This window comes from Gudongella oleilytica (genome assembly GCF_004101785.1).
GTDB classification, from domain to species: Bacteria; Bacillota; Clostridia; order Tissierellales; family Tissierellaceae; genus Gudongella; species Gudongella oleilytica.
Genome location: NZ_CP035130.1, coordinates 2,247,514 through 2,305,184, shown reverse-complemented (window position 1 = coordinate 2,305,184; position 57,671 = coordinate 2,247,514). Strand labels below are relative to the sequence as shown.

Genomic DNA, 57,671 nt, shown 5'->3' with positions numbered 1-57,671 from the left:
TCGAACTGTATGTCAGGATTTTCCTCAGTAAGTTTCCTTGCGATGGAGAAGCCGATATAGCAGAACGGACAGGCAAAATCCGAAAAAACCTTAAAATTAGTCACTGCAATCCCTCCTAAAATAGTATGTATTATCATATACCCATCATAGTCAATAGATAACAAGAGTTACGTATGGTGGTGATTTTAGAGTAGTTACTGAGGTTATGAGACTTAGGAATCCAAAACTTGCAGAATACATATTCGACCTTAAGCTTCAGGAAATGACCGAATATCTTTCAGAGCATTGGACAGCCGAAAATATGTTGACACTGTGGATAGAGCAAGCTTTATTATTTTGACAGGAGGGGACATTTCTAAAGGAGGAGCCCTACTGCTTCTTGATGGAGAGTGGGTATTCGTGTTCAGACTTCCAATAGACCTGGACGCTGATGAAGTAAAGGAGCTGCTTGTATCTAAAATGGAAGAAACATACAATATATCAAATTGATATGTAAATATCCTCCTTGTTTCGGGTATAAGAGATTTATATTGTAATTAAGGGGGATCAATTATGTCAGGAGTACTGCCGGGGAGGCATGAGGTAGATAAAAATCTAACTTGGGACCTTACCTCGATTTTTAAGGATGAAAAATCATTCAATGAAGCTGTAGCGAAGATTGAGTCAATGGCCGAGAAAATTGAAAGAGATCACAAATCAGGACTGAAGACAGCTGAGGATATAACTTACTGTCTTGATCAAATGAGAGAGCTTAAAATGATAATAGGCTGGGCCGCAACTTATTCTTCTCTAGCAGCTGCTGTAGATCAAAAGGATCAGACTGCACAGGAGAGGGATCTTAGGGTGGAGTCATTGATAGCCAAGGTATCCAGCAGGCTTAGCTTTGTCGATTCGCAGCTTGCAGCAACACATGATCAGGTACTTAAGGAGGCAGCACTTTTAAGGGAGGAAAACAGAGGTTATCTGGAGGAGCTAATAAGACGAAAGCCACACATGTTAAGTCCGGATACAGAGAGGACTTTGTCAGCTTTATCAACTGCGCTTGAATCCCCTTACAGGATATATAACACAGCAAAGCTTGCTGATTTGAACTTCCAGCCATTTGATGCCAAGGGCGCTAAGCATGAGCTAAGTTTTCTATCCTTCGAAGGCAGGTGGGAATATGAGAAGGATGCAGAAGTTAGGAGAGCAGCTTTTGATTCCTTTTCAAAGAAGCTCAGTGAATATCAGCATACGATGGCGGCAGCATACCAGACACAGGTATCTAAGGAAAAGACATTATCTGAGCTGAGGGGTTACCCTTCGGTGTTCGATTACCTCCTTCATGACCAAAGAGTAGACAGATCAATGTATGACAGACAGATAGATCTTATTGTAGATAAGCTTTCTCCCCATATGAGGAGATATGCAAGGCTTCTAAAAAGGATACATGGGCTGGACCGAATGACTTACGCTGACCTAAAAATAGATGTAGATCCTGATTATCAGCCTGAGATCACTATCGATGAGTCCAAGGATCTGCTTAAAGGTGCATTGGGCATCCTCGGTGAGGATTATAAGGTAATGCTACAGAGAGCCTTTGATGAGAGGTGGATAGATTTTCCTGAAAACGATGGAAAATCGACAGGAGCTTTCTGTTCAACACCCTACGGATCACATCCATTTATACTTCTAACATGGTCTGAGAAAATGGCAGATCTATTCACATTAAGCCACGAGCTGGGTCATGCAGGACATTTTTATCTGACTCATAAGGAGCAAAGCATATTCAATTCCGAGACTTCCCTATACTCGATAGAAGCGCCATCGACTATGAATGAACTGCTTCTGGCTAAGTATCTCCTTGAGGGAACTGATGATAAAAGGAGAAAAAGATGGATACTTTCGAGTCTGGTATCAAAGACTTACTACCATAATTTTGTGACCCATCTTCTCGAGGCACACTATCAAAGAGAGGTATATAGAATAATAGACGGAGGAGGAAGCATTAACGCACCTGTTTTGAACCAGCTTAAAATGAGGACATTGGAAACCTTCTGGGGAGAAGATGTGGAGTTGATAGATGGCTCTGAGCTTACCTGGATGAGGCAGCCCCACTACTATATGGGACTATATCCATACACCTATTCTGCAGGTCTTACTATTGCAACAGAGGTCAATCGAAGGATCCAGAAGCATGGACAGCCAGCTGTCGAGGATTGGATAGAGGTACTTAAGCTTGGAGGCACAAAGGATCCAGCAGGCCTTGCAGCAATCGCAGGAGTTGATATTTCTACAGAAAGACCACTTCTCAATACGATAGAGCATATAGGGTACCTGGTTGACGAAATAGAGAGGTTGACCAAGGAGATAGCTATTTTTTAACGCTTATCGCCTAACGAAAAAGATTAGATCCCTCGACTACGCTCGGGATGACAACTATTACGGAATGCCAATTGGCTTTAAATGAAAACCAAATATTGCTTCAAACCTCCCATTTCCATGTACTATTATTTGAAATTTCGGTGGAGCTAATTCAGGGTTCCATCTCAACTCAATTTCTGGGGCCTGCTGGGGGAGTTCTGGCAATGCTTGGAGTTATAGCTGCTTTTGCTGCAATGTTATTCTTCATTTATAAAACAAGAGTCCAGGTAGCTACTGCAGAGTAAAGAACATATAAATCAAAAGACCGCTTCAATGATTAGAGGCGGTCTTTTCCATTTGGGAGGTATTCAGCTATTTTACTCTCTTTCCCAGCTTGTAAATCTGGCTTATATCGAACAATGCATCCAAGTCTTCGGCAGGATTATTATCCAGAACCAGGAAGTCTGCAAACTTGCCAGATTCAAGGGTCCCATACTCCCTCTCTATTCCAAGGCACTCAGCACTTCCTTTAGTAGAAGCAACTATAGCCTCCATAGCGGTCATTCCGTTTTCAGCCATCATCTTTAGCTCATATGGAGCTCCTTCATGTTTATTGAAGGGTGTACCTGAGTCGGTACCCATTGCAATTTTAACTCCTGCCTGATGTGCTCTTCTGAAGCTGTCGAGATGATATTCCATAACATATTTGGATTTTTCTACGGCAAACTTTGGTATACCTGCCTCTTCTCCATATTTTACTATGAAATATGGAGCTACAAGGGTAGGAACCAGGAATGTCCCGTTTTCTACCATCATCTGTATAGCCTCATCGTCCAGAAATATACCGTGTTCAATTGAATCTAAGCCAGCTCTTATAGCATTCTTTATCCCAGTTGTGCCCTGAGCATGTGTAGCTGTCCTTTTACCTGCTTTTCCTGCCTCTTCTACGGCAGCCTTCATTTCCTCCATGGAAAGCTGAGGGCTACCAGGCTCCACACCCTTGGTCATAACTCCGCCGGTGGCCATGATCTTAATGACATCGGCACCTGCCTTTAGTTGTTCTCTGGCAGCTTTTCTAATCTCATCGGGTCCGTCAGCTTCTCTTCCCATTATCCATCCGTGCCCGCCAGTCATGGTTATGACCTTTCCGGACGCCAAAAACTCAGGTCCCTCAATTAAGCCTTGCTTTACTGCATCTCTGATCTCAAGGTCAATAAAGTCTAACCCGCCCATGTCTCTGAAGAAGGTGGTTCCAGCATAGAGCTGCTTTTTAAGGTTTGCAACTCCCCTGATAGCCGCCTTATACTTTGATTCGTTCATAAGTATAGAGTTTGGATCAGCTGCCGGCTCCATCACTATATGGACATGGGAGTTGATAAGTCCCGGCATTACCGTTTTTCCCGTAAGATCTACTAACTCACAATCTTCCACTGTCTCAAGATCAACAAAACGTCCCACCTTGGATATTTTTTTATCCCCTACTATCATGTAGGCATTCTCAATAGGCTTGCTGCCAGTACCGTCTATAAGCTTAAAGCCTTTATACATAATTTTTTTAGCCATTATTCAACCTCCGATATAAATTAAATCAATTTCACCATAAAACCTGCAAGAACAACAGATGCTATGGTAACCGTTACAAAGCCTGCAACAAGCATCTTAGGCATTATTTCATGAAGGATCGCTCCTCTTTCCTCCTCGGTTTTCCCATTTGCATTGGCAACCTCATTACTGATTATGAAGGTTCCAGGGAAGCCGAAGAGAGCTGACGCACCTATTGCTATGGACATCTCTAAGGAATATCCAAGAAGCTTTCCTGCAATCGCAGAAAATATCGAGATCCCTATTACCCCGAGAACTAAGCTTGCGATTAGCGGGAAAAGTATGGATGCCAGCATTTCAGGAGTAGCCTTTGCAAGATTTCCAAATATAACAGCCATTAGTGCAACCATAGCAAGACCGAAGGAATTTGCCTTAGTCATTACTGCCTCCTCGAGGAAGCCAATTTCTCTTGCTGCAACACCTACAAACAGACACATTACATATTTATGAATAACGTCATTAGTAAGTGCAGCAAGCTTAAAGCTAACAAAAGCCACTATAGCAAGCTTAGCCAATAAGATGTACGTAGTCTGAAGGTCCTTTGACAACGGCGGTATAAGCTTCTTTCTTTCCTTCTTAGGCTCAACTGCTACCTCAGTTTCAACCCCTGAGGCTTTGCCATTATTCTCATGGAATGTCTTTAAAAGCTTCTTTGCTTCTCTGTTTAGCATAAAAGATGCGACCGGGTATCCAAAGAATCCTTGAACAACTACCAACAGCGTTACAAATACTGCTATTGCATCCAGACCTTTAGCTGTTGCACCTTCGCCCATTATGATCGCTGCAACGACCCCGCCTGCTATTGGTGGTGCTGAGGCAACTGCATATTCTTTTCCAATTATCGGCGTTCCAACCACAAATAGGAAAATTCCGATACCAACTACTGCTGCAAGCGCTATAAGTACTGTTTTCCACTGCTTTTTAAGATCCTCAATACTAAGCAGAGTCCCCATATGTGTTATCAACAGTCCGATCATCAAAGCTCCAAAGCCTGTCAACTGAGCATCTGCAAACAAAGTTTCAGGTATTCCCATCCAAAAACCGATTAGAAAAATTACAGATGCCACAAACATCATGGACACGATGGATTTCGTTTTATAGGATACGAAATCACCTACAGCGAAAGCCACCAATACGATTACCAATGCCAATAAACTATCCATCATAATACCTCCTTTAGTAATTTGGGACTTTACACTATAAAAGTCCTAAGGAATAAAAAAACCGCCTCTAAAGTTGAGATGGGTGAAAAAATTGAATATTTGAAAATGATTATATATGCGGGATCAAAAGTTGTCAATCAGCGGAAAACCTTATCCTGGAAAATATATTTGGGAAAACGAAACAATTTTTCGCTGTAACTATAATGTAACACTAAAAGCCTCTAAAGAAGGTATAATTTCATTAAGGGAGTGGTTGCATGAAAAGAATATTTATATTTCTCATGGCATTTACAATTGTATTGTCAGGCTGCAGAAAGGTACCTCAGGAAATAAAGGATTCTGTGGATACTGAAAAATTGAAGGATGCAGCTGTAGACATAGTAGTTGATAAGCTTGAGGAGCAGGAACAGATTCAGGTGCTTAAGGAATACTACGAATACATCCAGCAGCGTGCAAGTGATGATAAGATACTGAGCTTTCTTAAGGAGAATGTGAAGGGACTGGACGAAAAGAGGGTGGATGAGATGCTCATCCAGCTTGAAAACCACCTTACAGTAAAGGGATATGATACAAAGGGGATACTTGAAAAGATTTCGCCTTATCTGCAGTATGCCTCCGAGGAGCTAAGAAGCTATTTCAAGCTATGGGAAAATGAGGCGAATGACCAGACTACTGACGGGGAATCAACCATAAAGCCTGTAGATGAGATACTTAAAAGGGCATTGGAAGCTGAGGGCCATATAAAGCAATACCCTGAGGGAAAAACCAGGGACAGGATCGGGGAGTTGTACAGGGTCTACGTCAAAATGGGCATCGAAGGACTCGGGAACCAGTATATCTATGCTGAGGATGGGGAGAGCAGGCTGTCCAGGGAGGTCCAAAGTATATACGAAAAAATCATTGAGGATTTCCCTGGATCATGGACTGCTGCGGTATTGGATAGCTACCTTGATGAGCTCAAAAAGGATTCAATGAACCTGGATGGGCCTAATGCCATTTATTTCTTAGATAATCTCGATGGGATAATTGAAGGAGTCGAAAAACAATAATGATCTGGTGATGCCCCTACTCATGGAATTCACCGGATTTTTAAAACGATCTCTTTACCCACATTTTTAGAATATTTCCGTCATATTTGACCTCACCCTCATTGACGAGAGAACCCAGCAGATGGATCTCTGAGAAATCATTGCTCCCTACAAGATTCCAATAATATTCCTCAGCCTCATCCTTACGCGGAGAATTGAGAATGTTATTTAGATCCTCCAGTTTCTTTTCATCTATTTTCGTACAGCAGCCCTCCAGAGAAATTATTCCTTCATGGTCTGTCAGATCTAAAGCTATCCTCACACTATGGTTGCCTGATTTTAAGTAAAACCTGACCAGCTCATTCATTAATTTCAGCATTTTTGATTTCTCATCCTTCATTCTCATTCTCCTTTCTGTAGGCTTCAATCACAGGTACAAGAATTGCTGCAACAAAGCCTGCAGTGAAGCCATTATTGTAGAGATTCATTCCTCCATGTAAATATGCTGTGTTGCTAACTATAGACATATGGATAAAACCAGCGATCAAGCCGGCGATCGGACCGTACTGACCTGCAATGGGGGCGAGGGCTGTAGAGAACAGGGCCGCAAGTATAGCGCCAGTTGATCCGGGACCATCCCCAAAAATCAAAGCCGTCAGAAAGACTCCAGCCATAACAGGGATCGAATTCCTTGGATGTTTACCAAAAGCACCAAAGCCCACAAGCGTAAATATGCCTCCAATAGTTGGTCCATTCAATACCCCGCCAACTGCATAGACGTATAGGAGACCCACCAAGCCAAGTATTCCCATGTTAAATAAGGTGAATCCAAAGCCGTTTAGTGAAACAAAGTCAGTAACAAGTCGACCGGGATGAGACAGGATGCTTTTGTAATAACCTATTGGTTTGTCTGATGCTCTGTATTTTATCAATATCATCGAAATGAACATCAACGAGAAAAAAACCAGTAGGATTGGGTTGAATTCCTGGTAAGTTCCCGAGGGTCCTTTGTTTTCGTACCCCAACATCCTGAATATAGACATGAATAGCATACCTGTTATTCCTGCTGTAAACCCAACATTGTACAGGTTGAAGCCCTGATGGAACCTTACGAAGCTGCTGGCAAGCGGTGGAAGAAGCAACCCTATTCCTATCCCGAACAGGTTCCCGGCCAATATTCCGATCAGGGGAGGAAGACCAAAGCCAAAGCTGACCTGGCTTACGAGAGGTGCTAAAGCGGTTCCAAAGTAGGCTATTATTATGTACTTTCCAAAGTGATCCTTGTTCATTCTACTGTGGAGATATACCCCGAGAACTATGCTTAAGGTATTGTAAAGGTTCTTCCCGAAGAGAGCAAATCCTCCAATTGTAAATACAGCGGCGATTATAGGTCCATTCATTAGAGATTTGCTTCTGGATGCTACAAAAATCGCAAGCAGCATAAGTAAACCACTGTTTAGAAGAGAAGCACCTATGTTTCCGATAATGAAATAGTCGGAAAGTAGAATGCTTGGCGATGTCATTATACTCCAAAGTCCTGACGCGATCTCCTCAGGAGGATTAAAAAAGAACCCGGCAAAGGCAACAGAGAAAGAATACAGGGATATTATCCTGTATTTTGCTCTCTCGCTTAGCTGGGCAGATTTAAGTATTATCGGGTCCATAGATTCCCCCTGTTTTTTGGGATGAAAGACTGGTTTAGATAAGCCTGCTAATTATCCTCTTGTATCTTTCTGTATACTTGACGAAGTCATAATCCGAGTTCTTTACAACTGCATTAATGAAGCTCTGTTTTTGGTAATCGAAGCTCATCGTGGGAGTTAAATTCTCCACAAGGAAGAAGTATCTATTGTTTGAAAGATCAAGAGATTCTTCATCGATATTTAGAGCCCAATCCGCATATTTCTCAATATAATCCAGAGTCCTGTTTACATCTCCCCGCACTGCATAGATATCAGCAAACATCAAAAGATTGTTCCCCAACAGGTAGCCTTCCAGCATGTAGTCCGAAATAAGCTTTCTTTGAAGGGTGGCAAGCTCCATCGCCATCTCAAAATCCCTTTCCTTGAGGGCAGTTCCCCAAAGGCTCGCCAGTGAAATGATCGAATTATTGATGTTGTTGAACAGGCTTTCCTGCTCGATAGCCTTCGCTCTCTCACTGTCACCGGTGATCGAGTAAATGGTGGAAAGCATAAAATCTGTATTTACGTTAACCTTAGGCAGGGTGTTAAGTATTTCAATAGCTTTGTCATATTCCTCTCTCATTGTGTAAAGGCTGCTCAGTACATATAATGATGCCTGCTTTACTTCGAGGTCGTCGATCAGAGATGACTCCTCCAGCAGTGAGATGGACTTGTCAAGGACATCGTTAGCCTGTTCTTCCGTCTCGGCCATCTGGATGTATTCCTGTAAAAGGCTTCCCATCCTGAACTTCAGGAAAAGGCTGTTCGGGTACTCCTTGAGATAGTTATCACAGACCTCAAGAGCCTCCTCGTATGTGCTGGTTTCGAATTTCTCGGCGCAAACCTTGTAAATATTGGTTACATCGTCTGGATTAAGGTCAGTCTCAAACATAAGCAGGGCATCCAGAGTAGTACCAAGCAATCTTGCAATGGGTGAAAGAAGGGTTATGTCCGGGTATGCTGCATTTATCTCCCACTTCTCAACTGTATCAGGAGTCACACCTAAAGCATTGGCAAGCTGCTGGTGGGACAGTCCTTTGTTACGTCTTAACTTTTCTATAGTGCCTCCTATTGACAGCTTCATGTAGACCTCCTCACTTCAATAACCATCAGTCATTTCTGCAATCTATTTATTATTATACCCCTTTGTGGTAATATTAATAAGGATTTATATACAAAAGGAGATGAACAAATGATTAGGCTGATGAGATATTTAAAGCCATATTCCCTTCAGGTAGCAGGGGTCCTTATACTTACACTTGCAGGAGTTTTTTCCGAGCTATTTCTCCCAAGGCTTATGGGAAACATCGTAGACAGAGGTGTTGCCACAGGTGATTTGAAATATATTTACCGTACAGGAGGGATCATGTTAGCCATAGCCATTCTTGGAACCGCAGCCACTGTGATCTCAAGATATATGTCTTCCAAGGCAGCAGTTGCTTTTGGAAGGGATCTAAGGAGCGATGTTTTCAAAACTGTGGAGAGCTTTTCGCTTAATGAAATAGATAAAATGGGAACTTCGTCGTTGATAACACGTACCACCAACGACGTCAGCCAAATGCAGAATATGGCCATAATGTCCATGAGGATGATGATAAGAGCGCCCTTTATGATGATTGGAGGCATCATAATGGCAACCTCCACAAATCTCGAGCTGTCCAAGGTTTTATTGATATCAGCACCAGTCCTTGTGGTAGTAATCTGGATAATTGGAGCAAAAGGATTTCCATTGTTTAAGGAGATCCAGAAGAAGATAGACGATTTAAATAGGGTACTTAGAGAATCCCTTACAGGCATAAGGGTAATCAAGGCCTTCAATAAAACAGATTACGAAAAGAAGAGATTTAACCAGGCTAACAGGGATCTTACGGATGCAGCACTGAAGGTTGGAAGGATAATGGCCCTAATGATGCCAATCTTAAATGTTGTCCTCAACTTCACGCTAGTTGGAGTGATCTGGTATGGAAGCAGCCTCATTGAGATAAGAGGACTTGAGGTAGGGGAGCTTATGGCTTTTATTCAGTACGTATCTCAGATAATGTTTTCTCTTATAATGGTGTCAATGATATTCGTCATGCTGCCAAGGGCGAGTGCATCAGCTGAAAGGATAAACGAGGTTCTCGATATGGAGAGCGATATCATTGATGGCTCTGAAAGCATCGAGGATAATTCCATCAGGGGTGAACTGCGTCTGGATGATGTTATCTTCAAGTACCAGGATGCGTCGACACCTGCAGTTGAAGATATAACATTCGCGACTAAAAGGGGTGAAACCACTGCGATAATCGGAGGAACCGGGTCAGGGAAGACTACAATACTAAACCTCTTGATGCGTTTTTACGATCCTACCGGCGGGAGGATACTAATAAATGGAGCAGATATAAAAACGATTCATCAAGAGGAGCTTAGAAGCCGGTTTGGTCTTGTATCACAGAAAGCAGTTCTTTTTACCGGTACCATTAGAGAAAACATAACATTCGGTAAAGCTGATGCAACTGATGAAGAGATAATTGAGTCGCTAAAAATAGCACAAGCCTGGGATTTTGTTTCAGAAAAAGAGGAAGGGCTTGATTATGTTCTTGCCCAGGGAGGCAGGAACCTTTCCGGGGGGCAGAAGCAAAGACTTGCAATCGCGAGGGCTCTTGTGAGAAAGCCTGAATTTTACTTGTTTGACGACAGTTTTTCAGCTCTTGACTTTAGTACAGATAAAAGACTGAGAGATGCTCTGAAGCCTTACACGGCGGATTCAGCCGTAATAGTTGTTGCACAGAGGGTCAGCACTATAAAGGATGCTGAAAATATAATAGTCCTCGATAACGGCAGGATATCAGGACAAGGTACACACAGAGAGCTTATAGAAAGTTGCCAGGTTTACAGAGAAATCGTTCTGTCGCAGCTGGGTGAGGAGGCGATAAAATGAGTGAAGATAGAAGAGAAAGAAGCACAAGGCAAATGATTGGCAGAGGAGGTCCTCCGAGAAGTGGAATGACGCGGCCTCCAGAAAAGGCCAAGGATTTTAAGGGCACACTAAAAAGACTCCTTAAGTACCTGAAGCCATACAATCTTCTTATGCTTGCAGTGGCAGCCTTTTCAATACTATCAACAATTTTTTCCATAATAAGCCCACGAGTCATGGGTTTCATAACCACACACCTTTACGAGGGAATTTCAAGTGCAGCCGTCACCATAGACAGGTCTTATATTTCAAGGATCCTGCTGATCCTGGGTGGACTGTATCTGGCATCTGGCGTATTTGGTTATGCTCAGCAGTTTATTATGGCTGATATTTCGCAGAAGCTGGTTTATGACCTGAGAAGGGAGATCAATGAAAAGCTCCACAGATTACCCTTGAGATTTTTTGATTCCAAGACTACAGGTGAAATCCTAAGCAGGGTTTCAAATGATGTGGATACAATCAGCTCAACTCTTCAGCAAAGTGTTACCCAGGCCGTAACTGCAGTCATAACACTTATAGGGATTTTGGTCATGATGCTTATCATCAGCCCTGTAATTACTCTGGCCACCTTGATAACAATACCTCTAAGCATTCTTTTGACTAAAAATATTGCCAGGATATCCCAAAAGTACTTTGCTGCCCAGGCTAAGAGCCTTGGGGACATAAATGGCCATATAGAGGAGACATTCTCAGGTCATTCAACTGTTAAGGCCTACGGTAATGAATCTAAGGCGATCCAGGAGTTCGAAAGGATAAACAGGGAGCTTTATGAGCATGGATGGAAATCACAGTTCATAACCGGAATAATAATGCCTCTTATGCAGCTGGTCAATAGTCTTGGCTATATAGTTGTGGCAGTCCTTGGGGGTATATTCGTAATAAGAGGTACCCTTCCCATTGGTGATGTCCAGGCATTCATCCAGTATTCAAGGCAATTCAATCAGCCAATTATGCAGTTGGCTGAGATAATAAATACCTTTCAGTCAACAATCGCATCAGCGGAAAGGGTGTTTGAGCTTTTGGATGAAAAGGAAGAGGATTTGGATCCAACTGAGCCAAGCTATCCTCAGTCAGATAGGTCAGATGTAAGATTTGAGAAGGTTACTTTTGGCTACACCAAGGACAAGCCACTTATGGAGGAGCTTAGCCTTGAAGCCTGCTGTGGTGATACTGTAGCAATAGTAGGACCAACAGGTGCCGGAAAGACTACTTTGGTAAATCTACTCATGAGATTCTATGAAATCGATGGAGGGAAAATAACAATAGACGGAGTTTCAACCAGAGATATGACAAGACACCAGCTTCGGGAAAGATTCGGTATGGTTCTTCAGGATACCTGGCTTTTCAATGGAACGATCTGGGACAATATAGCTTATGGAAGAGAGGGAGCCAAACCTGAGGAAATCATAGAGGCAGCCAGGCTGGCACAGGCAGATCATTTTATTAGGACTCTCCCTCAGGGGTACGATACCATATTGAATGAGGAGGCCTCAAATATCTCTCAGGGACAAAAACAGCTCCTGACTATTGCAAGAGCAATACTTGCAAATCCTTCAATACTGATTCTTGACGAGGCTACCTCAAGTGTAGATACCCGTACCGAGGTGCTTATCCAAAAGGGTATGGACCAGCTTATGAGGGGAAGGACAAGCTTCGTAATTGCACATAGACTCTCAACAATCAAGAATGCTGATATGATACTTGTGATGAATGAAGGCAGGATCATAGAAAAAGGAACCCATCAGGAGCTTCTTGAAAGTAAAGGCTTCTATGCTGAGCTCTACAACAGTCAATTCGCAGCCTGATCATATTCATCCCGAACACATTATATTTGTAGCCAAACCTAACGGTTTGGCTTTTGCCTTCAGGGGGTATCAATCGACGGAGGTGAATTTATGGATACCAGAGAATACAAAGATCTTGACAAAAAAGAGAAGCGTGAAAGGCAAAAGGAGATAACCAAGACCTTCTCAAAACTGGGATTTCTTGCATTCGGGGGACCTGCAGCGCATATTGCTATGCTTGAGGAGGAGACAATAAAAAAGAAAAACTGGCTTAGCAGAGAGAAGTTTCTTGATTTCATGGGGGCGACCAATTTGATCCCAGGGCCGAACTCCACAGAGATGATTATGCTGGTGGGATATGAAAGAGGAGGCTTATTGGGTCTGTATAATGCAGGTGCAGCCTTCATACTCCCTGCCATGCTTATTGTTATGGCATTTGCTTACCTTTATGTAGACTACGGGACACTTCCTCAACTTGCAACTGTGCTTGAGGGAGTTAAGGCGGCAATAATGGCAGTAATAGTACATGCCCTTTACAGGCTGTTTCGATCTGCAGTAAAGGATAAGCTTTCACTCATATTTGGTGCTGTAATCGCCGCAATCTATATCTTGCTGGGTGTAGGGGAGATACCTCTGCTGTTTATGGCAGGTCTTATGATGCTCCTTCTCAAAAATAGAGGGAGCTTCCTAAATAGAGCAAATTCGCTGGCAATCCCTATAATATTCCTTACATTTCTAAAAATCGGAAGCGTCCTCTATGGAAGTGGTTATGTGCTTCTGGCTTTCCTTGAGACGGAGTTTGTTGAAAAGCTGGGTGTACTGACAAGCCAGCAGATCCTGGATGCTGTTGCAGTCGGTCAGTTCACACCAGGTCCTGTGTTCACTACAGCAACCTTTATAGGCTACGTTCTGGGTGGAATACCTGGAGCCATAGCAGCTACAATAGGAATATTCCTTCCTGCATTTGTAATATCATCATTTATTAAGCCTATAATCCCTAAAATGAGAGCTTCAAAATGGCTTTCAGCAGTGCTTGACGGTGTAAATATCGCATCCCTGGTCCTGATGGCAGTGGTGAGCGTGAAGTTGGGAGCAGCTTCTATAGTAGGACCAATTACTGCATTAATATTCGTTGGATCGATGATTGGAATAATGAGGTTTAAAATAAATACAGTATGGCTTATTGCTGCTGGAGGTGCTATAACCTTCATTGCTAATTTGATTTAATTTACTGATTAAGTTAAATATTCAAGGGTATCTACCCGTCTAAATGGAGGGATACGATGAAAAATGTAATAGACGTAAGACCCATAGAGCCGAGAGAAAAGCATGTAAGAATATTTGATATGTTCTACAGCCTTGAAAGCGGCGAGAAAATGGAAATAATAAATGACCATGATCCAAGGCCTCTACACTATCAGATGCTGGCTGAAAACGAAGGACAGTTTGAGTGGAAGTACCTTGAAGATGGTCCTGAGATTTGGAGAGTTGAGATAACAAGAAAATAGGCCAAAAGGTCTATTTTTTTGTTCATTTCCTTTGGTAACATTTGTTACCGAAATTTGATATATAATGTAATATCATGTAAGGTGGATTGATGAAAGCTCTAAACATATTATACGAGGAGGCTTATTTTGAATAAATATTTTGACGTGACCGAAAAGGTATTTGATATAACAGAAAAGTATCCTGAGACGCTTGACGTATTTGCATCCAATGGCTTTGAGCACCTTAAGAATGAGGCTATGAGAAAGATCATGGGGAAAACCATATCACTGGAAATGGCATGCAAGACTAAGAAGGTGAATCTTGAGATATTCGAAAACAAGCTTGTTGAGACTATACGCCAGACAAGAGAGAGTGTGGATATGGGACTTAACGACACTTTAAAGGACTCGGATGGAGAAACAAGGATGCTGGGAGTCCTTCCTTGCCCGGTAAGGATACCATTAATGGAAAGCTTTTCCAAGTGGCTCAAGGAGCATGAGGAAAGTCTTGGAACAAAGATCGATTATGAGCTTAAGGCTGCCAATATAGGAGTAGACTGGATACGAAGCGAGATCGAGAATTCGGATGCTGATCAGCTGGCGGATCTATTCATGTCTGCAGGCTTCGACCTGTTCTTCGACGAAAAGCTAATGGGAAGATTTAAGAAGCAGGGAGTATTTAAAGATCTCTCAGGATTCGAACGATTGAACAGGGATCTGGACAACGACAGGGTATCTCTTAAGGATCCTCAGGGACAATATACAGTATTTTCAGTGGTTCCGGCAGTATTTCTTGTAAATACCGAGGAGCTCAATGGCAGAAAGAAGCCTGAATCCTGGGAGGAACTGCTTTCAGCCGAGTTTGAAAGATCCGTCTCTCTTCCCTTAAATGACTTTGACCTTTTCAACGCTTTACTTCTAACGATTTACAAGGAGTTTGGCGAGGATGGAGTAAGAAAGCTCGGTCGTTCCCATATGCGAAGCATGACTCCTGCCGAAATGGTCAAGTCAAATATTAGAAATACGGCTTCTGGTATACCCACTGTCACTGTAATGCCCTATTTATTTGCAGGAATGGTCAGGGAGGGAAGCCCCCTAAAGCCTGTGTGGCCAAAGGAAGGGGCGATAGCAAGTCCAATATTCCTATTGACTAAGAAGACATCTGAGGAGAGGGTAAAGCCTATCGTTGATTACCTGCTGTCTCCAGAGGTGGGTCAGCTATTGGCGACGAACGGTAAATTCCCCTCAACACACCCGGATGTGGAAAACGGCTTAAAGGAAGGTCAAAGCTTTTTATGGATAGGGTGGGATTTTATAAACACCCACGAAGACCTGGGAGCTTTGATAAGATACTGCATGGACCTATTTTATGATGAGTCAGGAGTGAAGAGATGAATCTTGTAATATTCTCGGGACCACCTTCCTCAGGGAAGACAAGTATTATCCTAAAGACAATAGATTCTATGAAAAAGAGAGATATTAAGGCAGGCGTTGTGAAGTTTGACTGTCTTTCAACAGATGACGACATACTCTATGAAAAGGCAGGTATTCCTGTAAAAAAAGGGCTTTCAGGAGCTCTATGCCCAGACCATTACTTTGCCTCAAATATTGAGGAGGTTGTCCAGTGGGGAGTGAAGTCGGGGCTTGATCTTTTAGTGACCGAATCCGCAGGGCTGTGCAACAGATGCTCGCCATATATAAGAGAGATCAAGGGCGTTTGTGTAATAGACAACCTTTCGGGAATAAACACTCCAAAGAAGATCGGACCTATGCTTAAGGCTGCTGACATCGTGGTCATTACCAAGGGGGATATCGTATCCCAGGCAGAGAGAGAGGTTTTCTCATCAAGGGTAAACTCGGTGAACCCAAAGGCTACTATAATGCACATCAACGGTCTTACAGGCCAGGGAGCGTACGAGCTAAGTACTCTCCTTTATGATGAGGATAGTCAGCTTGAAACCGTTCAAGGAATGGAGCTTAGGTACCCAATGCCATCCGCACTTTGCTCCTATTGCCTCGGAGAAACAAGGATCGGAGAAGCTTATCAGATGGGCAACGTAAGAAAGATCGAGCTGGGTGATGATTATGCATAGAAAAACTAAGCTTGGAAAACTGATTGAAAGCTATCCATTCGTGATGGGATGGATGATAGAGAATAAGCTGGATCCTGAAGGGAAAGAAAATATGGATCTGGAGGAGATCCTCGATGAATTCTCTCCTGAAGAGATTGAAAACCTTGCTATGGACAAAGCAGGTTTGATGGAAGGTCTGGAGGTATTCGTCGAGCAGATGAAAAGCTTTCTCGGGATCAAGGAGGAAACAAGTGTCAGGACCCTTACCATATTGCCTGGTAGGGATAAGTCGGGATCTCCTGAGGGGTTTGATGAGCTTACCATAAAGGCCTCAGAAATCGTATCGATAGTCGGGCCTACCGGCTCAGGGAAATCAAGGCTTCTGGCAGACATCGAGTGGACTGCCCAAAGTGATACCCCTACAGGTAGAAGTATACTTATTAATGGAGAGCTGCCGGACAGAAAATGGAGGTTTTCCTCAAACAACAAGCTTGTTGCACAATTGTCTCAGAATATGAATTTCGTAATGGACCTTACTGTAATTGAGTTTCTGCAGCTGCATGCTGAGAGCAGGATGGTCGTTGATATTGAGGGGACGATCTACAGGATAATTCAGGCCGCAAATAGCCTTGCAGGAGAAAAGTTTGATCCGGAAACTCCTGTAACTGCTTTAAGCGGTGGGCAGTCGAGAGCTCTCATGATTGCAGATACAGCAATTCTAAGTACATCGCCGATCGTTCTCATAGATGAGATAGAAAATGCAGGCATTGACAGAAGAAAAGCTCTGGATCTGCTTGTAAGCGAGGATAAGATAGTCCTAATGGCGACCCACGATCCGACTCTTGCCCTTATTGCAGATAAGAGGATCATAATAAAAAATGGGGGAATAGCTTCCATAATTGAAACAAGCGAGGAAGAGAAGAGTATTCTTGTCGAGCTGGAAAAGATGGATAGCTTTATCCAGTCCATGAGGACCAATCTGAGACAGGGAGAGGTATTAAAGACAATTAACAATTAACATTTCACAATTAAATGATTCATATCAGTTCAATCCATTAGAACGATATCATTATTAAGCTGCAAACAGTTAATTTTAGAGATTACAAGACGTGAAAGATCGACCCTGACAATTTTAAACTAATTGTAAATTAAGAAAATTAAGGAGGAAAATATAATGCACGACGGATGTACAGGAAGCTTTGGGAGCGGTAAGGCAGTAGTGGATAAAATAAGAGCTATGGGTTTCAATACAAGACCTATGCCGCCAGGTGTTTTAATAACATGTATAGAATGCGGAAATGAGTTTGAGATGACTCACCTTGAGGGTAAATGTCCAAGCTGTGATATGGTGTATGGCGTAACACCATGTTCAGTTGCATACCCTGAAAGGATAAAGGCTGCAGGTAAGAATTATTAAAGAAATTAATGGTTTACAAGCAATAGGTTAGGTTCTTCGCTTCCTTCAGTATGACAAAATTTTAGTCATCCAGAAGTGAGCGCAGAATCTTTTTTTATCCTTGCTTTCCCCTTACAACTATTTATTGTTTGGTAACATATGTTACGGCAAAATCTCAGCTGTCCAAATATAATAGTGCTTGTGAGTTTTGTAAAAATATTAACGATATACAGGAGGATGGCTTTACTATGACTGACAGAAAGATGTTTTGCTTCCAGTGTCAGGAAGCCTTGAATGGGAAGGGATGCACACAGGTAGGTGTATGCGGCAAGACTAGTGAGGTAGCAAATCTGCAAGACCTGATGATATATGCATTGAAGGGCTTATCACAGGTCGGAGTAAAGGCAGATGATGCAGGTATAGTCGTTGCAGGATTAGACAGGTCAATAATTGATGGTTTGTTCATGACCATTACAAATGCAAACTTCGATCGCGACAGATTTTTTGTAAAGATCAAAGAAGCTTTGGCTGGAAGGGACTCATTAAAGAAGGAACTGTCTGAAAAGGGCATTGACTTATCTGACCTTAAAGATCCAGCATCCTTTAGTGTAGACTCAAATGACGACATTGTATTCAAATCTGTTGCTCCGGAGGTTGGAGTTCTTGCAGCTTATGATGAGGACGTAAGATCCCTAAGAGAATTGATCATTTATGGTTTAAAGGGCATGGCTGCCTACGCTGAGCATGCCGGGAACCTTGGCTACGAGGATCCTGAGGTATCAAGGTTTATTCGAAGGGCTCTTAATGCCACTACGGATGATTCCTTAACTGCAGAAGAGCTTATTGAACTTGTTATGGAGACAGGAAAATATGGAGTCACTACAATGGCTCTACTGGACAAAGCCAACACGAGCACTTATGGCAATCCAGAGATCACTGAGGTAAATATCGGAGTAAAAAGCAACCCTGCAATACTTGTATCCGGACATGACCTGAAGGACTTTGAAGAGCTGCTGGAGCAGACGGAGGGTACAGGGGTGGATGTTTATACCCACGGAGAAATGCTTCCTGCAAACTACTATCCGGCATTCAAGAAATACGACCATTTCGTAGGAAATTATGGCAATGCATGGTGGAAGCAGAGAGAGGAGTTTGAAAAATTCAATGGGCCAATACTTTTTACTACAAACTGCATAGTGGCTCCAAAGAGAGAGTATACTGACAGGGTTTATACAACTGGTTCATCAGGGTATCCTGGGTTTAAACATATCCCCGACAGAGTAGCTGGAAAGGCCAAGGACTTTTCAGAGATAATTGAGCATGCAAAAAGACTGCCTGCACCAACTGAGATAGAAACAGGGAAAATAGTAGGTGGATTCGCGCATGCCCAGGTATTTGCTCTGGCCGACAAGATAGTTGATGCAGTAAAATCAGGAGCCATTAAAAAATTCTTTGTAATGGCAGGCTGTGACGGTAGACAGAATGGTAGGAGCTACTACACTGATTTTGCTGAAGCACTTCCTAAGGATACTGTGATCCTGACTGCAGGATGTGCCAAGTACAGATACAATAAGCTTAATCTTGGAGATATCGGGGGTATCCCAAGAGTTCTGGATGCCGGTCAATGCAACGACTCTTATTCTCTTGCAGTCATAGCAATGAAGCTTAAGGAAATATTCCAGCTCAATGATATAAATGAGCTTCCTATAGCGTACAATATTGCATGGTATGAACAGAAGGCAGTTATAGTACTTCTTGCCCTTCTATACCTTGGAGTCAAGAATATACACTTGGGACCTACGCTGCCAGCTTTTCTCTCTCCAAATGTTGCAAAGGTTCTTGTTGAAACCTTTGGTATTGGAACGATCAAGGATGTTGAGAGCGACATAGAAATATTCATGAATAACTAGTTATATTTGAAAGCCTCGCTGAGTTTGCGAGGCTTTTAGTTTTGACAGGCGCTTGAATGGGTAGAAATAATGGAATGAATCAATATTGGAGTTGAGGCTATGACTAATTGGTTGTTATCTCTTGCGTTAAAGGACAACAGGGACTATGGCAACAGGCATGTAAGGCTGAAGGTGGGATATCTTGCAGGCACTGTGGGGATAGTTATCAACCTCATCCTTGCTTTGACAAAGCTTTCTATAGGAATACTTATATCCTCTATCGGCGTTATTGCTGACGGGGTCAACAATCTTACGGACTCAGCCTCCTCGGTTGTCACATTGCTTGGATTCAAGCTTTCAAGTATACCGGCTGATAAGGAACACCCTTACGGGCATGGAAGGATGGAGTATGTTTCCGCACTGATAGTAGCTTTTATGGTTATTTTGGTGGGACTTCAGTTTATCAGATCCTCCTACGAAAGGATAATCGATCCTGAACCAGTTGAATTTCAGCTTATCCCTTTTATAATTTTAGGTATTTCCATTCTCTTCAAGGTATGGTTGAGCATATTCAACAGGGATCTTGGAAATAAAATCAACTCATCAGGTCTCAAGGCGACGGCTACGGATGCACTTGGAGATGTGCTGATAACCTCTGTAGTGGTACTTTCAATCGTAGCAGGTCAGTTTACAGACCTCCCAGTTGATGGAATTGTTGGGCTTGTTGTTTCGCTTTTCATAATATATGCAGGATATTCCTTGGTAAGGGAAACTGTAAGTCCTCTATTGGGGGAGGCACCTCCTGAGGAAATTACTGACGCAATTTATGACGATATCATGACCTATGATTTTATCACAGGTGCTCATGACTTGATCGTTCATTCATATGGTGCAGGAAGGTCTATGGCTACGATTGACGTTGAGTTCCCTGGCAATATCGACGCTGTCACTATCCATGAGGTCATTGATAAAGCTGAAAGAGAAATCGGTGAGAGATATGACCTTACTCTCGTTATCCATATGGACCCCCTTGGAACCGAGACTAAGGAGAGGTATGAGCTTAGAAATAGAGTAAAAAGGATAATCCAGGAGGATGAAAGGGTCAAGTCTATCCATGACTTTCATATTTCAGGCTATGAGGAGGCAACCCTTATCGAGTTTCACGCAGTAGTAAGGGCTGGTATGCTTGAAAAGGGGAAGACTCATGAGGAAGTTCGAAAAGAGCTGGAAAATCTCATAGAGAGTGAAATCGAAGATACAAAATGCAGAATTATACTTGATATTGACTTTTAGCATAGGAGATGAATCATGGACAAAAACAGGCAAATAAAATTGATAACAGATTTAATCAGAAGCGGTGAGAAAGTGGTTGAGGATTTCAAGCTGGGGGTTGAGATAGAACACTTCGTAATTTGGAAGGATACCTTTAAAACAGTATCTTATTATGGAGATGCTGGCGTTGAATCCACCTTGAAGGATCTCATGAGTGGCGGTTGGGAGGGTAGATATGAGGGCGATTATCTTCTGGCGCTCGAGAAGGATGACCTAAGCCTGACCCTTGAGCCTGGGAGTCAGCTTGAGATAAGCATCGGAGCAAAGAAAAGGATAGAAGATATCGAGAAAAGCTATCTTGGGTTTTTGGAGGAGCTGCTGCCTGTTTTGGAGAAGAAAGGACAGCTATTGGTTTCACTGGGGTACCATCCGGTTACCAGGATCGAGGAGATAAAACTGCTTCCTAAGAAGCGTTATGACCTGATGTTTGAGCACTTCAAGAAGAAGGGCTCTCACGCCCACAACATGATGAAAGGGACCGGAGCATTTCAGGTATCAATTGATTACTCAAATGAATTGGACTACTCCAGGAAGTTCAGGGTGTTGAATGCTCTTGCTCCTGTCTTTTATGGACTCTTTGAAAATGCTCTTTTCTTTGAGGGTGAGCCATGTAAAACACATAATCTCAGAGCCTATGTTTGGATGAATTGTGATAATGAAAGGGCTGGTACAGTAGAGGAAGCGTTGGAGGATGATTTCTCTTACGCGGGGTACGCCGGATATCTGCTTGAAAGACCCCCAATTTTCACAATTAGAGGTGGGAAAATAATACCTACTGGCGAAGCCAGGATATCGGATATCCTGGATCCAGATTCTACAAGTACTGAAGAGCTTGAGCATCTCATGACTATGTTTTTCCCGGATGCGAGAACAAAGAGGTATATTGAGATAAGGATGATGGACTCGATACCCTATCCACTGAATTTAGCTGCTGTAGCTCTCGTAAAGGGTCTATTCTACAGCGAATCCAATCTTAATGAGCTGTACGATTTCTCAAAGACCATAAAGGCAGAGGATGTAGTCGCTTCGAAGCTGGAGCTACTTGAAAAAGGTATGGAAGCAAGGCTAAATGGCAGGACGATCCTTGATATAGGTAAATGGATGACGCAGATGTCAAAAAGTGTCCTGAATAACGAAGCTGTATACATCGAGCCTTTGGAAAGGCTTTTGGAGGAGGGAAAGAATCCATACCTTCTTACTAAGGAGCTGTATAAAGAAGGAGACAGGAGAAATGCAATAGATTGGGCAATTCTCAGGAGGTGATTTTTTGAAGGGTACCGACATCAACAGAAGCTACCATGAGAAGGTCTTAAGAAACCAAGGATCCTATCTTGAGGATTACAAGGAGACTGTTAAGCGAGTTGCGGATTCCAACGCTAAATACAAAGGTAAGCCGGTTCCTTTTCTTTTCAACCCGATGTTTTTCACACCAGAGGAAGAGGAGTATTTCAAAGGAATCGTAAAAGGGATAATCATCATTGGAAATAAGGTAACGGATAGGTTCATAGAGGATCCGGAGTATAGAAAAAGCTTTGGGTATCCCAGGTTCATAGAAGATATGATCCTGAGGGAGAATAAATACGGGATCCATGCGCCCATCGGAAGATTCGACATATTTTTCAATGATATTGGAGATTATAAACTTTGTGAGCTAAATACCGACGGCTCTTCGGCTATGAACGAGGACAATACTCTGGCAAGGATTTTACTTGAATCAAAGGCTTTGAAGGAATTTGGGGAAGAATATTTCCTAATAAACAGAGAGCTTATTGATTCCTGGGTCAGGGAAAGCCTTAAGCTGTATAGAAGGTGGAAGGGCAGGGATCACGACCCTAACGTGGCTATAGTTGATTTCACTGAAAGCGGCACTTTGGCAGAATTTGTTGAGTTTCAAAGGGCTTATGAAAGACTTGGACTTCAATGCATCATAGTAGATCCACGGGAGCTTGTGTTTAGAGAAGGAGAGCTCTTCAAAGAGGATTACAAAATTGATCTGGTATACAGAAGGATAGTGACTTTTGAGTTGATCCAAAAAGCTGAAGAGATACCTGATTTTATTGAAGCCTATATGGCGGATGCCATGTGTACTATTGGTACAATTAGAAGCCAGATCATCCATAATAAGCTTTACTTCAAGAAGCTCCACGACGAAGATACTCAAGAGTTTTTAACTGAAGAGGAAAGAAAATTCATCAAGGAGCATATCCCGTTTACAGGAGTTCTGGGCGGAGAAGAGAGTATTCTAAGTGAGGTGATAGAGAACAAGAATAATTACATCATTAAGCCAATGGATATGAATGCATCACAAGGTGTCTTTGTCGGAAAGGATCAAAGCCAGGAGTCCTGGGAAAGGGTCGTAAGAGTGGCTTTCGACAGGGACTATCTCTTCCAGGAGTTTGTCGACCCTCCAAAAAGGAGTTTTCTTGTGGCTAATGAATCCGGATTTTCAACTGAAGAGTTTAAGGCAATAGTAGGGTTATTCTCATACAACGAAAGTTATTCAGGGTTATACACTAGACTTAGTAAGGATAATATAATCTCAGGTGTAACCAATTACTTTACAGCACCTAACATAATTGCACACAGGAAATAGCAAAGGACCGTTTTATACGGTCCTTTGCCCAGCCATGGAGGGCTTCAATGATTATGCTCCTCGCAGAAGGAGCCGCCAGTACTCAAATTTCCAGTTACATAATCTGTTGCTACCTTATATATGGGGCCTGAAGCTCCAGATACAACTTCAATTCCATGATTATTAAAAAGATTAGCGGCACTCTGTCCCATGCCTCCGGCAATTATAGTTTTTACTCCTTGCTCATGAAGAAAGTTGGGTAAAAATCCCGGTTGGTGACCTGGATTAGGGATCGTTTTCCACTCTCCTACCTCACCATCCTTTATATAGAAACACTCAAATGCCTGACAGTGGCCAAAATGAGCAGCAACCTTCTTGTTGTCTGATGCTATAGCTATCAACATTAGTTATCCCCCTCGTTTAGTATTTTCATTGATCTTTCCATTATTTTAATAATTGAATCCCTCGCTGGTCCATCCTTATCTGCAAGGGTTTTACCTTGGTTTATCAGGGAAGATGCATCCTTGTCAAAGGGTATAGTTCCAACGAATGGAATTCCATTTTCGCTGCAATATGAAATTATCTTTTCGGTATTTTCCAAATGCAGGTCGAACTTATTAACACATACAGCAACCTTTGCCGGGAAGCCCTCGGATGTTTTTATGATTCTCTCCATATCACTGAATCCAGATATTGTGGGTTCTGATACCAATATCACAAGATCAACACCGCTTATGGAAGCGATTACTGGGCAACCGATCCCTGGAGAACCATCGATAATTGCAATATCGGCATTCTTTGAGTTTACGTAAAGATGTTTTTTGACCTCTGTTACCAGCAGCCCTGAATTCCCGCTTCCCATTTTCAACTCGGCAGTTGAGAATACATGCCCATTTTTATAGAGGCTCAAATGACCAATAACCCTTGGAACCATTTCAATTGCATCTGACGGACAAACCAATGTACAGACTTTGCATCCCTCACAAGCATGGTCGTTTACTATATAGCCGTTGATATTTGTGATTGCATCAAATCTGCAGTTTTGTCTGCATAGATCACAAGATATGCACTTTGCAGGATCTATGTAGGCAGCAGGTAATCCCAAGAAATCTGATTTCAGAGGCTCGTTTTCTTCTTCCATTACAAGATGAAGATTTGGTGCATCTACATCACAGTCTGCATATGCTTTTGCATCCAGAAGTCTTATAAGCGCACTGGAAAGAGTCGTTTTTCCCGTTCCACCCTTACCGCTGAGTATAAGTATTTTTTTCATTTTGCACCTCCTGACTGATTCTTTCAAGAAGCGCGGCAAAGGACTCACTTAATTCTTTATCCTTCTCTACTACAAGCGATCCCTCTGCGATATAATCGCTTATGTCTTTCCTCCATGGTATATCAAGCAGTATGGGGACATTATTATCCATACAGTATATTCTTGAAGGGTCCTCTTCACCGTTTGTCTTATTTAATACCGCACCACATGGCTTGTTAAAGACCTTCGTCAGTTCATGGACCATTCTCAGGTTATGTGCTCCAAAAGTAGTTGGCTCTGCCACTAAAACGCAATAGTCTGCATCTTCGATAGAATCCATAACGATACAAGCGCTTCCCGGAGGGCTGTCAATTATGGCAGTTTCATAGCCTGATGGGATCGTAGTCATCATTTTCTTGATTATGCTTGTTCCGGATTCCTCTCCCGGATTAAGTATTCCAGTATAAACATCGACATTATCGTAATGTCTTCTCTCGATTTTTCCAATATTTTTGTTGTATTCTTCAATTGCATTTTGCGGGCAGATTACTTTACATCCTCCACATGAATGGCATATCTTGTCGAAGACCTTGACTCTACCTGAAATAAGCGCCAAGGCGTTAAAAGCACAAAAATCGACACATTTCCTGCAGTAATCGCATAAATCGAGGTTTACTTCAGGCATTGGCAGATCAACGTCAAAAGCTTCTAAAACCGGTCCTTTAAGGAACAGATGGCCGTTTGGCTCCTCAACGTCACAGTCAAGATAAACAGCTCTATTAGCAATTTTTGCCAAATTTGAAGCGACAAGGGTCTTACCAGTGCCTCCTTTGCCGCTTAGTACTGCAATTTTCAAATTAGTGTCCATGGTATCCCTTATGGATGCTTGATAAGAGAGTTAAACGGCCATCCTTAAGAAGCTTGATATTTTCCATAAGCGTTCCATCTTCGCATTTATATATTTGGATATTTGCTGCGTTAAGAACCGCAGCAGCATTTTCTCCAAGCTGCGGAGTTATTACTATTTCTGCTTTACTGTCTACTACTAGTTGGGCTGCCTTAACACCTGCACCCCCTTGGCTGTTTGCGGCATCGTTTGAAATAAATTCATAATTTTCATTGGAATCATCATATATGAAATAATATTGAGTTCTTCCAAAGTTATTGCTCACAGGGCCGTTGATATCCTTAACTTCTGCAGGTATTCCAATGCGCATCCCTTAATCCTCCTGTGATTCATATTTTGAGAGTGCTTCCTTTGCTGCTTTGAGCTCTTCCTCCAGGAAACTGACCTCGTCTCTTAAATAAGCCTTATCATCTTCCTCTGTGTAAGGGTAAGGGCCATAACCCCAGAACCTATTTCTTCCAAGACCTCTTCCAAAACCAGCTCCTCTACCAAATCCAAATCCTCTGCCCATACCCATACCAAAGCCGACTCCTCTTCCTGTCCCAGGTACAGCTGGTCTGGCACAATAACCCATTCCTCTTCCGGTCATTGCTCCACGGCCCATAGGACCTGTCATATCAAAACGTGGCATAAAAATCCCTCCTTTTAATTGATAACTATTATCTATTATTATTATACACCTAAATGGACATATGTCAATTATTAATTAAGATATGGAATAAGCAGTTGAATATGGCAATAATGCTGGCAATGTTGTATACTTAAGTTGAAATTATTGCAGAATTATAATAAAATAAGCTGTATTTGCACATTATGCAGTGATCAGTGGAAAGAAAAGAAGAGGTGTGACTATGAAGGCCATGATAGTAGGTGCAGGGAAGCTGGGAGCTAAGCTTGCAGAATTCTTTGTCGCTGAGAATATCGACGTCACGGTAATGGACAGCAATACAAAGGTCCTTGAGAGGTTGAACGAGCACCTTGACGTGCTGACAGTAACTGCAAACGGAATCGATATAAAAATGATGAGAGAACTGAACATTGAAGAATATGATCTGTTAGTCGGGACGACTGAAAATGATGAAACAAACACGCTTATTTGTACTCTCGCCAAGAAACTGGGGTGCAAGCAGACGATTGCGAGGATAAGAAACCCTGAGTATATGCAGCAGATCGATTTCATCAAAGCAGAGCTTGGGATCGATCACATAGTCAACCCAGATCTTGCGACCGCACTGGCCATGGAAAAATACCTTATGAAAAGCTACAGTTTTTATACTGACGAGTTCGCCAGCGGCAAGGTGCAGCTCATAGACTTCAATATAGGAGATCACAAGGAATTCATAGATAAAAAGATCATGGATATCGAGGGGTTGGACGCCCTTCTTATAGCCGCCGTTACAAGAAACGGGGAAATATTGATCCCAAATGGCTCCACTGTATTGAAAACCGATGATGTGATCCACATAATCGGCAACACAAAGGAGATCGAGCGCTTCAGTCACAGACTTGGAGAGGACTATAAGCGCAAGCTTGTCAGTAGCGTTATGATACTCGGTGGAGGTAATGTTGGCTACTACCTTGCTCAAAGACTGGCCAAGAACAAGATCCAGGTTACTCTTATAGAACAGGATAAGGAGAGATGTCAGGAGCTTTCTGAGATACTGGACAATGTCCTTATAATCCACGGAGACGGTACTGACATTCATCTTCTTGAGGAAGAAAACCTGTCATCCATGGATGCTTTTGTAGGGGCTACAGGCTTTGACGAAGAAAACCTGCTTATGGCATTGATGGCTAAGCAATCAGGGGTTGGAAAGGCAATAGCGAAGATAAGCAGATCCAACTACATCAAGATAATTGACAGGATCAGCATAGATGCTGCTATAAATCCTGTATATATAACTGCAAGCAGTATATTGAAGTACATAAGAGGAGGCAAGGTTGTTTCCGTTTCTCTACTTCTTGGTGGAAATGCTGAAGCCACCGAAATAATTATTGAGAAGGATCTGCCTGTCGTAGGGAAAATGATCAAGGAGCTTGCCATACCCAAGGGCTTGATCATAGGAGCTATCGTAAGAGGAAATGACGTCATCATACCAAAGGGAAATACTGTGATAAAAGGAAATGACAGGATAGTGGTATTCTGTCTTTCTGAGAACCTTGACGGCTTAAAGATGTTCTTCAAGGAACACAAGGGAGGATTTTTGAGTGAATTATGGAATCGTGCTAAGAATTCTGGGCAGCCTGCTGATCATTGAAGCAGGCTTGATGCTACCCTCATATTTCATAGCAATTTTTACTGATGGTCCCGATAAAACTCCATTTCTGTTGACTATCCTTCTGACTGCTGCAATTGGGTTAGCTTTGTCAGTTAGGTTTAGAAGGGTAAAGTCTATTACGGCTAAGGATGGACTTGCAATCGTAACCTTTGGCTGGCTTGCTGCTTCTGCTATGGGGGCTCTGCCACTATATCTGACTGGAGTAGCAGGTTATGTTGATTCCTTATTTGAAATAGTATCCGGATTTACAACTACCGGAGCAACTATCTTCAGTGAAATTGAATCACTTCCACAGGGGATCCTGTTCTGGAGATCATTTACCCACTGGATCGGTGGTATGGGGATTCTTGTTTTTACTCTTGCATTTCTGCCTGCTTTAGGGATAGGAGGATTTCAGATATACAAGGCTGAATCGCCAGGGCCTGTCGCAGGAAAGATAGCCCCGAGACTTAAGGATACCGCAAAAATCTTATATATAACCTATATCACAATTACTCTTTCTGAGGTTGTGCTTTTGATGTTCGGAGGCATGTCGATGTTTGACTCGTTTGTACATACCTTTGGAACAGTGGGCACAGGTGGATTTTCATCGAGAAATCTGAGTATTGGTGCCTATGACAGCAGCTATATCCATATAGTTATCGCATTATTCATGGTTGCTTCAGGGGTCAATTTTTCACTTTACTACTCATTTTTCAGGGGAAAGGCGACAGATCTCTTTAAGGACGAGGAGTTCAGACTGTATCTTAAAATAATCGGGATTTCGTCAATTGCAATAGCCATAGATCTATGGCTGGTCAGCTATCATAATCTTTGGTATTCACTTAGAGATGCATTTTTTCAGGTATCATCGATCATTACCACTACGGGATATGCAACCTCAGACTTCGATCTTTGGCCGACCTTCAGCAAGGGAATACTTTTTATCCTTATGTTCGTTGGAGCCAGCGCAGGCTCTACCGGAGGTGGGATGAAGGTAATAAGAATTCTCGTCATGCTGAAGCTCATCAAGCGAGAGATTGGAAAGCTATTCCATCCACGTGCGGTTATGCCAATAAAAATAAACAATAAGATCATGTCCAACGAAACGATAGCAAGGATCAATAGTTTCCTGGCACTTTATCTGGTGCTTTTCATGTTTTCGACTTTGATGGTGTCATTGGAGCAGGTCGATCTGATAACATCAGCATCGACAGTCGCAGCTACTCTTGGGAATATCGGACCGGGGCTTGAATTAGTTGGACCAACACTAAACTATGAGTTCTATTCAATACCGACAAAGCTTTGGCTCTCAGCGCTGATGCTTTTGGGAAGACTGGAGCTGTTTACAATAATTGCGCTTATTGCTCCTAAAAATTGGAGAATAGATGTTTAATCGAACAAATGTTTGATTGATATTTTTGATTATGGTATAATCACCTCAAGAAAACCTGTCTTGAGGTGTTTTTTATGGATGCATTAAGAAAGCTTGAAATTCTTGCCGATGCGGCAAAATATGACGTATCCTGCTCCTCCAGTGGAAGCAACAGGCAAAACAAAAAGGGAGGGCTTGGCAATGCAAGTGCAGCGGGAATATGTCACAGTTGGACAGATGATGGAAGGTGCATTTCTCTTTTAAAGATCCTCATGTCCAACAGCTGCATCTACGACTGCGCATATTGCGTGAACAGGTCCTCAAACGACCTCCCAAGAGCTACCTTCACTCCAGAGGAGGTTGCAGACATCACCATTAACTTTTATAAACGGAATTACATCGAGGGCTTATTTCTAAGTTCGGCAGTGGTAAAAAGCCCAGATCATACCATGGAGCAATTCATAGAGATACTTAAGAAGCTTAGGGATGTCGAGAATTTCAATGGTTATATCCATTTAAAGGCTATCCCGGGTGCAGATAAAAAGCTCCTTGATAAAGCGGGGAGTTATGCGGACAGAATGAGTGTCAACATTGAGCTTCCAACTGAGGACGGATTAAGGATGCTGGCACCCCAAAAGAAACAAAATGAGATCCTGGGCCCAATGAATGACATTAAACAGGGAATGCTTCAGTCAATTGAGGAGCGAAAGATTTTCAGGAACTCGCCGAAATTTGTCCCTGCAGGACAAACTACACAATTGATCGTTGGAGCAACCAAGGATTCTGATTACAGAATACTCAAGCTTTCAGAAGGTCTTTACAATGACTTTCAGTTAAAAAGAGTCTACTATTCTGCATTTGTTCCGGTTTCAACCAACCCTTTGCTGCCACGAATCTCAAGCCCACCCCTGGTAAGGGAGAACAGACTTTACCAGGCTGACTGGTTGTTAAGATTCTATGGCTTCAATTCCGACGAGCTGTTAAGTGAGGATAAGCCTGATTTTGACCTGTTGCTTGATCCAAAATGTGACTGGGCTCTGAGAAACATCGACAAATTCCCTATAGAGATAAACAGGGCAGAGTATCACATGCTGCTTAGAGTACCTGGAATCGGCGTAAAATCAGCTCAAAGGATAGTATCGAGCAGGAGATTCTGCCAGCTTGACTTTGATGACCTGAAAAAGCTTGGGGTCGTGTTAAAAAGAGCAAAGTATTTCATCACCTGCAAGGGAATACATTCGGGTATCAAATCGATGGAGCCCGTGAATATTCGAGCCAATATCCTTGGAGACAGCAGCAAGAAAGATCCAAGACAGTTGTCACTATTTGACCTTGAAGGAGGCATGGGAAATGATCTCAAAATTGAGCTACCTGTATGATGGCTCATTTGAAGGGTTGCTTACTGCAGTTTGGGAAGCATATTATGCAAAGGAGGATCCTTCAGAGATAATTTGGGAAGGTGTAAGTCATCCGAATCTTCTATCCTCGACCAAAATGATATATACTGATGCAAATAAAGCTGATAGGGTATACAGGGCAGTAGAGGAGAAAATATCCCATGCAGCTCTCAGAAGGATTTTTTACATCTATTTATCTGGGGAACCTGAAAGTGGTATAATAGTTTTGAACTACCTGAGAATTGGCTTTAGGCTTGGAGCAGCTGTGGACGACTATCACGCTGAGCCGACAGTGCTTAAGTCAGAAAAGCTTTATAACAAGGTTGCAATGGAAAAACACAGGCAGGCAGGGCTTATTAGGTTCAAACGGTTGGAGAGCGGAGTATTCTACTCAAAAATTGATCCCGACCATAATGTGATTGCTCTTCTGGCACCCCATTTTGCTGCCAGGATGCCATCTGAGTATTGGATATTACACGATGCTGGAAGGGGAATAGCAGTTTTTTACGACAAGAATGATTGGGTGGTAAGAAATCTCGAGACTCCGGAGGATATCGTCCTCAAGGAGGAGGAAGAGACTTATCAGGAAATGTGGAAGGCTTATTACAGGCATCTGTCCATAGAAAGCAGAAAAAACATGAGCCTTAAGAAGAGAATGATGCCGGTTAGGTATTGGAAGAACTTAATTGAAGAGGGGATTGAACTATGGAGCTAACAAGACCTGCCTGGCTTCAGATAGACCTGGACAGGCTTCACTACAATTTTAGAGAGATAAGGAAAGTCGTTCCTGAAGGCTCTGAAATCATGGCTGTGCTTAAGGCTGACGCTTACGGTCATGGGGCAATCAAGATCGCAAGAGAGCTGCTTAGCCTTGGCGTAACAAGGTTTGGTGTTGCTACGTTATCAGAAGCTCTTGAACTTCGAAAGCGCCTTCCTCATGCCCAGATACTTGTGATGGGGTACACACCTGAGTATCTTTATGAAACCGCCATTGAGCATGGGATAAGAACTGCAGTATACCTTCAGGAACAGGCAGAGCAGCTATCAAAGATTGCAGCCAGGCTTAATAGAGATGCGATAATACACTTAAAGATAGAAACAGGTATGAATCGCCTGGGATTCCTTCCAAACGAGGATTCAATGATGAGCATTTTGAAGATAAGAGAAATGGACAACATCATAGTTGAGGGTATATTTACCCATTTCCCTGCAGCTGACGACGATCTGGAATATACCGGAAATTCCATGAGGAAATTTGAAAGCTTCACAAGGCAACTGGAGGACAAAGGCTTTAATATACCTATTAAACACGTCAACAACAGCGCTGCGATAATGAATCTTCCTGAATATAGTCTGGACATGGTTAGAGCGGGTATCATTTTGTATGGGGTTTATCCATTTCCGGAGGCGAACAAGGATTTTCTTCCACTTGAGAGCTGCCTAAGTCTTAGAGCGCAGATATCTCATGTAAAGGACCTGGAAGCAGGAGAAAGGATCGGCTATGGACTTACCTATACTGCTCAATCAAGAATTAAAGTCGCAACTCTTCCTGTCGGCTATGCGGATGGCTGGAGCAGAGAGCTAAGCAACAAAGGATCTGTGCTGATAGGCGGTAAGCGAGCTCCAATCATAGGCAGAGTATGCATGGATCAGCTGATGGTTGATGTTACAGGAATCGATGCTGAAAGAGGAGAAGAGGCGGTTCTTATGGGTCGCCAGGGTAATGAGGAAATTACAATCGAGGAGATAGCCGGACTTATTGGACAGATACCAGCTGCCGTAATGTGCATGCTTTCAAGAAGACTTCCCAGGGTATACACCAAGGAGAACAGACCCCCTGAAGTTGTAGATTATCTTATAGATTAGCCGGAGGAAGCGATGAAAGAGATATTCAAGAATAGCTGGCAGGAGATTCTCCTTCCTGAGATGGAGAAGCCATATTATAAAAAGCTCCGCCAGTTCCTGATAGAGGAATACAAGACTAATACAATATATCCTGACATGTACAGCATTTTCAATGCACTGCATTATACTGATTATAATGATGTAAAGGCTGTGATACTTGGTCAGGACCCATACCATGGGCCAAATCAGGCACATGGACTGAGCTTCAGTGTAAAAAGGGGCGTTCCCGCTCCACCATCCCTTGTAAACATATACAAGGAGATGCAGGATGATCTGGGTTTTCCCATACCAAACCACGGATGTCTTGAAAAGTGGGCAAGAGAAGGTGTTCTTCTCCTAAATACTGTCTTAACGGTTCGAAAGGGTGAGGCCAATTCTCACCGCGATAAGGGGTGGGAACAATTCACCGATCATATTATCAGGCTCCTGAATGAAAGAGATAAGCCGATTGTTTTCATCCTCTGGGGAACACCTGCGATCCGTAAGGAATCAATGATAGACCAGACAAGGCATTATGTCATAAAATCACCCCACCCCAGTCCGCTTTCTGCATATAGAGGGTTTTTCGGATCAAAGCCGTTTTCACGAGCTAATCATTTCCTTGAGGATAACGGAGTTGGGCCGATAGACTGGAGACTTGACGAAGATGGAGGAGAGAGTCGATGAATTATCCAAATATAATAGTCAAAAGAACTGAAATCGCAGGGATACCATCAATTTTAATGAGACCCAAAGAGAAGCAGGGAAAGTACCCCACGGTTATCTTTTACCATGGATGGACATCCAATAAGGATGCTCAGAGCTTCAGGGGATTTATATTGGCCAGCCTGGGATACCAGGTGCTTCTTCCGGATTCAATTTTTCACGGAGATAGAGGAAGGATTGATTATTGGGCCAAAGAGAACGCAGGTGTGTTCTGGGAGGTAGTTTTTAAGAATCTCGAGGAATCGGAACAACTGATAGATGGTCTTATAAGATCCTACGATGCGGATGAAAATCGGATAGCCCTTTCAGGACACTCAATGGGTGGCTTTACTTCTACCGGTATATTTGCCATAAATAAATTACCAAAAACGCTTGTTGTCCTCAATGGTTCAGGATCCTGGCAGAAAAGCAATGATATCTTAGTCCAGACATTGGGTATAGAGAAAGCTGAGCGATTCATTGAGATCGATAAAAAAGTCATCGAACTTGATCCGATGAAAAAGCTTGATAATCTTAAGGATAGGCCGATCCTGATCCTTCACGGAGAGGACGACACCGTGGTTGATATAGGCCCGCAGAGGGAGTTTTATGAGACTCTGAAAAAACAATATATAAGGCAGGATCATATAATGATGTCAACATACAAACAGCTTAACCACTTCGTAACCACAAATATGATGGAGGAGATGGGCAGCTGGCTTGAAAAATATCTATAGGGAGGTAGTTGGATGAAAAAACCTGTAATAGGTCTTACGACACAGCAGGATGTAATGGTAGGAAAGAAAATAACCAGGATAAATCAATGCTACATCGACGCAGTAATTAAGGCTGGAGGAGTACCACTCCTTATCCCGGTCCATGGAGATGACTACATGAGCGAAGACTATATACAGGCTTTGGATGGGATCATTTTCACTGGAGGCGAGGACATATGGCCACATTACTTCGGTGAAGAGCCTATGAAGGAAGTAAATGTAATAAGCCACGACAGAGACAAGACAGAGTGGGGGTTGTTTAAGAAAGCCTATGAGTCTGGACTGCCAATATTCGGCATATGCAGAGGTCTCCAGCTTGCAAACGTGGCTTTGGGAGGTACTCTGTACCAGGACATATTCAAGCAGGTCCCAAATGTGGGAGGTCATGTATGTGGCTATAACACTGAGGAAGGCTACCACTCTATCGAGCTTGAGGAAAAGAGTATACTCCATGAGGTTTTTGGAGAGAAGAGAATATTTGTAAATTCAGAGCACCATCAGGCGATAAAGGATCTTGGAAGGGGATTGAGGGTAACAGCAAAGGCTGCAGACGGAATAATCGAGGCGATTGAATCAGTGAACGATAAGTTTTTGATGGCAGTACAGTTCCATCCTGAGGCCATGGCACAAAAGCACGATGAATACGTGAGTCTTTTCAAGAGATTTGTCGAGCATTGCAGTAAATAAAGAAAATTTGGCCATTAACCAATAATGGCTTGGATAAGGAAATACAGCGATATTATGTTCAACACTAATAAAAAGGGCAGTCCAATACGGAAACTGGCCTTTTTTGTTTTGTGTGAGAAAAGCTTCATGCCAAGGATAGCTCCTGCTGCACCTCCGAGTAACGCTGTCAGGAAGAGCCTGGACTCAGGTATCCTCCAGCCGTGGTTAAGTGCAAGTCTTTTATCTCGCCAGAACAGGAAGAAGGAGTACAAATTGACAAAAATTAAACAAATAATTATGATTACAAATGGACTGCCCTTATTCAAAATCATCACCTCATAAGAAAATTATACAATACAAAAAAATTAAGTCCAGATTTCCCGCCATTTTCAGCATAGAAGACTTTCAATATGTCAATTGACAATGGTATTTAATTATTATAACCTTAAAGGGTATATAATTTTCCAAAAATTAAGTTTTATCATCATAAAATTAACAATACAGGGGGAAGAAACATGGAGTTTAGCTTTGATATGAATAAAAATGCCAAGGCGATCCAGGAGTTCAAGAGCTTTCTGGACCAGAAGAAAAAGGCTCCCGGTCCTTTGATGCCGGCTTTGCAGCATGCACAGGACGTTTTCGGGTACCTTCCAAAGGAGATACTGCAGCTTATTTCAAAAAGACTTCAGATACCATTGGCTGAGATATATGGAGTAGCGACCTTTTATTCACAGTTTACTTTTATTCCAAAGGGAGAGAATAAAATCAGTGTGTGCCTTGGGACTGCCTGCTATGTAAAGGGAGCTGAGAGCATTCTTGAGGAAATCGAAAATCAGCTTGGTATCAAATCAGGCCAAACTACTCCAGACCAAAGATTCTCGATCTCATCAGCCAGATGCGTCGGAGACTGCAGCATAGCTCCTGTAATACTTGTAAATGAAGAGGTATATGCTAAGGTCAAAAAGGACGACATCAAGACTATATTGGGAAAATTTATGTAAGGGGTGATTACGATGATGACATTGGGAAAAATGGATATTATTAGGGAAAATCTGAAGGCCCCTATCATTGACAAACTCCTTGGGGAAGAGAAGGTAGTCATAAACGGTGATGATGTTGTCCTAAAGGGGAAATTCTATGAAAAGCAGCTTAGGATAGCACTAAAGAACTGCGATATAATTGATCCTACCAATATAGAGGAATATATAGCATTCGGTGGCTACAGAGCACTGTATAAGGCATTGACATCCATGGAGCCGGGAGAGGTTGTCGAAGAGATCAAGGCATCACTTCTGAGAGGAAGAGGAGGAGCAGGATTCCCTACAGGTAAGAAGTGGGAGGAAGCTTACAAATATCAAGCCGACAAGAAATATATGATTTGCAATGCCGACGAGGGAGATCCGGGAGCTTTTATGGACAGGTCTATCCTTGAAAAGGATCCGCACTCCGTTCTTGAAGGTATGGCACTGGGAGGATATGCCATCGGGTCAGATCAAGGCTACATATACGTTAGGGCGGAGTATCCAATGGCAGTCAAACGACTTGAGATTGCCATAGCTCAGGCGAAAGAATACGGATTGCTTGGAGAGGATATATTTGGAACTGGATTCAACTTCGATATAGAGCTAAGACTTGGTTCAGGAGCATTTGTATGCGGTGAGGGCACCGCCCTTATGGAGTCCATTGAGGGTAGAAGAGGCATGCCAAGACCTAAGCTTCACAGAACTGCCCATGTTGGCCTTTGGGGAAAGCCCACAATAATAAACAACGTCGAGACCCTGGCCAATGTTCCCATAATAATCGACAAGGGAGCTCCATGGTTCAGAAGTATAGGTACTGAGGAGTCACCTGGCACAAAGGTATTTGCTCTTGTAGGCAAGGTCGAGAATTCTGGGCTTGTAGAGGTACCAATGGGTATGACCTTAAGAGAGATCATTTTTGACATAGGCGGGGGTGCGGCTAACGGCAGGAAATATAAAGCCGTTCAAACTGGAGGTCCGTCGGGTGGCTGTATCCCTGCTGATCTTATTGATACACCTGTTGATTATGAATCACTTGGCAAGATATGGTCGATCATGGGATCCGGTGGAATGGTCGTGATGGACGAGGACACCTGTATGGTTGACATAGCGAAGTTTTTCCTCGATTTCAGCGTCGAGGAATCCTGTGGCAAATGCGTACCGTGCAGAGAGGGCACAAAGAGACTATATGAAATACTTGATAAGATAACGAAAGGCGAGGGTGAGGAAGGAGATATCGAAAAGCTTGAGAAGCTTTGCGAGACAGTAACCTCCACTTCTCTCTGCGGTTTGGGACAAACTGCACCGAACCCCGTAATTACAACTTTGAAGTACTACAGGGACGAGTACGAAGCACATATAAGGGATAAGAAATGTCCGGCAAAGAGCTGTAAGGCACTTATTACCTTCCTCATAGAGGATTCCTGCATCGGATGTACAAGATGTGCGAAGGCTTGCCCGGTTGGAGCAATAACAGGCAAGGTGAAGGAGCGGCACGTGATCGACCAAACCCTGTGTATCAAGTGCGGAGCATGCCATGACATATGTCCTGTTAAGCCGATCAAGGCAGTATCAATAAGTTAGTACTGGAGGCTTGAGATGAAAACTGTAAAGTTGACTATAGACGGAAAAGTTGCAGAGGTATCTGCTGAGTTGACCGTCCTTCAGGCTGCCAGGTCGGTGGGTATAGACATACCTGCACTCTGCTATGATGAAACGCTTGAGATATTTGGAGCCTGCAGGATGTGTGTGGTTGAGATAGAGGGCAGCAAGAAGCTCCAAACCTCATGCTCAACCCTTGTGAAGGACGGAATGATAGTAAAGACAGAAACAGAAAAGACAATAAATGCAAGAAGAGACGTGCTCCAGTTGTTGCTGGACAGCCATCCCAATGACTGCCTTACATGCCAGAAGGCAGGCGAATGCCTGCTTCAGAAATATGCCTACAAATACGACGTGGCATTCAGGAAGCATGATGGTGCAGTAAGGCCACAGCTTATGGATACCTCAAGCCCGTACATATTAAAGGACAACAGTAAGTGTATCCTCTGTGGTAAATGTGTCCTTGCCTGTTCGCAGGTATCAGACCGAAGGGTATTGGCTTTTGCTGAAAGAGGATATGACACCAGGATAATATTCGGAGCCGATGAATCAATAGAAGAGTCACCATGTGTGTCCTGCAACCGCTGTGTTGCCGTGTGTCCAGTAGGAGCATTGGTGGATAAGAGAGAATACAACAAGGTAAGAAGCTGGGAGTCACAGAAAAAGGTTGTCTCCTGCAAGGCATGCGAGTATGGATGTGAATTTGAGGTACATTCAGTAAAAAGGATGGGAATTTCTCTCGTTGCTAAAGCACCTGCAAATGGAAGACCCTTGTGCCTTAAGGGAAGGCTCGCAACTGAGCTTAAATATGTTGATGAGCCAGAGCCACCATATAGAAAAGTCGACGGCAAATTTATTAAGACAACATGGGATAAGGCTCTTGGCATTACCGAGCTTCTGGAGAAAATAGAAAAACTCGATAAAAACTCAGTAGAGGGAGGTGACACAGAATGAAGGTTACTATAAACGGAAAACCCTATGAGTTTCCTGAAAGAATAACTGTACTCCAGGCCTGCAGAGAGGCAGGGATAGATATTCCAACTCTGTGTCATGACGAAAGACTTAATCCATCAGGATCCTGCCGCCTTTGCGTGGTTGAGATAGATGGATGGAAAAGCCTGCATACATCATGCACGACATTGCTTAGAGAAGGCATGAAAATAAGCACCCATAGTGAGCCGGTCATAAGGGAAAGGCAGCAGCTGCTGGACTTTTTGATTTCCAACCACCCGCTGGAGTGTCTGAACTGCCAAAAATCGGGGCGATGCAAGCTTCAGGATTTCTGCTACGAGTATGGGATCACTGAGGGAACATACAGATGGTCATCAAGAACTCCAAAGTATGACGACACCAATCCATTCTATACCTTCGACTCCAGGAAGTGCATCCTATGCGGACTATGTGTAAGGGTTTGCGATGAGCTGCAGGGTACCACTGCAATAGGATTTGAGGAGCGGGGCTTTGAGACGAATGTGTCCACGCCCTTTGGAGACGGTCTTATAAATTCAACCTGTGTATCCTGTGGGAACTGCGTATCCGTGTGCCCTGTAGGTGCACTTGAGCCAAAGTCGAAGGAAAAATTCAGATACTGGGACACTCATAAGGTAAGAACTACCTGCTCCTACTGCGGAGTGGGCTGCCAGATGGATCTTGTTGTAAAGGGGAATAAGGTTGTTGGCGTTGATCCAGCAATGGATGCACACAATGAGGGACTTCTTTGTGTAAAGGGTAAATTCTCCTATAATTTCCTGTCACATCCTGATAGACTGACAAAACCCTTGATCAGGGAAAATGGAAAGTTCAGGGAAGCTTCCTGGGAGGAGGCATATAGCCTTATTACTGAAAAAATGAAGTCAGTTAAAACAAACCATGGATCAGAGGCCTTTGCAGGACTTACCTCGGCGAGATGTACAAATGAAGAAAATTACCTGTTCCAGAAGCTTTTCAGGGCAGTTCTCGGGACCAACAACGTAGACCATTGCGCACGCCTCTGACACGCCTCCACAGTTGCGGGTCTCGCAATAACACTGGGTAGCGGTGCAATGACTAACAGCATTCAGGAAATAAAGGCTGCGGATGCAATGTTTGTAATCGGATCCAACACCACTGAAAACCATCCGGTAATTGGAGCCATGATGAAGCAGGCGAAGAGGAATGGGGCAAAGCTTATAGTGGTTGATCCCAGAAGGATAGAGCTTGCTGATTACGCCGATGTGTATCTTAAGCTTAAACCTGGGACAAATATCGCCCTATTAAACGGGCTTATGCACGTGATCATAAGGGACGGGCTCCAGGACAATAGCTATATTAAGGAAAGAACTGAAAACTATGAGGAGCTTAAGAGACTGGTAGAGAGCTACACGCCGGAGAGAGTTGGAGATATCTGCGGTCTGGATCCAAAGGATATTGAAAAAGCAGCTCATATATACGGAAGTGCAAAAAAGGCAGGTATTTACTATACAATGGGAATTACCCAGCATACCACCGGCACTCATGCTGTAATGAATATATCTAATCTGGCGCTTTTATGCGGAAATGTGGGTATAGAATCTGCAGGGGTAAATCCATTAAGAGGGCAAAACAATGTTCAGGGAGCCTGCGATATGGGGGGACTGCCAGGAGATCTCCCTGGATATCAAAAGGTCCACAAGCCCGAGGTAATAGAGAAATTTCAAAATGCTTGGGACAGAGAGCTATCAGGGAAGGTCGGACTTACAATAACAGAAATGTTTGAGTCCATCGAAAAAGACAAGATTAAATTCCTCTATATAATGGGGGAAAATCCAATAGTCTCCGATCCGGACTCAAACCATGTAAGGCATGTTCTGGAGCATGTTGACTTCCTTGTAGTTCAGGATATTTTCCTTTCTGAAACAGCTGAGCTTGCTGATGTGGTCCTTCCTGCCGCAGCATTTGCTGAAAAGGATGGCACCTTCACAAATACAGAAAGAAGAGTCCAGAGAGTAAGAAAGGCAGTTGAAGCTCCTGGAGAGGCTAAGCCCGACTGGCAGATCCTTATGGAGATAATGAACCATATGGGATATGAGAAGCAATATTCCCATCCCGCGCGGATAATGGCAGAGGTGGCATCCCTCACCCCGTCCTATGCAGGAATCAACTATAAGAGACTTGAACATGGTGGACTGCAATGGCCTGTACCTAACGAGGAACACCCAGGAACCAGGTTCCTCCATAAGACAGCCATAGCAAGGGGAAGAGGCTTGTTCATGCCTGTCGAGCATGTAGACAGTGCTGAAATGCCTGACAGTGATTACCCATATATCCTTACCACAGGAAGGATCCTGTACCAGTACCACACAATGACTATGACAGGAAGAGAAGAAGGTCTTATGACCTTGGCGCCAAGCTCCTTTGTCGAGATAAATGAAACTACTGCAAATAAGCTTGGCATATCAGAAGGGGATATGATAAGGCTTACCTCAAGAAGGGGCGAAACTCATGCAAGGGCAAGGGTCACAGATAGAATCGGCGAAGATGTTGTATTCATGCCATTCCATTACTCTGAGGGGCAGGCAAATTACCTGACCAATACAGCAACTGACGAAATAGCAAAAATACCGGAGCTAAAGGTAGCAGCAGTAAGGATTGAAAGAGTTCAGGAGGTGCTATGATGGATTATGAACAGGTATTGAAATATGCTATGCAGATGGAGCTGGACGGCAGCAATTTCTTCAAGGAAAAGGCTGGACATTTCTCAAATCCGACCACACAAAAGTTGTTCCAGGATCTATCAGATGTTGAAATGGAGCATTATGCTTATTTGGAAAGACAGCTTAAGGCTTATGGGGACAACGGAGGCTTTGATACATCCGGGGAGGTCATGGACAGAGAAGAGGATATATTTAAAGCCAGAGAGGAATCAGAGCATATTGAGGAGACGCTTAAGGAGTCTGATATTCCTGATCTTACAATACTGAGGATGGCATATTTAATTGAGAGAGACTACAAGGAGTTCTATGAGAGAGCCGCCGAGTATGCTAAGGAAGAGGGGATAAAAGCAATATTCACTAAGCTCTCAAAATGGGAGGAAGGCCACGAAAGGATTTTCAAGTCTGAATACGACAGAAGGATGAAGGAATACATGACCCTTCCCTGGGGAGGTTAATATGTTTAAGGTAGGAATAATCACGGCAAGCGATAAGGGCTCCAGGGGAGACAGAGAGGATCTTTCAGGAGCGCTGATCAGGGATATCATGGAGAATAGAGGCTATCAGGTCGTAAGCTATAGGATACTTCCCGACGAAAAGGATCTATTGGCCCAGGAGATGATAAGACTTTCAGATGAGGTCATGGTAGACCTTATTCTTACAACCGGTGGTACTGGATTCAGTATGAGAGACGTTACTCCTGAGGCTACAATAAGTGTTTGCGACAGAATGGCTCCCGGGATATCGGAAGCAATAAGGGGACTAAGCCTTCAAATAACTCCTCGCGCTATGCTTTCAAGAGCGGTTTCCGGAATTCGCAAAAGCTCTCTGATAATAAATTTACCGGGAAGTCCGAAGGCTGTAAAAGAATCTCTGGATTTTATTATGGACAGCGTTCACCACGGATTGGAGATCATGACCGGAAGAGATGGAGAATGTGCAAGAAGCGGTGATTGATATGAAGCGTTTTGGTTCTGCAATAATCCTCGCTGGTGGAAAAAGCACCCGAATGGGCTTTGACAAACAGCTTCTTAGGCTTCGGGAAAGAAGTCTGATCGAAGGGCTTATTAGAAGACTTGGAGGCAGCTTTGACGAGACCATAGTGGTGACTAACAGACCAGAGCTGTACATTGGACTGGCAGACAAAATAACAGGTGATATAATCCCCGACATGGGCCCCTTATCAGGGATACATGCCGGGCTTTCTGCTGCTTCTTCGGAATATTCCTTCGTCATAGCCTGCGACATGCCTCAATTAAACACCAAATATATAGACTATATGATGGAGCTGCTGAATAAGAATGAGTCAATGGCTTGCATCACCAAATTCGGCGATTGGATCGAGCCCTTTAACGCTTTCTATAGTAAGGCTTTGATCGATCATATAGAAAGCTTTCTCATGGGGGGAGGAAAGGCTGTGCACAGACTTCTTATGAACCACAATGTTGAGTATATACCCGAGGAGGTTGCCAGGGGCTTCAGCCCTGACTGGGGAATGTTTTTTAATCTTAATACCCGCGAGGACCTTCTAAAGTATACAGAGGAGGGAACCTTTGTTGAAAACGACGAATAGGGTAATGGTTTCGCGGTGGAGAAGCGGAGAATCAACAATCGAAGAGGATCGGGTTATAGTCGAATACCCATTGACCATACACTTGAACGGTGAGGAGCTTGTTACTCTTTTATGCACGCCTACCTCTCTCAAGGAGTTGATAACAGGGTTCCTTTTGTCTGAAAGCTTCATAGACGATATAGATGAGATCATTGAGCTGAACGTAGAGGAAGAAGCAGGACAAGCCACCGTGAATACAGAAATAAAAAGACCGCTTAGGGAAAGGCTTATAGGGAGAAGGACCATAACCTCGGGCTGTGGAAAGGGCACCTCGTTCTATAATGCTGTAGATCAGACAAAGGCTATAAAAATACAGAAAAGAATGGAAATTCATCCAAGTATTGTGCTACAATTAATGAGAGAGTTCAATCGGAACTCTCTGCTCTTTCGGGATACTGGAGGTGTACATGGATGTGCCTTGTGCAATAGTTCGGAGCTCCTCTTTCAGGAGGAGGATATTGGAAGGCACAATGCAATGGACAAGCTTATCGGAAGAGCCAGGCTTGAGGGCAAAGAGTTGTCTGACAAGCTGGTGCTTACAACAGGAAGGGTATCCTCCGAGCTGCTAATAAAAGCAGCTAAGCAGGGAATACCTGTTATCGCTTCAAGGTCTGCACCTACAGAGCTGGCTGTCAGGCTGGCTCAGGAAACCGGAATTACACTGATCGGATTTGCAAGAGGAGACAAACTGAATATCTACAGCAATTTTCCGAGCACGAAGGTCTAAAGCATAGCCATGACCCAGTGCCGTCGGGTTTAGAGGGAAATCTCTGAGCCTCCCGTTTGGAAAGGAAGATGTTTATTAAGGCAACCTTTCTTTCTGGTTGTCTTTTTTGTTTCCCAAAATTAAAGGAGAGTGGTCATCATGAAAAAAACGCTTACATATGTACTTCTCCTCTTACTAATCCTTGGAACTGTGTCCGGTTGTGCACCAAAGACTGAAGCACCTGTAGAAGCGCCGGCAAATACTCCTGCAGAGGAGCCTGCAGCTGAGTCTGAACCTGTCGTTGAGGAAAGCATAATCCTCGCAACGACTACAAGTACACAAGACTCAGGACTTCTCGACTTTCTGCTCCCAATCTTCACCGAGGAGACCGGGATCGAAGTTAAGACAATTGCTGTTGGAACCGGAAACGCTCTGCAAATGGGAAGAGATGGCGAGGCTGACGTTCTTTTGGTCCACGCCAAGGCAGACGAGCTGAAGCTGGTTGAGGAAGGCCATGGTACAGTAAGGAATGACGTAATGTACAATGATTTTGTACTAGTGGGACCAGCTGATGGCGAAATTATCTATGGTAATGATATCGATGCAGCACTTGCAGCAATCAATGAAAAGGGACTCCAATTTGTATCGAGAGGAGATGACTCAGGAACTCACAAGAAGGAGCTGGGACTCTGGAAGGCACTTTCTATTGAGCCTGCTGGCGAGTGGTATATCGAAGCCGGTGCAGGTATGGGGGATGTCCTTAAGATAGCTGACGAAAGACAAGGATATACCCTGACCGACAGAGCGACCTACCTTGCACTTAAGGATACACTTCAACTGGAGGTCGTTGTCGAGGGAGATGAAGATCTTTTCAATCAGTATGGAATAATACCTGTCAATCCAAACAAGGGAGATATGATCAATGAGTCTGGAGCATTGAAGTTTATGGACTGGCTGATTTCAGAAGAAGGACAGGAGCTTATATCGCAATTTGGGGTCGAGGAATATGGCGAGCCTTTGTTTATACCAAACTATGGCAAATAGTTTCATATAAGCTTTATCAAGTAATTATACCAACAAAGGAGGTGAGGGATCATGGATTATATAGCACAGGGATTTGGAGAGGCAATAAGGCTTCTGTCTGGATTTGATAGCGAGGTGTATAGAATAATCATTCTGTCGCTTCTGGTATCCACAAGTGCTACCGTGGTCGCCTCCCTTATCTTTGTTCCTCTGGGGGTTTATCTTGGCATAAAGCCATTTAGAGGCAAAAGAATATTTTCAAGAACTGTATATACCTTCATGAGCATCCCCTCAGTGATCGTAGGTCTCGTGGTAGCACTGCTTCTGGCAAGAAGAGGGCCATTCGGATATTTAAGGCTTCTTTACACCCCTGCAGCGATGATAATCGCTCAGACGATACTTGTAATACCGCTTATACTTGGGCTTACATACAACCTATCCAAAAACAGAGGGATCCCTCTGGAGAAAGTTTCGAGGACCCTTGGAGGAAACAGACTCGATTCAGTGATACTGATTATTAGAGAATTAAAAATAGACATTCTCGTGAATGTTGCTACTGCATTTTCAAGAGCCATATCTGAAGTAGGGGCAGTAATGATAGTGGGCGGCAATATCAAGGGACAGACCCGGGTGATGACGACCGCAATATCAATGATGAACTCCATGGGAGATTATCCAATGGCAATTGCTCTTGGGATTATCCTGCTTGTGGTTTCCTTTGGGATCCACAGCCTGATTTACTCATATAGTCAGGAGGAAGAATAATGGAGATCAAGCTGATTGGAACTAGAAAAAAATACCGAAATTCGATGGTTTTAGATATAGATGAACTAACCGTCCCTCGCGGGATGATTACAGGGGTAACCGGCTCCAACGGGGCTGGAAAAACGACACTCCTGCATATAATTGCTGGACTTGACGACAGCTTCGAAGGGGAGGTAACCTATGACGGACTCCCTATAAGCAACCATATAAGAGAGTCGATGACACTCGTATTCCAAAAACCATATCTTTTTAGGAGGACGGTCTACGACAATATTGCCTATCCTCTGCAAATTCGCGCTAAGAGCAAGGAAAAAATAGATAAAGAAGTATTATGGGCAGCTGAAAGTCTTGGAATAGAGGAGCTGTTAAAAAAGAAAGGGCATCAACTCTCAGGTGGCGAGGCACAAAAGGTGGCTATGGCAAGAGCACTTTCCATAAGGCCCAGTCTTTTACTCCTGGATGAGCCAACCTCAAACTTGGACCCTGACTCAACCTTGAGGATGGAAGGGGCTATTAGAAGATACAACCATGAAACCGGTGCAACTATAGTTATTATAACCCACAATATGGAGCAGGCTGAAAGACTATGCCACAACCAAATCAAACTTGAATTGGGAAGGATGATATAAATGGAGTTCTTTAAGGTATCTTCAGTCGAAGACGCAAGAAAACTGGTTCTGGATGAATTCTCCGGATATACTCTCCAGAGTGAGGAATTGGAGCTGGAGAAGACCACAGGCAGGACTTTGTCCGAGGATGTGGTATCCGAAGAGGATGTGCCTGGATTTGACAGGTCAACGGTGGACGGTTATGCAATAGTAGCCGAGGACAGCCATGGTGCAACAGACTCTATCCCATCGCTTCTTATGATAAAGGGGGAGGTAAGGATGGGCGAGGAAGCTGCACTAACTATAAAAAGCGGTGAAACCGTTTATGTGCCAACAGGAGGGATGATCCCTAAAGGTGCAACGGCAATGGTGATGATAGAAAATACCGAAAAAATGGACGACAATACACTCCTTATCTACAAGCCCGTATCTGTAGGAGAGAATATTCTGTTTAAGGGAGAGGACGTCAGGGTCGGTCAGACGGTCCTTAGAAAGGGTTACAGGCTGACGCCTCAAGGTATAGGGGTGCTTGCAAGCCTCGGAATAACTAAGGCGAAGGTATATAAAAAGCCCAGGGTCCATATAATTTCAACAGGTGATGAGATAATCGAAATCAGGGATAAGCTAGATATTGGAAAGATAAGAGACATAAACTCCTATTCGATTGGTTCCCTGGTGGAGAGTCTTGGCGGAGAGATATCCGGGAGGGTTATAATCGGAGATGATTACGATCAGCTGCTTAAAGGAGTATTGGAAGGATTAGAAAAATGTGACATCCTTATACTTTCAGGAGGCAGCTCGGTTGGGACGAGAGATTATACGTACCAGGTAATAGAAGCTCTTGGCGGTAAAGGAGTACTTATACACGGACTTGCGATCAAACCTGGTAAGCCTACTATAGTTGGGGATGGAAGGGGTAAGCTGGTCGTTGGATTACCCGGCCATCCTGTTTCCTCCATAGTTGTCTTCAAGGCTATTGTTGAGCCATTTATAAGGAGTCTGATGAATAGGGAGGATATTCTCCCACAGGTTAGGGCTTTGGTGACACAAAACTTCCCATCCTCTCCAGGCAAGGAAACCTATCACATGGTACGCCTGGATAAGGAAGATGGAGAGTATCTGGCAATTCCAAGCTTTGGAAAGTCAGGCATGATAACCCTGCTTTCAGGCTCCCAGGGTTATATAGTGATCAAGGAGCACGAGGAGGGAGTCAATAAGGGCGAGCTAAGGGATGTATTCCTTATTTAGGAGGAGTTAAAATGGAAAGAACTACCTATATCGATAATGTGGATGTTGACGAGGCAAGGTCGAGATATCTGGACAGGCTTAAAATCTCAGGGAAGAGAGATATGGTTCCCACCTCAGAAGCGCTTGGAAGAGTGACCTTTGAGGCCGTATATGCATTGGTTTCGTCGCCTGGCTACAATGCGGCTGCCATGGATGGAATAGCCGTGGAGTCCAAGAAAACCGTAGGAGCAATAGAAAGCAGACCCATGACTCTTATTGAGGGTGAGGACTTCATCTATATCAACACTGGGAATCCAATTAAGGAACCCTATGATTCTGTGATAATGATCGAGGAGGTCCTTGAGAAAGGAAATGGAAGGGTTGAGATCCTTCAGCCCTCATACCCTTATCAGCATGTAAGACAGATTGGAGAGGACATCGTTGCAACAGAGATGATATTGCCGTCAAGGCATAAAATAAGACCTATGGATCTGGGAGCCTTGCTTTCAGGAGGCATAGCACAGGTGCCTGTATATGCTAAGCCGAGGGTGGGGATAATACCGACAGGTTCCGAGATCGTTGAGGAGATTTCTCAGGTGAGGGAAGGAACGATAATCGACTCAAATTCCTACGTATTCAAGGGCTTGGTAGAAAGCCTTGGAGGCATTGGAAATAGATACTCTCCAATGGAGGATGATTATGAGAAGCTAAAAAGGCTTATCCTTCTGGCGGTTGACGAGAATGATGTGGTATTGATAAATGCCGGTTCCTCTGCAGGGACGAAGGATTACACGGTCAACCTAATTAGAGAGCTTGGAGAAGTAGTTGTCCATGGCGTTGCAATGAAGCCGGGAAAGCCTACAATACTAGGAGTAATAAATGAAAAGCCGGTAATAGGAATACCGGGATATCCTGTCTCCGCCTTCATGGTTTTCGACATTTTCGCCAAACCAGTGATCCTAAAGTATCTGGGGGATCGGGGGGAGATATATGAGACTGTTAAGGCAACTATATCAAGGCGTCTGGTTTCATCGCTAAAAAACAAGGAAGTCATAAGAGTAAGCCTTGGACAGGTAGGGGACAGACTTATCGCAACACCACTTTCTGGTGGAGCGGGGGTAAGTATGAGCCTTGTAAAGGCTGATGGTCTTGGCATAATCCCAAGAAACGTTGAGGGATACGAAGCAGGAGACCAAATAGAGGTCGAGCTGCTCAAGCCTTTATCACAAATAAGAGACACCCTCGTATCGATCGGCAGTCATGACCTTGTAATGGACATTATAGGAGATATGATGAAGCTTTCATCCTCCCACGTCGGGAGTATGGGAGGGATTATGAGTCTTAGAAGAAACGAATGCCACCTTGCTCCCATACACCTGCTGGATATGGATACGGGAGAATACAATATAAGCTACATTAAAAAATATTTCCCGGGTAGAAAAATGGTTCTGATCAAGGGGATACAAAGGCTGCAAGGCTTTATTGTCAAAAAGGGCAACCCTAAGAAAATAGAAGGTACAGATGACCTCGTAAGAGAAGATGTAGTATTCGCCAACAGGCAAAGAGGGGCAGGAACAAGAGTGCTCCTCGATTACAGGCTGCAGCTCTCAGGTATACAGCCTGGGGATATCAGGGGATATCAAAGAGAGCTCTCAACTCATATGGCCGTGGCTTCTGCTGTTTTGACGGGATCCGCCGATACGGGACTTGGCGTGCTTTCAGCAGCTAACGCAATGGGCTTGGACTTTGTGCCTCTGGCAGATGAAGACTATGACTTCCTTATTGACGGGGAATCCCTGGAAATGGATTTGGTAATTGAGTTCATAAGGATTATCAAGTCCGAGGAATTTAAAAACAGGATAACTGAAATGGGAGGCTATGGGTTCAATAGAACTGGTGAAATAATTTGGATAGATTGAGGGTGATTATATGAAGGACAGCTTTGGAAGAGAAATCAATTATCTAAGGATATCACTTACCGACAGATGCAATCTTAGATGTGAATACTGCATGCCCAAGGATGGGATCAAAAATAAGGTTACACATGACGGGATGCTCTCTCTGGAGGAGCTCTATCAGGTTACAGAAGCTTTTGTAAATTTGGGGATATCAAAGATAAGGTTTACAGGAGGGGAACCTCTGGTCAGGTATGGGGCAGTCGATCTCATGGGTAAGGTAGGCGAGCTGGATGGGGTTAGAGAGGTCACTCTTACTACAAATGGAATCCTGCTTGACCAGTATGCCGAGGAGTTGGTGAAGGCTGGAGTGAATAGGATCAACATCAGTCTCGATACTCTTGATGAGGAGAAATACAGCCTGATCACAAGAGGCGGTAATCTTCACAGGGTACTTGCAGGGATAAGAAGGGTCAAGGAGCTTGGAATGAAGCCAATAAAGCTAAATACAGTCCTCATTGGCGGCTTTAATGACGATGAGATCTGTGATTTTGTGGAGCTGACCAGGGATGGCTCTATAGATGTCAGATTCATCGAGCTTATGCCAATAGGTGAGGCTGCATCCTTCGCCAAGTCCAAGTTTATACCCAATTCAACTGTTCTGGAGAAAGTTCCTGGACTGGTTCCGATAGACAGGGAGGATCCATCTTCACCGGCAACGTACTACAGACTTAAAGATGCCGAGGGTAAGGTTGGACTTATAAACCCTATATCCTGCAAGTTCTGTGCTAACTGCAACAGAGTAAGGCTCACCGCAACAGGGAAGCTCAAGCTGTGCCTTCATTCAGATAGAGAGATCGACCTTAGGAGGATAATACGCGAAGGAGGAGACCTTGAGCAAACTATAGAAAATGCCATCCTCACTAAGGATGAGGAGCACCACCTTGAGAACCAGGAATATATCAAGCGAAGCATGAACTCGATAGGAGGTTGAGATATGGAGCTTACTCATTTCAATGAAGAAGGCAGAGCAAGGATGGTTGAGGTAGGAGAAAAGGACGACACAAAAAGGACTGCAGTGGCCTCCGGCAGGATCAGGATGAATGAAAATACCCTTCAAAGGATAAAGGACGGCCAGATCAAGAAAGGCGATGTACTTGGAGTAGCTCAGGTGGCAGGAATAATGGCTGCCAAGAAAACGGGCGATCTGATTCCTATGTGCCATAACATCTTTCTTACAGGAGTAGACATAAGCTTCTCTCTTGGTGACAGTTGGGTGGATATAACTGCCGAAGCAAGAACCGTAGGAAAAACAGGTGTAGAGATGGAAGCACTTACAGCAGCTTCTGTAGCTGCACTTACCATTTATGATATGTGCAAGGCTATCGATAAGGATATGATAATTGAGGACATAAAGCTAATGAAAAAAACTGGAGGGAAATCTGGAGAATATATGCGAACAGAAAAGGGGAAGGTAGTTTCAGTAAATATCTCTGATACAAAGGGAGTTGTAAAGGAGCCTGTTGAAAAGGGGAGCTTCATAAAAAATCATGGACTCGAAAACGATGCTCATGCCGGAGACTGGCACAGGCAGGTCAGCCTTCTCGGCGTTGAAAGCTTCAACAAAATGAGGGATATGGGAATGGATGACCTGAAATATGGTGATTTTGCAGAGAATCTTACAACGGAGGGAATAATCCTCTACGAGCTTCCGATTGGAACAAAGCTTAAGATTGGAAACACTCTTCACGAGGTCACTCAAATAGGGAAGGAATGCCACAAGGGCTGTGCAATACAGGTAAAGGTAGGGAAATGCGTAATGCCTAAGGAGGGGATATTTACCAAGGTCCTTGAAGGGGGCATTATCAGGCCTGGAGATGAAATAGAAATAATATAGTTAAAAAGAAGAAATCCAGGACATTTTGTCCTGGATTTTCAGTAAGGAGGAGAATAATGAAAAGCTTAAGCATCTATATTATGCACTGACTTCTTCAAACTTTATATAATTCAGTTGCTTTGTATCCTTGATAATCTCATAGCCCACATAACCATTGTCAATAAGCTCCTTCTGCTTATCCAGGTTTGCCCACTTGGATACAACCAGATCCACAGGATTCAATGACCTCCTGTTCAGATCGCTGTGAAGGATAAATCTCCATAGACCTTCTTCGCCGTCCTCTTCGGAGCCATACTTCTTCTTAAGAGCCTTGATCTTTAAACCATTCATCATGACGTTGTAAAGGCTGTAGAAATTATAAGGCGAGACTGTACACATCAAGTGTCTGTACCCTTCGGCCTTTACCATTTTTGCCGCTGCATCGAGAGTAAGACTTTGCAAGCCATTACCTCTGTACTTTGGATCCACAACTGTAGTCTCAAGGTGAACCACCTTCTCCAGCTGGTCCTCCTTCATATTTATATCGTAGCCTAAATTTCTCTCTTCATTGCCTGGGAACGCGATATATCTGTAGGCCACCAGACGGTCTCTGCTGTTAAGCACTCCTATTATCCTTGCTCCCTTTTCCATATCGGCGAGCATATCATCATAAGAATCGATGTATAAGACCTCCTTGTTGGGGAGGTTGTCATAAACGAACTGTTGGAGTTCAATTACCTCGTTTAGCCTATTTTTCCCAAGAAGCTTCATCTTGTACTCCTCGAGCTCCATATTTCCATGTTTATTCTTAATTAGATTTCCCTTACCAAGTACCATCTGTTGTCCTCCTTTCTTAAACAATCAACAACCTCCAACTTAATATAAGGTTGTAGGTTTATTATATATGCATTTTAAAATTTTGTCAATAATATTTTTCCAAAGATCAAAGCCACCAGGGACGGTCCTTTTTGGCAGGAATTGTTTATTATTTTAGAAAACGCCAGCCAAAAAGGACCGTCCCTGGTGGTTTTTTGTTGCTCTGAAAATGGGTATAAAATGTACCGGAGGTGTATCAAATGCACAAAAAGTATACTAAACCATCTAAGGAAGAAATAAGGAATAAACTATCGGAGCTGTCTTACCTGGTTACACAGGAAAGCTACACTGAAAGGCCTCACACTCACGAGTATGACCAATTATTTGAAGAAGGGATCTATGTGGATATAGTATCAGGGGAGCCATTGTTTTCCTCAAAGGATAAATTTGATGCAGGATGCGGCTGGCCAAGCTTCTCTAAGCCTCTGGAAAGTGAACATCTCGTCGAGAAAAAGGACTTCACCCACTTTATGGTAAGAACTGAGGTAAGGAGCAGGGACGCTGACTCTCATCTCGGACATGTGTTCAACGACGGACCGAGGAATATGGGGGGATTGAGATATTGCATAAACGGTGCATCTCTAAGGTTTATCCCAAAGGCTGACATGGAGAAGGAAGGCTATGAAGAATACTTGTTGCTGTTTGAATAACAAAAGGGATCGGATGTTTCTCCGATCCCTAATCATAAAACTATCTAATTAGAACATCTTTGTGCTCCAACCCTCGCAGTTCCATACCTCCGTTGCAACTTCCCTGTAGAACTCAGGCTCGTGGGATATCAAAAGGATCCCGCCTTTATATGCCTTAAGGGCTCTCATCAGCTCTTCCTTTGCATCCACATCAAGGTGGTTTGTTGGCTCATCCAGAAGCAGGATATTGGTAGGTCTGTTCATGATCTTGCAAAGTCTTACCTTGGCCTGCTCTCCTCCGCTAAGGACCATTACCTTGGATTCAATGTGCTTCGTCGTAAGTCCGCACTTTGCCAAAGCGCTTCTTACCTCATATTGTGTCCAGCCGGGAAATTCCTGCCAAATCTCCTCAATACAGGTGTTGTTCCCAGGGACCATTTCTTGCTGGAAATAGCCTATCTCCAGATTGTCCCCAAGGATTGCCTCTCCTGAATACGCAGGTATAAGCCCAAGTATCGATTTTAAGAGTGTCGTCTTTCCCAATCCATTTGCCCCGGTTAGAGCAATTTTTTGCCCTCTCTCAAGTATTAGATCCAGGGGCTTGGTCAAAGGCTCACCATAACCGATTACAAGCTCCCTGGTCTGAAAGATCAGCTTATTGGCAGTTCTTCCCTCCTTGAAGCTGAACTGTGGCTTTGGCTTCTCCCTTGCGAGCTCAATTATCTCCATCTTATCCAGCTTCTTCTGTCTCGACATAGCCATATTCCTTGTCGCAACGCTGGCCTTGTTCCTTCTCACGAAGTCCTCAAGATCAGCGATCTCCTGCTGCTGTCTGTTATAGGCTGCCTCAAGCTGAGCTTTTTTCGCTTCATAAAGCCGCTGGAAATCATCGTAATTTCCCACATATCTGTTAAGCTCCTTGTCTTCAACATGATACACGAGATTTATTACACTGTTTAGAAATGGAATATCGTGAGATATAAGGATAAAGGCGTTTTCGTATTCCTGAAGATATCTTCTAAGCCAGACTATATGCTGCTCGTCAAGATAATTCGTAGGCTCATCCAGCATCAGTATATCGGGCTTTTCAAGGAGCAGCTTAGTTAGGAGAACCTTAGTTCGCTGACCTCCGCTTAGATCAGTTACCTCCCTTTCCAGTCCTATATCATCCAGCCCTAATCCCTTGGAGATTTCCTCGATCTTTGCATCGATTATATAAAAGTCATTGTGATCCAGTATATCCTGGATGGTACCAACATCCTCAAGCATTGTCTGGAGTTCATCTTCATCCACTTCGCCCATTTTCATATACATATCCTGCATCTCAGCCTCAAGGTCGAACAGATACTGGAAAGCAGTTCTTAGAACATCCCTGATGGTCATTCCCTTCTCAAGGACCGAGTGTTGGTCAAGATATCCTACCCTGACTCTTTTGGACCATTCGATTTGCCCTTCGTCCGGCTCAAGCTTACCGGTTATGATATTCATAAATGATGATTTGCCTTCCCCGTTTGCCCCTATAAGCCCTACGTGCTCTCCCTTCAGAAGTCTGAAGTTGACATTTTTCAATATTTCACGGTCTCCAAAACCATGAGATAGATTTGTTACGGTTAAAATACTCATCGATAGCTCCTTTCGATTAATCCTCAAAAGATTATACAAAAAAAGGTGCCCCAAGTCCACAACATTTACAGCATGATGTGACTTGAGTGTTTGAAGGAGACAGCAATATGGATATATATTGAGATAGTACTAAACGAGGAGGAATATACATATGGACGAAAAGACATTGGAAAAACTTTTGAAGGATCAACAGGACGAGATAACCGCTCATCACATATACAAGAAACTTGCAGAGGCCGTTAAGGACGAAGCTAACCGGAGGATAGTCCTTCAGGTGGCTGACGATGAGCTTTCTCACTATAAAAGACTTCGACAGGTTACCGGAAAGGAATTAAAGCCAGAAAAATTAAAGGTTATTTTATCCAATTGGATGATAAGGATATTTGGCTTGACCTTTGGCATCAAGTTTCTGGAGCAGAGCGAAGGAAAGGCTGTTAAAAGCTATAGAGAGATTGATGAGAGCCTGACATTCATGGATAAAATAATCGAGGACGAGGAGAGGCACGAGGAAGAGCTTATAGCAATGATCGATGAGGAAAAATTGAACTACATAGGCTCTGTAGTGCTTGGGTTAAACGATGCACTTGTTGAGCTTACTGGAGCCCTTGCCGGATACACCTTTGCATTTCAGAATACCAGGCTAATCGCACTGACCGGACTAATAACAGGAATAAGCGCATCACTTTCAATGGCTGCCAGTGAATACCTTTCCACAAGACAGGAAGGCGGGGATGATGCCCTTAAATCTGCCCTTTATACCGGCTCAGCATACGTGTTTACCGTAATATTTCTGATATTGCCATTTCTCCTGATACAAAATCCATTTATTAGTCTGGTGGCTTCGCTGGTTGTAGCTGTGCTAATAATATTCATATTCAACTACTATATATCAGTTGCCAAGGACTATGACTTTAAGAGAAGATTCGGAGAGATGGCTGCCATATCCCTTGGAGTGGCCGGGATATCATTTTTGATCGGAGTACTGGTCAAGCAATTCATCGGAATCGAGGTATAACAGATAGATTTTACATGTAAAGTGCCTCTATTTCCTGAATCCGCAATATTTCCCTTGCAATTTTGGGAATTGAAGGATATACTCTAAAGGTTAACGATAAGGAGGAATTTTGTTTTAATGGAAAATTTGAGATTTGAAGAAATGCAATTGTCAGAGGGCGTAAAGAAGGGAATCAAAGCTATGGGCTTTGAGGAAGCATCTCCGATACAGACCCAGGCCATACCTGTGCTTCTTGATGGCAGGGATATAATCGGACAGGCACAGACCGGTACCGGTAAAACAGCGGCCTTTGGGATACCCTTGCTTGAAATGTGCGACCCCCACGACAAGACTCTGCAGGCGCTGATTCTGTGTCCTACCAGGGAGCTGTCCATCCAGGTTGCTGAGGAGATAGGCAAGCTTGGGAAGTATATGAGGGGATTGAACATCCTCCCGGTTTACGGAGGGCAGCCAATAGACAGACAAATAAGAGCCCTCAAAAGCGGTGTCCAGATAGTCGTTGGAACACCGGGAAGGGTAATAGACCATATAAATCGAAGGACGTTGAAGCCCGGAACTGTTAAGTTCATGGTGCTTGATGAGGCTGACGAAATGTTCGACATGGGCTTTAGAGATGATATTGAGCTGGTAATGAACACTCTGCCAACAGAGAGACAGACCATATTCTTCTCAGCCACTATGCCGGATGAAATCAGAAGGTTTGCGGCTAAATATCAGTCCGATCCGGAATTCATAAAGGTTGTGCACAAGGAGCTGACCGTTCCAAAGGTCGAGCAGGCCTATTTTGAGCTTAAGTCCCATATGAAGACTGAGATCCTGAGCAGGCTGGTGGATATCTATAATCCTAAGCTCACCATAGTATTCTGTAATACAAAGAAGAAGGTGGACGAGCTTACAGCGGAGCTTCAGGGAAGAGGCTACTTTGCAGACGGTCTCCATGGTGATTTGAAGCAGAGCCAGAGAGACACCGTAATGGGCAAGTTCAGAAAGGGCACCATCGATATCCTTATCGCAACTGATGTTGCAGCAAGAGGACTTGACGTTGATGACGTAGATATGGTAATAAACTATGATATGCCTCAGGACGAGGAATATTATGTACACAGGATCGGCCGAACTGCAAGAGCTGGAAGGTCTGGGAAAGCATTTAGCTTTGTAGCTGGCAGAGAAATCTACAAGCTAAAGGATGTGCAGAAGTATACCAAGACAACAATTGAGAGAAGAGATCTGCCAACTCTTAAGGACATTCAGGCACAGTATACCGAGAGCATAACTCAGAAAATCAGGGAGAGTCTTGATTCTGCTGATCTCTCAAAATACTCAGGAATAATAGATACGCTGCTTCAGGAGGAATACAACTCCTTTGATGTGGCAAGTGCTCTATTGAAGATGTATGTTGAAGAAAACAAGCTGTTTGAAGGACATGAAGAGCTTGAGATGGTCGATACTGGCAAGAAGATGAGAACATCTGATTCCAGAGATGGGAGAGACACAGGGAATAGACAGAAATATTCAGGTAATACCACAAGACTCCACGTCAACCTTGGCAAGGAGCAGGGCTTCAGCCCAAGACACCTCCTTTCGGCAATATTTCAGGAGACGGGATTGTCCAAGAAGCTGATCGGAAATATAGATGTTTATGATAAGTTTACCTTTATGGAAGTGGACAGTGGTTATGCAGATGTTGTTATCGCTGGGCTTAATGGCAAGAAGATAAAGGGCCTTAAGGTCAGAGTCGAAAGAGCGAGCGAAAAAAAGAAGAGAAAATAGCAACCAACGGAGCTAATGATGGCTCCGTTTTCTTATTATTGTCCCTCTCAGGCCATTTTCCTCTCCCATTGAAATCCGCTTCAGATTAGGCAGGTGCTTAAGCACACTTTGGATTGTCATCCCCAGGGTCATTATGTCGATTCCTCTAAACACTCGTCCAAAAATATATGCAAACTGAAGGCAGCCGATAAGGTATCCAATAGCAGCCATTAAAAGATAGCTCATATATATCCCATCCTTTCTAAAATATTATAGCACAGCAATTGGAAGCACTTAAGATTGGCTATTGCGAAACAAATTGGGAGATGGAAAAAAATTAAGCAAAATTCAAATTGATTTATAAATTTTGACCCAGGTCAAAGTAATATATAAAACCAGATGCTACAGTATAATCAATAGAAAAACAAGGAGGAGATAAAAATGATAAAGAAAACATATCAATTGGAAACACTAACATGTCCATCATGTACTATGAAGCTGGGGGGGATGCTCAAACAAACAGAGGGAGTGGAGGAGTACGAGGTATTTTTCAATACCTCAAAGATCAAGCTGACCTATGATGAAAGTATCGTTGATTCAGAGACAATAAAGAATAAAATTGCCAGATTGGGTTTCGAGGTATTGAAGGAAAAATAGGGGTGTGAGGGATATGCCAAAGCTAAATAAAAAGAATAAGGTCATCCTGGCAGCTGTTCTTGTCTCTGTATCTTTTCTTCTTAAGGAGCTAATGGGCTACGATCCTCTGACTATAGTATTTATGCTCGCAACAACAGCTGTTGCAGGGATACCGATATTCAAGAAAGCCTTTGAGGCACTTAAGTATAGAATCGTCGGGATAGATGCCCTGGTTACCATCGCAGTTACCGGAGCGCTTTTTATTGGGGAATACTGGGAAGCCGCAGCTGTTACCTTCCTGTTTATGTTTGGAGATTATCTTGAGTCAAGAACCATAGAAAAGACCAGATCATCAATAAAAGCACTTCTGGATCTTGCACCTGACACAGCCAGAGTTATTCGTGACGGGACAGAGATTGAGCTTGACCCCGAGGATGTTATAGAAGGAGACATAGTAATAGTAAAGCCTGGAGAAAAAATCTCAGTAGACGGTACAATAGTCGAGGGGAATGCTTATGTCAATCAGGCCGCAATCACAGGGGAATCCCTGCCATTAAACAAGGAAGTGGAGGATGGAGTATTTTCGGGGACCATAGTGGAGTCAGGATATCTGAAA

59 protein-coding genes, 1 pseudogene and 1 riboswitch (2 of these 61 only partly in view) are annotated in these 57,671 nt (G+C 43.4%); of the genes and pseudogenes, 45 read left to right on the top strand and 15 right to left on the bottom strand.

From position 1 onward, the window contains the following. Positions 1–104, bottom strand: partial view of a DsbA family oxidoreductase gene (locus EC328_RS11160; RefSeq protein ID WP_164906114.1) — the 5' portion only. 487 nt of this gene lie to the left of the window's left edge; 104 of the gene's 591 nt are visible here — the first part of the coding sequence; the start codon lies at positions 102–104; the stop codon falls past the left edge of the window. A 181-nt stretch (positions 105–285) separates the two neighbouring features. On the opposite strand from EC328_RS11160, the gene EC328_RS11155 reads away from it, so the two are divergent. The 3 genes from EC328_RS11155 to EC328_RS11145 all read left to right on the top strand — a co-directional run bounded on the left by EC328_RS11155 (position 286) and on the right by EC328_RS11145 (position 2,648). Continuing rightward, complete coding sequence (locus EC328_RS11155) at positions 286–489, top strand: hypothetical protein (RefSeq protein ID WP_128426866.1); 204 nt, start codon at positions 286–288, stop codon at positions 487–489. Between the two features lie 63 nt (positions 490–552). After that, positions 553–2,364 carry an oligoendopeptidase F gene (gene pepF / locus EC328_RS11150; RefSeq protein WP_128426865.1) on the top strand — a complete coding sequence of 604 codons (1,812 nt, stop codon included), beginning with the start codon at positions 553–555 and terminating at the stop codon, positions 2,362–2,364. A gap of 47 nt (positions 2,365–2,411) precedes the next feature. Continuing rightward, complete coding sequence (locus EC328_RS11145) at positions 2,412–2,648, top strand: hypothetical protein (protein ID WP_128426864.1); 237 nt, start codon at positions 2,412–2,414, stop codon at positions 2,646–2,648. 67 nt (positions 2,649–2,715) lie between these two features. Here the strand turns inward: EC328_RS11145 and EC328_RS11140 are convergent, their stop codons facing one another. Continuing rightward, positions 2,716–3,906 carry a metal-dependent hydrolase family protein gene (locus EC328_RS11140; RefSeq protein WP_128426863.1) on the bottom strand — a complete coding sequence of 397 codons (1,191 nt, stop codon included), beginning with the start codon at positions 3,904–3,906 and terminating at the stop codon, positions 2,716–2,718. Between the two features lie 20 nt (positions 3,907–3,926). Beyond that, positions 3,927–5,108 (bottom strand): hypothetical protein, encoded by a 1,182-nt coding sequence (locus tag EC328_RS11135; RefSeq protein ID WP_128426862.1) that lies wholly within the window; start codon positions 5,106–5,108, stop codon positions 3,927–3,929. A 257-nt stretch (positions 5,109–5,365) separates the two neighbouring features. Between EC328_RS11135 and EC328_RS11130 the strand changes: the two genes are divergently transcribed. Next, the gene (locus EC328_RS11130; RefSeq protein WP_128426861.1) at positions 5,366–6,157 is read left to right on the top strand and encodes a hypothetical protein; all 792 of its coding nucleotides are present in this window, start codon (positions 5,366–5,368) and stop codon (positions 6,155–6,157) included. Positions 6,158–6,197: 40 nt separating this feature from the next. On the opposite strand, the gene EC328_RS11125 is transcribed toward EC328_RS11130, so the two are convergent. Genes EC328_RS11125 through EC328_RS11115 form a run of 3 tightly spaced genes read right to left on the bottom strand, consistent with a single transcriptional unit; the run spans position 6,198 to position 8,902 of the window. Continuing rightward, entirely contained in the window at positions 6,198–6,536 is a 339-nt protein-coding gene (locus EC328_RS11125) for a hypothetical protein (RefSeq protein ID WP_128426860.1), read from the bottom strand. Then, positions 6,526–7,800 (bottom strand): DUF1576 domain-containing protein, encoded by a 1,275-nt coding sequence (locus EC328_RS11120; protein ID WP_128426859.1) that lies wholly within the window; start codon positions 7,798–7,800, stop codon positions 6,526–6,528. Before EC328_RS11120 ends, EC328_RS11125 begins: the two co-directional genes overlap by 11 nt. A gap of 34 nt (positions 7,801–7,834) precedes the next feature. Further along, entirely contained in the window at positions 7,835–8,902 is a 1,068-nt protein-coding gene (locus tag EC328_RS11115; protein WP_128426858.1) for a helix-turn-helix domain-containing protein, read from the bottom strand. A 108-nt stretch (positions 8,903–9,010) separates the two neighbouring features. Here EC328_RS11115 and EC328_RS11110 point away from each other — a divergent pair, with 108 nt between their 5' ends. From EC328_RS11110 to EC328_RS11055, 12 genes are all read left to right on the top strand, one after another. Beyond that, positions 9,011–10,738: an ABC transporter ATP-binding protein gene (locus tag EC328_RS11110; protein WP_128426857.1), complete on the top strand. Its 1,728-nt coding sequence runs from the start codon at positions 9,011–9,013 to the stop codon at positions 10,736–10,738. Next, positions 10,735–12,579 carry an ABC transporter ATP-binding protein gene (locus EC328_RS11105; protein ID WP_128426856.1) on the top strand — a complete coding sequence of 615 codons (1,845 nt, stop codon included), beginning with the start codon at positions 10,735–10,737 and terminating at the stop codon, positions 12,577–12,579. Before EC328_RS11110 ends, EC328_RS11105 begins: the two co-directional genes overlap by 4 nt. A 90-nt stretch (positions 12,580–12,669) precedes the next feature. Further along, on the top strand, positions 12,670–13,785 hold the full coding sequence (locus tag EC328_RS11100; RefSeq protein WP_128426855.1) for a chromate transporter: 1,116 nt from the start codon (positions 12,670–12,672) through the stop codon (positions 13,783–13,785). 56 nt (positions 13,786–13,841) lie between these two features. After that, entirely contained in the window at positions 13,842–14,066 is a 225-nt protein-coding gene (locus tag EC328_RS11095; RefSeq protein WP_128426854.1) for a DUF2249 domain-containing protein, read from the top strand. Positions 14,067–14,192: 126 nt separating this feature from the next. Then, on the top strand, positions 14,193–15,440 hold the full coding sequence (locus EC328_RS11090) for an ABC transporter substrate-binding protein (protein WP_128426853.1): 1,248 nt from the start codon (positions 14,193–14,195) through the stop codon (positions 15,438–15,440). Next, a complete protein-coding gene (locus EC328_RS11085; RefSeq protein ID WP_128426852.1) occupies positions 15,437–16,138 on the top strand; it encodes a GTP-binding protein in 702 nt (233 codons plus the stop codon). Before EC328_RS11090 ends, EC328_RS11085 begins: the two co-directional genes overlap by 4 nt. After that, positions 16,131–17,135: an ATP-binding cassette domain-containing protein gene (locus EC328_RS11080; protein WP_128426851.1), complete on the top strand. Its 1,005-nt coding sequence runs from the start codon at positions 16,131–16,133 to the stop codon at positions 17,133–17,135. The genes EC328_RS11085 and EC328_RS11080 overlap by 8 nt, the downstream gene beginning before the upstream one ends. A gap of 156 nt (positions 17,136–17,291) precedes the next feature. Beyond that, positions 17,292–17,534, top strand: a complete 243-nt coding sequence (locus EC328_RS11075) for a hypothetical protein (protein WP_128426850.1) — start codon at positions 17,292–17,294, stop codon at positions 17,532–17,534. 227 nt (positions 17,535–17,761) lie between these two features. Further along, entirely contained in the window at positions 17,762–19,423 is a 1,662-nt protein-coding gene (gene hcp / locus EC328_RS11070) for a hydroxylamine reductase (protein ID WP_276318540.1), read from the top strand. 99 nt (positions 19,424–19,522) lie between these two features. Further along, positions 19,523–20,695, top strand: coding sequence for a cation diffusion facilitator family transporter (locus tag EC328_RS11065; RefSeq protein WP_128426849.1), 1,173 nt, complete (start codon positions 19,523–19,525; stop codon positions 20,693–20,695). Between the two features lie 15 nt (positions 20,696–20,710). After that, the gene (locus EC328_RS11060) at positions 20,711–21,997 is read left to right on the top strand and encodes a glutamate--cysteine ligase (protein WP_128426848.1); all 1,287 of its coding nucleotides are present in this window, start codon (positions 20,711–20,713) and stop codon (positions 21,995–21,997) included. Positions 21,998–22,001: 4 nt separating this feature from the next. Continuing rightward, entirely contained in the window at positions 22,002–23,327 is a 1,326-nt protein-coding gene (locus EC328_RS11055) for a glutathionylspermidine synthase family protein (protein WP_128426847.1), read from the top strand. A 44-nt stretch (positions 23,328–23,371) separates the two neighbouring features. Here EC328_RS11055 and EC328_RS11050 read toward each other — a convergent pair whose 3' ends face one another. Genes EC328_RS11050 through EC328_RS11030 form a run of 5 tightly spaced genes read right to left on the bottom strand, consistent with a single transcriptional unit; the run spans position 23,372 to position 26,096 of the window. Beyond that, positions 23,372–23,710 (bottom strand): NifB/NifX family molybdenum-iron cluster-binding protein, encoded by a 339-nt coding sequence (locus EC328_RS11050; RefSeq protein ID WP_128426846.1) that lies wholly within the window; start codon positions 23,708–23,710, stop codon positions 23,372–23,374. Then, on the bottom strand, positions 23,710–24,579 hold the full coding sequence (locus EC328_RS11045; protein ID WP_128426845.1) for an ATP-binding protein: 870 nt from the start codon (positions 24,577–24,579) through the stop codon (positions 23,710–23,712). Before EC328_RS11045 ends, EC328_RS11050 begins: the two co-directional genes overlap by 1 nt. Next, positions 24,551–25,426, bottom strand: a complete 876-nt coding sequence (locus EC328_RS11040; protein ID WP_206363868.1) for a nucleotide-binding protein — start codon at positions 25,424–25,426, stop codon at positions 24,551–24,553. Before EC328_RS11040 ends, EC328_RS11045 begins: the two co-directional genes overlap by 29 nt. Next, positions 25,416–25,775 (bottom strand): NifB/NifX family molybdenum-iron cluster-binding protein, encoded by a 360-nt coding sequence (locus tag EC328_RS11035; protein WP_128426844.1) that lies wholly within the window; start codon positions 25,773–25,775, stop codon positions 25,416–25,418. The genes EC328_RS11040 and EC328_RS11035 overlap by 11 nt, the downstream gene beginning before the upstream one ends. Before the next feature lie 3 nt (positions 25,776–25,778). Beyond that, positions 25,779–26,096, bottom strand: a complete 318-nt coding sequence (locus EC328_RS11030) for a DUF5320 domain-containing protein (protein ID WP_128426843.1) — start codon at positions 26,094–26,096, stop codon at positions 25,779–25,781. A 220-nt stretch (positions 26,097–26,316) separates the two neighbouring features. On the opposite strand from EC328_RS11030, the gene trkA reads away from it, so the two are divergent. The 8 genes from trkA (at position 26,317) to EC328_RS10990 (ending at position 34,547) form a co-directional block, all read left to right on the top strand. After that, positions 26,317–27,723: a Trk system potassium transporter TrkA gene (gene trkA, locus EC328_RS11025; RefSeq protein WP_128426842.1), complete on the top strand. Its 1,407-nt coding sequence runs from the start codon at positions 26,317–26,319 to the stop codon at positions 27,721–27,723. After that, positions 27,674–29,119 carry a TrkH family potassium uptake protein gene (locus tag EC328_RS11020; protein ID WP_128426841.1) on the top strand — a complete coding sequence of 482 codons (1,446 nt, stop codon included), beginning with the start codon at positions 27,674–27,676 and terminating at the stop codon, positions 29,117–29,119. Before trkA ends, EC328_RS11020 begins: the two co-directional genes overlap by 50 nt. A 74-nt stretch (positions 29,120–29,193) precedes the next feature. Continuing rightward, on the top strand, positions 29,194–30,477 hold the full coding sequence (locus EC328_RS11015) for a putative DNA modification/repair radical SAM protein (RefSeq protein ID WP_128426840.1): 1,284 nt from the start codon (positions 29,194–29,196) through the stop codon (positions 30,475–30,477). Then, the gene (locus EC328_RS11010; RefSeq protein WP_128426839.1) at positions 30,449–31,210 is read left to right on the top strand and encodes a TIGR03915 family putative DNA repair protein; all 762 of its coding nucleotides are present in this window, start codon (positions 30,449–30,451) and stop codon (positions 31,208–31,210) included. Before EC328_RS11015 ends, EC328_RS11010 begins: the two co-directional genes overlap by 29 nt. Further along, the gene (gene alr, locus EC328_RS11005) at positions 31,201–32,361 is read left to right on the top strand and encodes an alanine racemase (RefSeq protein ID WP_128426838.1); all 1,161 of its coding nucleotides are present in this window, start codon (positions 31,201–31,203) and stop codon (positions 32,359–32,361) included. Before EC328_RS11010 ends, alr begins: the two co-directional genes overlap by 10 nt. Positions 32,362–32,373: 12 nt before the next feature. Beyond that, positions 32,374–33,066: a uracil-DNA glycosylase gene (locus tag EC328_RS11000; RefSeq protein ID WP_128426837.1), complete on the top strand. Its 693-nt coding sequence runs from the start codon at positions 32,374–32,376 to the stop codon at positions 33,064–33,066. Then, the gene (locus tag EC328_RS10995) at positions 33,063–33,821 is read left to right on the top strand and encodes an alpha/beta hydrolase family protein (protein WP_128426836.1); all 759 of its coding nucleotides are present in this window, start codon (positions 33,063–33,065) and stop codon (positions 33,819–33,821) included. The genes EC328_RS11000 and EC328_RS10995 overlap by 4 nt, the downstream gene beginning before the upstream one ends. A 12-nt stretch (positions 33,822–33,833) precedes the next feature. Continuing rightward, positions 33,834–34,547: a gamma-glutamyl-gamma-aminobutyrate hydrolase family protein gene (locus tag EC328_RS10990; RefSeq protein ID WP_128426835.1), complete on the top strand. Its 714-nt coding sequence runs from the start codon at positions 33,834–33,836 to the stop codon at positions 34,545–34,547. Between the two features lie 14 nt (positions 34,548–34,561). Here EC328_RS10990 and EC328_RS11955 read toward each other — a convergent pair whose 3' ends face one another. Continuing rightward, positions 34,562–34,858 (bottom strand): DUF1294 domain-containing protein, encoded by a 297-nt coding sequence (locus tag EC328_RS11955; RefSeq protein WP_128426834.1) that lies wholly within the window; start codon positions 34,856–34,858, stop codon positions 34,562–34,564. Positions 34,859–35,041: 183 nt separating this feature from the next. Between EC328_RS11955 and nuoE the strand changes: the two genes are divergently transcribed. From nuoE to EC328_RS11765, 16 genes and pseudogenes are all read left to right on the top strand, one after another. After that, the gene (nuoE, locus tag EC328_RS11775; protein WP_240671492.1) at positions 35,042–35,527 is read left to right on the top strand and encodes an NADH-quinone oxidoreductase subunit NuoE; all 486 of its coding nucleotides are present in this window, start codon (positions 35,042–35,044) and stop codon (positions 35,525–35,527) included. Positions 35,528–35,539: 12 nt separating this feature from the next. Beyond that, complete coding sequence (locus EC328_RS10980) at positions 35,540–37,129, top strand: NADH-ubiquinone oxidoreductase-F iron-sulfur binding region domain-containing protein (RefSeq protein ID WP_407057863.1); 1,590 nt, start codon at positions 35,540–35,542, stop codon at positions 37,127–37,129. A 15-nt stretch (positions 37,130–37,144) separates the two neighbouring features. Beyond that, complete coding sequence (locus tag EC328_RS10975) at positions 37,145–38,101, top strand: NADH-quinone oxidoreductase subunit G (RefSeq protein ID WP_128426833.1); 957 nt, start codon at positions 37,145–37,147, stop codon at positions 38,099–38,101. Further along, positions 38,098–40,779, top strand: a complete 2,682-nt coding sequence (gene fdhF, locus EC328_RS10970) for a formate dehydrogenase subunit alpha (RefSeq protein WP_128426832.1) — start codon at positions 38,098–38,100, stop codon at positions 40,777–40,779. Before EC328_RS10975 ends, fdhF begins: the two co-directional genes overlap by 4 nt. Further along, entirely contained in the window at positions 40,779–41,273 is a 495-nt protein-coding gene (locus EC328_RS10965) for a ferritin-like domain-containing protein (protein ID WP_240671491.1), read from the top strand. Before fdhF ends, EC328_RS10965 begins: the two co-directional genes overlap by 1 nt. 1 nt (position 41,274) lies before the next feature. Next, a complete protein-coding gene (locus EC328_RS10960; protein WP_128426830.1) occupies positions 41,275–41,772 on the top strand; it encodes a MogA/MoaB family molybdenum cofactor biosynthesis protein in 498 nt (165 codons plus the stop codon). A gap of 1 nt (position 41,773) precedes the next feature. Next, positions 41,774–42,388 (top strand): molybdenum cofactor guanylyltransferase, encoded by a 615-nt coding sequence (mobA, locus tag EC328_RS10955; protein WP_128426829.1) that lies wholly within the window; start codon positions 41,774–41,776, stop codon positions 42,386–42,388. Continuing rightward, entirely contained in the window at positions 42,372–43,154 is a 783-nt protein-coding gene (gene fdhD, locus EC328_RS10950) for a formate dehydrogenase accessory sulfurtransferase FdhD (protein ID WP_240671490.1), read from the top strand. Before mobA ends, fdhD begins: the two co-directional genes overlap by 17 nt. Beyond that, positions 43,123–43,237: riboswitch (molybdenum cofactor riboswitch) on the top strand. It overlaps the preceding gene by 32 nt. A gap of 55 nt (positions 43,238–43,292) precedes the next feature. Beyond that, on the top strand, positions 43,293–44,177 hold the full coding sequence (locus EC328_RS10945) for an ABC transporter substrate-binding protein (protein ID WP_128426828.1): 885 nt from the start codon (positions 43,293–43,295) through the stop codon (positions 44,175–44,177). A 51-nt stretch (positions 44,178–44,228) separates the two neighbouring features. Beyond that, a complete protein-coding gene (locus EC328_RS10940) occupies positions 44,229–44,921 on the top strand; it encodes an ABC transporter permease (RefSeq protein WP_128426827.1) in 693 nt (230 codons plus the stop codon). Next, positions 44,921–45,550 carry an ABC transporter ATP-binding protein gene (locus EC328_RS10935; protein WP_128426826.1) on the top strand — a complete coding sequence of 210 codons (630 nt, stop codon included), beginning with the start codon at positions 44,921–44,923 and terminating at the stop codon, positions 45,548–45,550. Before EC328_RS10940 ends, EC328_RS10935 begins: the two co-directional genes overlap by 1 nt. Continuing rightward, positions 45,551–46,777 (top strand): molybdopterin molybdotransferase MoeA, encoded by a 1,227-nt coding sequence (locus tag EC328_RS10930; protein ID WP_128426825.1) that lies wholly within the window; start codon positions 45,551–45,553, stop codon positions 46,775–46,777. It begins immediately after the preceding gene. 11 nt (positions 46,778–46,788) lie between these two features. Continuing rightward, positions 46,789–48,675, top strand: coding sequence for a molybdopterin biosynthesis protein (locus tag EC328_RS10925; RefSeq protein ID WP_128426824.1), 1,887 nt, complete (start codon positions 46,789–46,791; stop codon positions 48,673–48,675). 10 nt (positions 48,676–48,685) lie between these two features. Continuing rightward, positions 48,686–49,645: a GTP 3',8-cyclase MoaA gene (gene moaA, locus EC328_RS10920; protein WP_128426823.1), complete on the top strand. Its 960-nt coding sequence runs from the start codon at positions 48,686–48,688 to the stop codon at positions 49,643–49,645. Positions 49,646–49,648: 3 nt separating this feature from the next. After that, a pseudogene (gene moaC / locus EC328_RS11770) lies at positions 49,649–50,101 on the top strand (cyclic pyranopterin monophosphate synthase MoaC); the annotation flags it as partial. 3 nt (positions 50,102–50,104) lie between these two features. Beyond that, positions 50,105–50,548 carry an MOSC domain-containing protein gene (locus EC328_RS11765; RefSeq protein ID WP_240671561.1) on the top strand — a complete coding sequence of 148 codons (444 nt, stop codon included), beginning with the start codon at positions 50,105–50,107 and terminating at the stop codon, positions 50,546–50,548. Between the two features lie 78 nt (positions 50,549–50,626). Here EC328_RS11765 and EC328_RS10910 read toward each other — a convergent pair whose 3' ends face one another. Beyond that, entirely contained in the window at positions 50,627–51,364 is a 738-nt protein-coding gene (locus EC328_RS10910; protein ID WP_128426821.1) for a GNAT family N-acetyltransferase, read from the bottom strand. Between the two features lie 239 nt (positions 51,365–51,603). On the opposite strand from EC328_RS10910, the gene msrB reads away from it, so the two are divergent. After that, positions 51,604–52,053 carry a peptide-methionine (R)-S-oxide reductase MsrB gene (msrB, locus tag EC328_RS10905; protein WP_128426820.1) on the top strand — a complete coding sequence of 150 codons (450 nt, stop codon included), beginning with the start codon at positions 51,604–51,606 and terminating at the stop codon, positions 52,051–52,053. 48 nt (positions 52,054–52,101) lie between these two features. On the opposite strand, the gene EC328_RS10900 is transcribed toward msrB, so the two are convergent. Next, positions 52,102–53,655, bottom strand: a complete 1,554-nt coding sequence (locus EC328_RS10900; RefSeq protein WP_128426819.1) for an ABC-F family ATP-binding cassette domain-containing protein — start codon at positions 53,653–53,655, stop codon at positions 52,102–52,104. A 151-nt stretch (positions 53,656–53,806) separates the two neighbouring features. Here EC328_RS10900 and EC328_RS10895 point away from each other — a divergent pair, with 151 nt between their 5' ends. Next, the gene (locus EC328_RS10895; protein ID WP_128426818.1) at positions 53,807–54,670 is read left to right on the top strand and encodes a VIT1/CCC1 transporter family protein; all 864 of its coding nucleotides are present in this window, start codon (positions 53,807–53,809) and stop codon (positions 54,668–54,670) included. A 117-nt stretch (positions 54,671–54,787) separates the two neighbouring features. Next, a complete protein-coding gene (locus EC328_RS10890; RefSeq protein WP_128426817.1) occupies positions 54,788–56,440 on the top strand; it encodes a DEAD/DEAH box helicase in 1,653 nt (550 codons plus the stop codon). Positions 56,441–56,452: 12 nt separating this feature from the next. Here EC328_RS10890 and EC328_RS10885 read toward each other — a convergent pair whose 3' ends face one another. Next, the gene (locus EC328_RS10885) at positions 56,453–56,665 is read right to left on the bottom strand and encodes a hypothetical protein (protein ID WP_128426816.1); all 213 of its coding nucleotides are present in this window, start codon (positions 56,663–56,665) and stop codon (positions 56,453–56,455) included. A 195-nt stretch (positions 56,666–56,860) separates the two neighbouring features. On the opposite strand from EC328_RS10885, the gene EC328_RS10880 reads away from it, so the two are divergent. Both EC328_RS10880 and EC328_RS10875 read left to right on the top strand, forming a co-directional pair. Further along, positions 56,861–57,076: a heavy-metal-associated domain-containing protein gene (locus tag EC328_RS10880; RefSeq protein ID WP_128426815.1), complete on the top strand. Its 216-nt coding sequence runs from the start codon at positions 56,861–56,863 to the stop codon at positions 57,074–57,076. 13 nt (positions 57,077–57,089) lie between these two features. Next, a protein-coding gene (locus EC328_RS10875) for a heavy metal translocating P-type ATPase (RefSeq protein ID WP_128426814.1) crosses the window boundary here: on the top strand, positions 57,090–57,671 show its 5' portion. It continues 1,299 nt past the right edge of the window; 582 of the gene's 1,881 nt are visible here — the first part of the coding sequence; its start codon is at positions 57,090–57,092; its stop codon lies beyond the right edge, outside the window.

Coding starts and splice junctions, on each gene's coding strand:
- EC328_RS10960 (WP_128426830.1), top strand. CDS start 41,275: ATGTTTAAGGTAGGAATAATCACGGCAAGCGATAAGGGCTCCAGGGGA.
- EC328_RS10885 (WP_128426816.1), bottom strand. CDS start 56,665: ATGAGCTATCTTTTAATGGCTGCTATTGGATACCTTATCGGCTGCCTT.
- EC328_RS11015 (WP_128426840.1), top strand. CDS start 29,194: ATGGATGCATTAAGAAAGCTTGAAATTCTTGCCGATGCGGCAAAATAT.
- EC328_RS11955 (WP_128426834.1), bottom strand. CDS start 34,858: ATGATTTTGAATAAGGGCAGTCCATTTGTAATCATAATTATTTGTTTA.
- EC328_RS10890 (WP_128426817.1), top strand. CDS start 54,788: ATGGAAAATTTGAGATTTGAAGAAATGCAATTGTCAGAGGGCGTAAAG.
- EC328_RS11085 (WP_128426852.1), top strand. CDS start 15,437: ATGAATCTTGTAATATTCTCGGGACCACCTTCCTCAGGGAAGACAAGT.
- EC328_RS10965 (WP_240671491.1), top strand. CDS start 40,779: ATGGATTATGAACAGGTATTGAAATATGCTATGCAGATGGAGCTGGAC.
- EC328_RS10945 (WP_128426828.1), top strand. CDS start 43,293: ATGAAAAAAACGCTTACATATGTACTTCTCCTCTTACTAATCCTTGGA.
- pepF (WP_128426865.1), top strand. CDS start 553: ATGTCAGGAGTACTGCCGGGGAGGCATGAGGTAGATAAAAATCTAACT.
- EC328_RS10980 (WP_407057863.1), top strand. CDS start 35,540: ATGATGACATTGGGAAAAATGGATATTATTAGGGAAAATCTGAAGGCC.
- EC328_RS11095 (WP_128426854.1), top strand. CDS start 13,842: ATGAAAAATGTAATAGACGTAAGACCCATAGAGCCGAGAGAAAAGCAT.
- EC328_RS10925 (WP_128426824.1), top strand. CDS start 46,789: ATGGAAAGAACTACCTATATCGATAATGTGGATGTTGACGAGGCAAGG.
- EC328_RS10900 (WP_128426819.1), bottom strand. CDS start 53,655: ATGAGTATTTTAACCGTAACAAATCTATCTCATGGTTTTGGAGACCGT.
- EC328_RS11035 (WP_128426844.1), bottom strand. CDS start 25,775: ATGCGCATTGGAATACCTGCAGAAGTTAAGGATATCAACGGCCCTGTG.
- EC328_RS11010 (WP_128426839.1), top strand. CDS start 30,449: ATGATCTCAAAATTGAGCTACCTGTATGATGGCTCATTTGAAGGGTTG.
- EC328_RS11115 (WP_128426858.1), bottom strand. CDS start 8,902: ATGAAGCTGTCAATAGGAGGCACTATAGAAAAGTTAAGACGTAACAAA.
- hcp (WP_276318540.1), top strand. CDS start 17,762: ATGACTGACAGAAAGATGTTTTGCTTCCAGTGTCAGGAAGCCTTGAAT.
- EC328_RS11060 (WP_128426848.1), top strand. CDS start 20,711: ATGGACAAAAACAGGCAAATAAAATTGATAACAGATTTAATCAGAAGC.
- msrB (WP_128426820.1), top strand. CDS start 51,604: ATGCACAAAAAGTATACTAAACCATCTAAGGAAGAAATAAGGAATAAA.
- EC328_RS10910 (WP_128426821.1), bottom strand. CDS start 51,364: ATGGTACTTGGTAAGGGAAATCTAATTAAGAATAAACATGGAAATATG.
- EC328_RS11130 (WP_128426861.1), top strand. CDS start 5,366: ATGAAAAGAATATTTATATTTCTCATGGCATTTACAATTGTATTGTCA.
- EC328_RS11110 (WP_128426857.1), top strand. CDS start 9,011: ATGATTAGGCTGATGAGATATTTAAAGCCATATTCCCTTCAGGTAGCA.
- EC328_RS11125 (WP_128426860.1), bottom strand. CDS start 6,536: ATGAAGGATGAGAAATCAAAAATGCTGAAATTAATGAATGAGCTGGTC.
- EC328_RS10940 (WP_128426827.1), top strand. CDS start 44,229: ATGGATTATATAGCACAGGGATTTGGAGAGGCAATAAGGCTTCTGTCT.
- EC328_RS11045 (WP_128426845.1), bottom strand. CDS start 24,579: ATGAAAAAAATACTTATACTCAGCGGTAAGGGTGGAACGGGAAAAACG.
- EC328_RS10975 (WP_128426833.1), top strand. CDS start 37,145: ATGAAAACTGTAAAGTTGACTATAGACGGAAAAGTTGCAGAGGTATCT.
- EC328_RS11120 (WP_128426859.1), bottom strand. CDS start 7,800: ATGGACCCGATAATACTTAAATCTGCCCAGCTAAGCGAGAGAGCAAAA.
- EC328_RS10935 (WP_128426826.1), top strand. CDS start 44,921: ATGGAGATCAAGCTGATTGGAACTAGAAAAAAATACCGAAATTCGATG.
- EC328_RS11075 (WP_128426850.1), top strand. CDS start 17,292: ATGCACGACGGATGTACAGGAAGCTTTGGGAGCGGTAAGGCAGTAGTG.
- EC328_RS11000 (WP_128426837.1), top strand. CDS start 32,374: ATGAAAGAGATATTCAAGAATAGCTGGCAGGAGATTCTCCTTCCTGAG.
- EC328_RS11140 (WP_128426863.1), bottom strand. CDS start 3,906: ATGGCTAAAAAAATTATGTATAAAGGCTTTAAGCTTATAGACGGTACT.
- alr (WP_128426838.1), top strand. CDS start 31,201: ATGGAGCTAACAAGACCTGCCTGGCTTCAGATAGACCTGGACAGGCTT.
- EC328_RS11030 (WP_128426843.1), bottom strand. CDS start 26,096: ATGCCACGTTTTGATATGACAGGTCCTATGGGCCGTGGAGCAATGACC.
- EC328_RS11050 (WP_128426846.1), bottom strand. CDS start 23,710: ATGTTGATAGCTATAGCATCAGACAACAAGAAGGTTGCTGCTCATTTT.
- EC328_RS11145 (WP_128426864.1), top strand. CDS start 2,412: ATGACAACTATTACGGAATGCCAATTGGCTTTAAATGAAAACCAAATA.
- trkA (WP_128426842.1), top strand. CDS start 26,317: ATGAAGGCCATGATAGTAGGTGCAGGGAAGCTGGGAGCTAAGCTTGCA.
- EC328_RS10880 (WP_128426815.1), top strand. CDS start 56,861: ATGATAAAGAAAACATATCAATTGGAAACACTAACATGTCCATCATGT.
- EC328_RS11100 (WP_128426855.1), top strand. CDS start 12,670: ATGGATACCAGAGAATACAAAGATCTTGACAAAAAAGAGAAGCGTGAA.
- EC328_RS11765 (WP_240671561.1), top strand. CDS start 50,105: ATGCGAACAGAAAAGGGGAAGGTAGTTTCAGTAAATATCTCTGATACA.
- EC328_RS10930 (WP_128426825.1), top strand. CDS start 45,551: ATGGAGTTCTTTAAGGTATCTTCAGTCGAAGACGCAAGAAAACTGGTT.
- EC328_RS10895 (WP_128426818.1), top strand. CDS start 53,807: ATGGACGAAAAGACATTGGAAAAACTTTTGAAGGATCAACAGGACGAG.
- moaA (WP_128426823.1), top strand. CDS start 48,686: ATGAAGGACAGCTTTGGAAGAGAAATCAATTATCTAAGGATATCACTT.
- mobA (WP_128426829.1), top strand. CDS start 41,774: ATGAAGCGTTTTGGTTCTGCAATAATCCTCGCTGGTGGAAAAAGCACC.
- EC328_RS11080 (WP_128426851.1), top strand. CDS start 16,131: ATGCATAGAAAAACTAAGCTTGGAAAACTGATTGAAAGCTATCCATTC.
- EC328_RS10990 (WP_128426835.1), top strand. CDS start 33,834: ATGAAAAAACCTGTAATAGGTCTTACGACACAGCAGGATGTAATGGTA.
- EC328_RS11065 (WP_128426849.1), top strand. CDS start 19,523: ATGACTAATTGGTTGTTATCTCTTGCGTTAAAGGACAACAGGGACTAT.
- EC328_RS11105 (WP_128426856.1), top strand. CDS start 10,735: ATGAGTGAAGATAGAAGAGAAAGAAGCACAAGGCAAATGATTGGCAGA.
- EC328_RS10995 (WP_128426836.1), top strand. CDS start 33,063: ATGAATTATCCAAATATAATAGTCAAAAGAACTGAAATCGCAGGGATA.
- EC328_RS11040 (WP_206363868.1), bottom strand. CDS start 25,426: ATGGACACTAATTTGAAAATTGCAGTACTAAGCGGCAAAGGAGGCACT.
- EC328_RS11135 (WP_128426862.1), bottom strand. CDS start 5,108: ATGGATAGTTTATTGGCATTGGTAATCGTATTGGTGGCTTTCGCTGTA.
- nuoE (WP_240671492.1), top strand. CDS start 35,042: ATGGAGTTTAGCTTTGATATGAATAAAAATGCCAAGGCGATCCAGGAG.